The following is a 54,954-nucleotide window of genomic DNA, read 5'->3' as shown; positions in this document are numbered from 1 at the left end:
CCGGCCTGGCCAAGCAGAGCATGGGCTACCTGGTGGAGCAGATGGCCGGCGCCGGCCTGGTGGAGGTGGTGCCCGACGCGCAGGACCGGCGCGCCAACACCGTGCGCCTGACGGAGCGCGGCAACGCGGTGGTGCAGATGGCGCTGGACCTGTCGCGCCAGTACGAGGCGCATTTCGGCGACCTGCTGGGCGAGCGCAAGATGGCGCAGCTGCGGGCACTGTTGCAGGAACTGGCCGCGCAGCTGGACACCGATGCCGGCCGCACCGGCCCCGGGACAGGCAGGGCCAAGGACTGAAGCGGGGCCTGAAAAAGACAAACCCCGCCCCCTGAACACAGGGAGCGGGGTTTCTGGCCTGAACCGCTTGTCAGCTCAAAGCGCTTGCGGCTCCCCGGCTTGCCGGGCGCGGCGTGCGGCCACCACCCGCGCCACGCGCGGCAGGATCAGCACGGCCAGCACGATGAAGATCAGCGTGAGCGAGCCCGGGCGCTCCAGGAAGATGGTCCACTTGCCTTCGCCGATGGCGACGGCATTGCGCATCTGCGCCTCGGCCAGGGGGCCCAGGATCATGCCCACGACCACGGGGGCCGAGGGGATGTCGAAGCGGCGCATCACCACGCCCAGCAGGCCGATGGCATACAGCAGCACCAGGTCGAACGCGCTCTGGCGCATGCCGTACACGCCCAGGGTGGCAAACACCAGAATGCCCGCATACAGGTAGGACTTGGGGATCTTGAGCAGCTTGACCCACAGGCCCACCAGCGGCAGGTTCAGGATCAGCAGCATGACGTTGCCGATGTACATCGACGCGATCAGCGCCCAGACCAGCGCACCGTTGCTGGTGAACAGCTGCGGGCCGGGCTGGATACCGTAGTTCTGGAACGCGCCCAGCAGGATGGCCGTGGTGTTCGACGTGGGGATGCCCAGCGTGAGCAGCGGGATCAGCGTGGCCGTGATGGCCGCGTTGTTCGCCGCCTCGGGGCCGGCCACGCCTTCGATGGCACCGGTGGTGCCGAACTCTTCCTTGTGCTTGCTCAGTTTCTTCTCGGCCGCGTAGCTCAGGAAGGTCGGGATCTCGCTGCCGCCTGCGGGCACGGTGCCGAAGGGAAAACCGATGGCCGTGGCGCGCAGCCAGGCGGGCCAGGAACGGCGCCATTCCTGCTTGGTCATGTGCGTGCTGGTCAGCTTGTTCTGCGTCTCTTCGGTCTTGCCCTCGTACATCACGTTGTACAGGGCCTCGCCCACGGCGAACAGGCCCACGGCGATCAGCACCACCTCGATGCCGTCCATCAGCTCGGGCACGCCGAAGGTGTAGCGCGCCTGGGCCGTGAGTTGGTCGATGCCGATCAGGCCCAGCGCCAGGCCCAGGAACAGCGCCAGCATGCCGCGCAGCGTGCTCTTGCCCAGCACCGCGCTCACGGTGGTGAAGGCCAGCACCATGAGCATAAAGTACTCGGGCGGCCCCAGGCGCACGGCGTATTCGGCCACCACGGGGGCGAAGAAGGTCACCAGCACGGTGGCGATGGTGCCCGCCACGAAGGAGCCGATGGCCGCCGTGGCCAGGGCCGCACCGGCGCGCCCGTTCTTGGCCATCTTGTTGCCCTCCATGGCCGTGACCATGGACCCCGCCTCACCGGGCGTGTTGAGCAGGATGGAGGTGGTCGAGCCGCCGTACATGGCGCCGTAGTAGATGCCCGCAAAGAAGATCATCGAGGCGGTGGCTTCGACCTTGACGGTGATGGGCAGCAGCATGGCCACGGCCACGGCGGGGCCGATGCCGGGCAGCACACCCACGGCGGTGCCGATGACACAGCCGACGAAGGCCCACATCAGGTTGATGGGGGTGGCTGCAGTGACGAAGCCCTGCAGCAGGAGGTTCCAGGTTTCCATGGTGTCGCGCGGGCTTTACAGCCACCCCGTGTTGGTGAGGCCGGGCAGGTTGATCGCCAGCAGTTGGGTAAACATCCAGAACACCGGCGCGGCCACGGCCACACCGATGAAGAGGTCCTTGATCCACGCCTTGGGGCCCAGGTCGAGCCTGCCTTCGGCGCTTTTGAAGCCGCGTACCGCGAGCACGAAGCACAGCGCGCAGCTCAGGATGAAGCCCAGCGTGGTGATCAGCATGGCATTGAGCAGCAGGCCGGCCGACACCCAGATGAAGCCCTTCCAGTGGGCGCTGACGTCGCCCGACGCCTCCTCCAGGTCACGGAAGCCGCCCGTGCGGGCGTGGACGATGGCCAGCACCCCGCAGACGATGAGCACGATGGCCACCACCCAGGGGAAGAAGTTGGGGCCCACGCCGCCATAGCCCGCCTCGGAGCTGATGGAGGTGGCGCCCCAGGCCAGCAGGCAGCCCAGCAGCAAGGTGCCTGCGCCCACCACGGTTTGCAGGGCCGTGGAGCGAGAGGAATGTTGTGTCATGTTTTTATCCCGCAAGGAAGAGCGGCGCGCAGAGGACTGTTTCCAGCACCGTATTGCGCGCCGCCCGGAGGGTGCGACGATGGGCTTTCGCCGGGCTCTGGGCCCGGCGTCAGATCATGCCGGACTTGACCATCGTGGCGCGCAGGCTGGCGAACTCGGCATCCACGAAGTTGGCGAACTCGTCGCCGGCCAGCCATGCAGGCGTCCAGCCGTTCTTCTCCATCGCGTCCTGCCAGGACTTGTGCTTGTAGGTCTTGGACAGCGCCTCGACCAGGTCCTTGCGCTGCTCGGCGGTGATGCCGGCCGCGCCGTACACGCCGCGCCAGTTGCCGATCTCGACGTTGATGCCCTGCTCCTTGAGCGTGGGCACGCTCACGCCCTTCAGGCGCGTGGCCGAGGTCACGCCCACGGCGCGCATCTTGCCAGCGGTGATGTACTCGGCAAACTCGCTGTAGCCGCTGCCGCCCACGGTGACGTTGCCGCCCAGGATGGCGGCGGTGGCCTCACCGCCCCCACGGAAGGCCACGTAGTTGATCTTGGCCGGGTCCACGCCCACTTCGCGGGCGATCATGGCGGCCGCGATGTGCTCGGTGGATCCGCGCGAGCCGCCGCCCCACTTCACGCTGCCGGGGTCCTTCTTGAGCTGGTCGACCACGTCCTTCATGGTCTTGAAGGGCGAGTTGGCAGGCAGCACGAACACGTTGTACTCGCTGCTCAGGCGCACCAGCGGCGTCACCTTGTCCAGGCCCACGGGCGGCTTGCCGGTGATGATGCCACCCAGCATCACGGCACCCATGGTCATCAGCGCATTCGGGTCGCCCTTGCTGGCGTTGGCGAACTGCGCCAGGCCGATGGCGCCGGCTGCGCCGCCCTTGTTGTCATAGGTGACCGAACTGGCCACGCCTGCGTCCTGCATGGCCTTGCCCAGGGCACGGCCCGTGGTGTCCCAGCCACCACCGGGGTTGGCAGGGATCATCATCTTGATGGCTGCAGCGGCCTGGGCGGTCAGCGGCAAGGCACCGGCTGCCGCCATGGCGGCCAGGGACTTGAGGAAGGTATCGCGACGCATTGTTGTCTCCTTGGATGATTGGCGAACCTGTCGATGATGCGCGCCCTGCCTGTCAAACGGCTGTCCACAGCCCTAGGGAAAACACTAGGTAACAGGCGGTTGCAAGACACCTGCGCCCGCAGGGAAAACCTCAAAGCCGGGAACCGTGCACAGCCGCTCCCACAGTGATATGGTCCCGCGCATGAAATTGCTGCTTGTCGAAGACGATCCCACCATGCAGGCGACCTTGCACCGGGCCCTGAGCCGCCGCGGCATGGAGGTGACGCCCGTGGGCGATGGCCGCGCCGCGCTGGCGCAGTGGGCGGCCCAGCCGCCCGATGCGGTGGTGCTGGACCTGACGCTGCCCGGCCTGGACGGCCTGCAGGTGCTGCAGCAGGCGCGCACGCGCGGGCTGCGCACGCCGGTGATCATCCTCACCGCGCGCGGCACCGTGGGCGACCGCATCATGGGCCTCAATTCGGGCGCCGACGACTACCTGCCCAAGCCTTTCGACCTCGACGAGCTCGAAGCCCGCCTGCGCGCCCTGGTGCGCCGCAGCGCCGACCCGGTGGCCAGCAATGCCCTGCCGCCCAGCGTGCAGCAGATCGGCGCCATCCGCTACGACACCAACAGCGGCGCCATCTACCTGAACGGCGAGGTGATGGAGTTCACCCCGCGCGAGCTGGCGCTGATGCATGCCCTGCTGGCCCAGCCCGGCCACGCGGTGACCAAGGAGCGGCTGTACGAGCTGGTGTTCCCGGGCCAGCTCGACGTGCAGTACGAGGCCATCGAGGTGGTGGTGTACCGGCTGCGCAAGAAGCTCACCGGCACGGGCCTGACGCTGATGACGCTGCGCGGCCTGGGCTACCTGCTGCGCACCGATGCATGACATGAAGAAGCCCCCGGGCGAGCCCCGCCTGCCACCGACGCCGCGGCCCCACTCGCTGCGCCGCCGGCTGCTGCTGGGCATTCTGCTGCCGGTGGTGGTGTTCATCACCTACAACACCATCAGCGGCTACCAGCAGACCCTGGCCTCGCTGACCACCGCCTACGACCGCACGCTGCTGGCATCGGCCAAGAGCATCAGCGAGCAACTGGACGTGACGGGCTACGACGAGGCCGCGCACCTGCGCGCCATCGTGCCCTACTCGGCACTTGAGGCCTTCGAGGCGGACAACAAGAGCCGCATGTACTACCGTGTCTCCAACCTGCAGGGGGGCCTGATCTCGGGCTTTGACGAACTGCCGCTGTGGAAGGGAACCATCCCCGCGCGCCCACCCTATGCGGCGCTGGTGGATTTCTACGACGACACCTTCCGCGGCATGCCGGTGCGCGTGGCCGTGCTGCTGCAGCCGGTGGCCAGCTCCAGCGGGCGCGCCATGGCCGTGATCCAGGTGGCCGAGACGCTGGAGGTGCGCGAGACCCTGGCACTGCAGAACCTGCGCAATACCCTGCTGCGCCAGGCCCTGCTGATCGCGGTGATCGGCATCACGGTGGTGCTGGTGGTGCAGCGCGCCACCCAGCCCGTGCGCCAGCTCAGCCGGGAGCTGCAGGCCCGCCAGGAAGGCGACCTGAGCCCCATCACCGCGCCCGCCGCGCCGCGCGAACTGCAGCCCCTGATCGAGGGCACCAACGAGTTTCTGCAGCGCCTGCGCCACCTGCTGCGCCACCAGAAGCGTTTCGTGCGCGATGCCTCGCACCAGCTGCGCACGCCGCTGGCGGTGCTCAAGACCCAGGTGCAGTCGGCCCTGCGCGGCGACATGCCGGCCGAGCAGGCGCTGCACGAGATCCGCGACACGGTGGACCGCGCCACCCAGCTGGCCAACCAGATGCTGGCCCTGGCCAAGGTGGAACAGCTGCGCCAGCAGAGCGCGCCGCCCGTGGCGCGTTTCGACGAGATCCTGCGCGGCGTGGCGCTCGACATCTCGCCCCTGATCGCTCAGCGCGACCTGGACTTCGGCATCCACACCGATGCCGCGCCCATCCAGGCACACGAGTGGATGCTGCGCGAGCTGACGCGCAACCTGCTGCACAACGCCGTGCGCCACGCCCCGCCGGGCAGCGAGCTGTCGGTGGAGCTGCGCACCGATGGGCGCCACGCGGCCCTGACCGTGAGCGACCATGGCCCCGGCATCGACGACGAGCTGGCGCTCAGGCTGTTCCAGCCATTCTCGGCCGGCGACGTGCGCACCGGCAGCGGCCTGGGCCTGGCCATCTGCCAGGAGATCGTGCTTGCGCTGTCAGGCACCATCTCCTTGACCAACCGCACCCAGGCCGGCCGCGTGCTGGGCCTGGACGCCGTGGTGCGGCTACCCCTGGCCCACGGCATGGGCATGCCGGACGCGGCACAATCCCCCCCATGACCCCCACCGAGACGATGCGCCTGGACAAGTGGCTCTGGTGCGCCCGCTTTTACAAGACCCGTGGCCTGGCCACCGAAGAGATCGGCAAGGGCCGCGTCACCGTCAACGGCCAGGCCGCCAAACCGGCGCGCGATGTGCGCCCGGGCGACACCGTGGCCCTGCGCCAAGGCCCGGTGGCCCGCACCGTGACCGTGCGCGCCCTGAGCGGCATGCGCGGCCCTGCGCCTGTGGCGCAGTTGCTGTACGAAGAGACCGCCGAGAGCATTGCCGCCCGCGAGGCCGCGGCCGAACAGCGCCGCCTGGCCCCCGAGCCCGCCGCCGCGCTGCAGGAGGGCCGGCCCACCAAGCGCGACCGGCGCAACATCGAACGCGTGAGCGCCCCCGACTGGGGCAGCCGCTGGAGCGCGTCAATCGACGAGTGAGCCGCGGCGCTCAGGCCGGCACGCCCTGCGCCGGGGCCAACGCACCCAGGTAGGCGCGCACCGCCGGCTCGCGCGCCAGGGTGTCGAAGTCCGGCGCCTGGCTGACCACTCCCTTGTTCACGAAGAGGAAGCGCTCGCAGCTCTGGCGCAGGATGTCCACGTGGTAGGGCTCGTTGGGGTGCAGGCACAGAAAGACCAGCTTGCCCTTGCCGCGCAGCGTGGCAAAGAAATCGAGCATGAAGCCGATGTAGCCGTCCTGGGTGTTGAACTGCGGCTCGTCGAACAGGTGTACCAGCGGCGAATCGGTGGCCGCATGCTGGAGCAGAAAGTTGGGCTTGCCGCGCTGGAACGAGCGCACCTGGTAGGACTGGTGGTAGTGGATGGCCAGGCGGTCGCGCTCGCGCGTGCGCACCTGGTGGATGTCTTGCCCGTTGACCAGAACGCGGCCCGCGCTGGGCAGGTTGCTGCCGGTGATCAGCTCGAACAGCGTGGTCTTGCCCGAGCCGTTGGGGCCCATGACACCGACGACCTGCGGGCTTTCGACCACGAAGTCCGCCGCCAGCGAGAAGGTGCGCTCCTGGTTCAGCAGGCCTCGCGTGTAGTGCTTGGCCAGGTGGTCCACATGCAAAAGAGGCGTGTTCGCCATGCTCATACCCCCAGAAGCTGCATGCGCAGCGCCGTGTCGTCCAGCAGCACGCGGGCCGGGCCCTCGTGCACGATGGTGCCTGCATTCATCACGTAGGCGCGGTCGGCCACCTGCAGCGCGCTCTGCACGTTCTGCTCCACCACCAGCACGGCGATGCCCTCGCGCCTGAGGCGTTCAATGGTCTTCATCACGTCCTGCACCACCTTGGGCGCCAGGCCCTGGCTGGGCTCGTCGAACAGCACCAGCCCGGGCGAACCCAGCAGCGCGCGCGAGATGGCCACCATCTGCATCTCGCCGCCCGAGAGGTTCTCGCACTCGCGGTGCATGAGGTACTCCATGGCGCTGAAGATCTCGAAGCACTCCTTCTCGTTCCAGGCGCGAAAGCGCGTCTTCTTGCGCGCGATGGCGAGGTTGCGCGCCACCGTCAGCGTGGGGAAGATGCGCCGGTCGTCCGGCACCCAGCCGATGCCGCTCTTGGCGATCTCGTGCGTGGCCTCGTGCGTCACGTCTCGCCCGTCGAAGGTGACGGTACCGTTCCTGGCAGGCGTGAGGCCCAGGATGGTGCGCAGCGTCGTGGTCTTGCCTGCGCCGTTGGGGCCCAGCAGCGCGACGACCTCGCCGGCACCGACCTCCAGGGACACATTGAACAGGGCCTGCGTTTCGGCGTAGAAGGTGTTCACGCCCTGCAGCGACAGCATGGCCGGCGCTGGTTTCAGTACCGCGCTCATGCGGCCAGTGCCCCGAGGTTGGAGCGCTGCACCCACTCGCTCTGGCGCAGCTCGGCCGGGGTACCACGGGCGATGACCTGGCCCCAGTGGATGACCGACAGCGTGTCGGCCAGGCGAAACAGGAATTGCATGTCGTGCTCGATGATGACGATGGTGAGATCGCGCTTGAGGCTGGCCACCAGGTCGGCCAGGCGCGCCGTGCCTTCGGCGCCCAAGCCCGCGGTGGGTTCGTCCAAAAAGAGCATGCGCGGCTCGGCGGCCAGCGCCACGCCGATCTCCAGCGCCCGGCGCTCGCCGTAGGACAGGCTCCTGGCCGGCGTGCGCTCCTTGCCCTTCAGGCCCACGCGCGCCAGCACGCCCGCAGCCAGGTCCTGCGCGGCGCTGTCGGCGCCCAGGTCGCGCCAGGCGTTGAAGCCCTGGCGCCGCACATGGGGCGTGGCCACCAGCACGTTGTCCAGCGCCGAGTCGTCGTTGAACAGGTTCATGATCTGGAACGAGCGCGAGATGCCCTTCTTCGCGATCTCGCGCGGGGCCAGGCCGGTGATGTCCTCGCCGGCAAAGGTCACGCGGCCGCGGTCGGGCTTGAAGCGCCCGGTGAGCACGTTGAAGCAGGTCGTCTTGCCCGCCCCGTTGGGGCCCATGATGCCGGCCAGTTGGCCCTCCTGCACGCTGAGCGTGATGTCTTCGAGCACCACCTGGTCACCGAACCGCTTGGACAGTCCTGCAGCTTCGAACAACATGGTCAGGCCTCCTTCTCTTGAATCGTGATCACGGGCGCAAGGCCTTGGGTGGCAGCGGCCCGCGCACGCCGGGCACGCCAGTCCTGCCACATGCCGGCCACTCCCTCGGGTTTGTAGAGCACCAGCACCATGAACACCAGGCCGTACCAGAGCAGCCAGGTCTCGGTGTAGGCGCCCAGCAGGTCGCGCGCCAGGATGAAGAAGGCCGCGCCGATCAGCGGCCCCCAGAAGCTCACCAGCCCGCCGCCGATCAGCACCATCATCACCACGAAGCCCGAGTTGTGCAGGCTCATCACGTTGGGGTAGGCCGACTGCTGGGCCATGGCGAACATGGCGCCCGCCAACCCCGCCACCCCGGCCGAGAGCGTGAAGGCCAGCCACTTGTAGAGCCAGACGTTGTAGCCCACGAAAGCAGCGCGCGTCTCGTTCTGCTTGATGGCATTGAGCACGCGGCCGAAGGGCGAATGCACCAGCCGCCACAGCAGCGCCACCGTGATGGCAAAGACCGCAAGGCAGAAATAGAACAGCGCCTCGTTGCTCTTGAGCGGCAGTGACGCAACGCCCAGCTCCACCGGCAGGCGCTTGATGTTGAGCAGCCCGTCCTCCCCGCCAGTGACCGTGTGCCACTTGTTCGCAATGAACCAGAACACCTGCCCGAAGGCGATGGTGAGCAGCGCGTAGTAGATGCCGCGCCGGTGCGAGATGAACAGCCCCACCAGCGCCCCAAGCACGGCGGCCACCAGCACCGCCCCCGCCAGGTCAAACCACAGGTTGGCCCACAGCTTGTGCTGCAGCAGGCCGAACGCGTAGGCGCCGATGCCGAAGTAGGCCCCGTGCCCGAAGGACGGCAACCCCGCCGTGCCGAGCAGCAGGTTGTACCCGAGCGCGAACAGCATCCAGATCATGATTTCCAGCGCCAGGTACTGGTACAGGCCGGCGCCTGCAATCCACAGCGGTGTGGAGAACAGCACGGCGAGCGTGATGAGCAACGGTGCTGGCAGCACCCGGGATCGACCAGGAACGAATTGCATGGCGGGAAAACCCTTGTTCGAATTGCCTTGTGAAAACAGAATGTACGTTCTAATATTCGATCACGCAAGAATTTCTGTTCTAGTACTTTCCCGATATCCCAGCCACGCACCCAACGACTTATGGACAGCGCCACCACCTACGACGAGCTCAAGGACGCCATTGCACGCGCCTATCCCGACATGTCCAAGCAGCTGCAGCGCATCGCGCGCTTTGCACTGGAGAAGCCGCAGGACCTTGCGCTGGGCACCGTGGCCGCGCTGGCCGAGGCCACCGAGGTGCAGCCCTCGGCCATGATCCGCTTTGCCAATGCGCTGGGCTACAAGGGCTTCTCCGATATGCAGCAGGTGTTCCGCGGGCACCTGGTGGAGCGCTCGGCCACCTACCGCGAGCGCATCGACCAGTTGCGCCGCCAGCAGGTCACCGGCCAGCGCGCACCGGCCGGCGTGCTGCACCAGCTGACCAGCGACTCCATGACCGAGCTGGGGCACCTGGAAGAAGCCGTGCGCGAGGCCGACCTGCGCGCCGCCGTGAAGCTGCTGGCTGCGGCCAGCCGCGTACATGTGCTGGCCCAGCGGCGCGCCTTCCCGATTGCCTGCTACCTGAGCTACGCGCTTGGCCAGCTGGAGCTCAAGACCCACCTGCTGGATGGCGCTGGCGGCATGCTGGACGAGAACCTGCGCTCCGTCGACACGAGCGATGTGCTGCTGGTGGCCAGCTTTCGCAACTACTCGCCCGACGTGGTGCATGCCGCGCAGACCTGCGCCCGCCGCGGCGTACCCGTGATCGCCATCACCGACGGGCCGCTGTCGCCGCTGGTGGGGCCTTCCAAGGTCTGCTTCGAGCTGGCCGACGACTCCTCCAAACCGTTTCGCTCCCTGGTCGCGCCCATGTGCCTGGCACAGGCGCTGGTCATGAGCACCGGCCACCACCTGGCCGAAAAGCCCGCGCCGCAGGCGCGCACTGCCCGAAAGGCCCGACCATGAAGAATGTACCGCCCCGCCGCTTCGACGTCATCTGCATGGGCCGCGCCGCCGTGGACCTGTACGGCGAGCAGATCGGCGGCCGGCTGGAGGACATGCAGACCTTCAGCAAGTACCTGGGCGGCTCGCCGGCCAACACCGCCGTGGGCGTGGCACGGCTGGGCCTCAAGCCCGCCATGCTGACCCGCGTGGGCGACGAGCACCACGGCCGCTTCGTGCGCGAGGCCCTGGCCGCCGAGGGCGTGGACACCAGCCAGGTGTCCACCGACCCCCGGCGCCTGACGGGCCTGGTGTTCCTGGGCATCCAGGACCGCGAGACCTTTCCGCTGGTGTTCTACCGCGACCACTGCGCCGACATGGCGCTCACGGCCGCCGACGTGCAGGGTGATTTCATCGGCTCGGCCACGGCGCTGCTGCTGTCGGGCACGCACCTGTCGCAGCCCGGGACCTACGAGGCCTGCCGCGCCGCCATGGCACTGGCACGTGAGCGCGGCACGCGCACCGTGCTGGACATCGACTACCGCCCCGTGCTGTGGGGCCTGACCAGCCCCGGCATGGGCGAGCAGCGCTTCGTGGCGGACGACAAGGTCACCGCGCACCTGCAGGGCGTGATCGCCGACTGCGACCTGGTGGTGGGCACCGAGGAAGAGATCCACATCGCCGGAGGCAGCACCGACACCCTGCAGGCGCTGCGCCGGCTGCGCGAACTCACCCCGGGTCTGCTCGTGGTCAAGCGCGGCCCCATGGGCTGCGTGGCCTTCGACCGGGCCATCCCGGACAGCCTGGAAGACGGCCTCAAGGGCCCCGGCTTTCCGGTCGAGGTGTTCAACGTGCTGGGCGCGGGCGATGCCTTCATGGCCGGCTTCCTGCGCGGCTGGCTCAAGGACGAGCCGCTGTCCCTGTGCTGCGCCTGGGCCAACGCCTGTGGCGCCATCGTGGTCTCGCGCCACGGCTGCTCGCCGGCCATGGCCAGTTGGGAAGAACTGCAGCACTTCCTGCAGCACGGCTCACCCACGCGCCGCCTGCGCGAAGACCCGGTGCTCGAGCACCTGCACCGCAGCACCACGCGCACGCGCCGCTGGAGCGAGCTGGTGGTGCTGGCCTTCGACCACCGCTCGCAGCTCGAAGAGATCGCCGAGCGCCACGGCCAGGGCGAGGCCGCCATCCGCCAGTTCAAGCAACTGGTGGCCCAGGGCGCACGCCGCGGGGCTGGCACCCATGTGGGCGCGGGCGTGCTGCTCGACGGGCGCTTCGGCGAAGAGGTGCTGCCCTCCCTGACCGGCAAGGGCTGGTGGGTGGGCCGGCCGGTGGAGCTGCCCGGTTCGCGCCCGCTGGCTTTCGAGGCGGGCGAGCATCTGGCCATCGAGATGCGCAGCTGGCCCGCCGAGCATGTGGCCAAGTGCCTGCTGTACTGGCACCCCGCCGACAGCCAGGCCCTGCGCGATGCGCAGCTGGCGCGCCTGCTGCAACTGCAGGCAGCCAGCCAGGCGACGCACCATGAGTTCCTGATCGAGGTGATTCCGCCGCGCGAAATGGCGCGCGACGCCAGCACCCTGGACCAGTCGCTCCAGCAGATGTATGCCGCCGGCCTGCGCCCGGACTGGTGGAAGCTGCCGCCCGCCGAGAGCGACGAGGAGTGGGAAGCCATCGCCCGCACCATCCAGCAGCACGACCCGCACTGCCGTGGCGTGCTGATGCTGGGCCTCGAAGCCAGCGAAGAAACGCTCTCCCGCAGCTTTCGCATCGCCGCCGCGCACCCCGTGTGCCGGGGCTTCGCGGTGGGCCGCACGATCTTCGCCGAGGCCGCGGACCGCTGGTTCGCGGGCCAGATCAGCGATGCCCAGGTGATCGACGACATCGCTAGCCGCTATGCCCGCCTGGTCGTCCTGTGGGACGAAGCGCGTGCAGGCATGTCCGAGGCCGTGAGCGCCATTTTTTGACCAAGGAGACACACACATGACAACACCGAACATCGGCTTCATCGGCATCGGCATGATGGGCCACGGCATGGCGAAGAACCTGCTGTCCAAGGGCTACGCGCTGACCTTCAAGGCCAACCGCAACCGCGCCAACCTGGCGGACCTGCTCGCAGCCGGGGCCCGCGAAGCCACCAGCAACGCCGATTGCGCTCGCCAGAGCGACATCGTCTTCGTGTGCGTGACCGGCTCGCCCCAGGTCGAGGAGATCGTCTACGGCAAGGACGGGCTGCTCGAAGCCGCCCGCCCCGGCCTCCTGGTGGTGGACACCTCCACCGCCGAGCCCGAGTCGAGTGCGCGCATCCGCGCCGACCTGCTGGCGCGCGGCGTGAAGCTCATCGACGCGCCCCTGGCGCGCACGCCCAAGGAGGCCGAGGAAGGCCGGCTGAACACCATGGTGGGCGCCGATGCCGAGGACTTCGCCACGCTGGAGCCGGTGCTCAAGGCCTTCTGCGAGAACATCTTCCACGTCGGGCCACCGGGCCACGGCCATGTGCTCAAGCTCGTGAACAACATGATGGCCATGAGCTTCGCCGCCTGCATCGCCGAGGCCTTCGCCGTGGCCGCCAAGTCGGGGCTGGACCTGAACAAGCTGTACAGCGTGGTCACGGCCGGTGGCGTGAACTGCGGCATCTTCCAGATGATGACCAAGGAGACGCTGCAGAACGGCGACGTCACGGGCTTCAAGTTCGGCATCTCCAACGCGCGCAAGGACCTGCGCTACTACACCCACCTGGCCGAGATGCTGCCCGTGACCAGCTTCATGGGCGAGGCCGCGCACCAGAGCTTCGTGCAGGCCGTGAACCTGGGCTTCGGCGACAAGCTGATCGCCTCGCTGTTCGAGGCCCAGGAGAAGGCCAACGACGTGGCCATCGTTCCCCGCTGATTCGATCCCCGCAAGACACACAACAGGCACCCGCCACCCGAAGGAGACAAACATGAGCGATTCCAAGGACAGCATTTCATCGCGCCGCTCGCTGCTCAAGCAGTCGGCCCTGGCCCTCGCGGGGGCCGGCCTGTACGGCGCGGCCCCCTTCTACGGGCCGTGGAAGCACCACCACGCCTGGGCGCAGACGGCGCAGAAGAAGCCGCTGGTCATCGGCCTGACGATGGACGCCTCGGGCCTGTATGCGGCCTCGGGCGGCGAGGAGCGGCTGGGCGCGATGATGGCCATCAAGGAGTTCAACGACCGGGGCGGCGTGCTGGGCCGGCGCATCGAGGCGATCCACATGGACACCGAGACCACACCCGCCACGGGCTCGCGCATCGCCGAGCGCATGATCACGCGCAACGATGCGGCCTTCCTCATCGGCGCGGTGCATTCGGGCGTCTCCAACGCCATCTCGCAGGTGGCGCAGAAGTACGGCACGGTGTTCCTCAACACCAATTCGAGCTCGCCCACCGAGGCCGGCAAGGACTGCCACCGCACCAAGTTCGTCTGGGACGGCAACGGCACCAATTTTTCGAACGCCATCGTCAAGAACGCCATCAAGACCAGCGGGCGCAACTGGGTGCTGCTGACCAACGACTACGTCTGGGGTCACAGCACGGCCAAGGCCACACGCGCGGCGGTAGAGGCCAACGGCGGGCGCATCATCGAAGAGCTGATGGTGCCGCAGAACACGCGCGACTTCTCGGCCTACCTGCTCAAGCTGCAGCAGCTCAAGCCCCAGGTGGTGGCCACCGCCGTGGGCGGTGACGACATCAAGGCGCTGCGCCAGCAGGTGGTGCAGCTCAAGATGAACACCAGCATGGCCTGGATCAACAACCAGCAGGACTGGCCCGACGTGTACGGCCTGGGGCCGGACGCGATCTTCGGCGTGTTCGGCACCACCTGGTACTACCGCCTCAACCTGCCGGGCGTGCGCGAGTTCGTGGCGGCCTACCAGAAGCAGTTCCCGGGCATGGCCATCCGCGTGCCGGGCAATGTGTACCACAACGCCTACATGGCCACGCGCGAGCTGCTGCGCTGCGTGGAGGAAGCGGGCACCACCAACAACATCGCCATCATCAAAAAGCTGGAGGGCCGCAAGATGGCGGCCGCCGACCGGCTGCAGCATTTCGACGCCTGGATGGACCCGGTGACCCACCAGTGCCAGCAGACCATCTACATGGCCAGCTACAACGACCAGCCCGCAGAGAAGGACGACATCTTCAAGATCCTCTCGCAGATCGAACCCCAGGAGGTGCTGGACAAGGATGCGGCCGGCGCCTGCAAGCTCGAAAGCTACGAGGCCACGCCCAGCTACGAGGCCTGAACCCTCACGCCATGAACAGCAGCAGCATCATCAACCGGCGGCGGCTGGTCCGCAGCGCGGCGGCGGCCGTGCTCGGCGCCATGGGGCCTTGGCATGCCCACCATGTCTGGGCCCAGGCGCGAGGCAAGAAGCCGCTCCTGCTCGGCCTGACCACCGACGACACCGGCCAGTACGGTGCCAGCGGCCAGGACGAGCAGCGCGGCATCCTGATGGCGGTGCAGGAGGCCAACGAGCGCGGCGGCGTGCTGGGCCGCCGCATCGAGACGGTGCATGCCGACACCGGCGGCGATGCCGCCAAGGCCACGGCCGTGGCGCGCCACATGATCGGGCAGCAGGAGTGCGCCTTCCTCATCGGGGCCGTGCATTCCGGCGCCGCCAGCGCGATATCGAGCGTGGCACAGCAGCACGGCTGCATCTACTTCAACACCAATTCGAGCTCCCCCAGCGAGGCCGGCAAGGACTGCCACCGCACCAAGTTCGTCTGGGACGGCAACGGCACGAATTTCTCCACCTCGATCGTGCGCGGCGCCATGACCGGTTTCGGCCGCGACTGGGCGCTGATCACCAGCGACTATGCCTGGGGCCACAACACCGCCCAAGGCATCCGCGCCATCGTCGAGGGCAACGGCGGCACCATCGTGCAAGAGATGGTGGTGCCCCAGAACACGCGCGATTTCTCGGCCCAGCTGCAGCGCATCCAGCAGATCAAGCCCGGCGTGATAGCGACCGCCGTTGGCGGCGACGATGTCAAGGCCCTGCGCGAGCAGGTCCGCGGCGCGCGGATGGACCGCGCCTTCGGCTGGATCAACAACCAGCAGGACTGGCCCGACGTGTACAGCGCCGGCCCCGAGGCGCTGTTCGGAATCTTCGGAACCACCTGGTACTGGGGGCTGCGCCTGGCCGGCATCGCCGACTTCAATGCCCGCTACGAGAAGGCCAACCCCGGTTACCGCATCCGCAAGCCGGGCAATGTCTTCTACAACGGCTACATGGCCACGCGCGAGCTGCTGCGGGCCATCGAGCGGGTGGGCAGCACGAACAACATCCGGCTCATCAAGGAGCTGGAGGCGCTGCGCATCCCGGCGGCGCAGCGCATGCAGCACCATGACGCGTGGATGAACCCCGCGACGCACCAGTTGCAGCAGACCATCTACATGGCCGCCTACAACACCCAGCCGCGCGAGCCGGACGACACCTTCCGCATCCTGGGCCAACAGCGGCCCGAGGAAGTGCAGGACCGCGACAGCCTGCGCACCTGCCAACTCGAGTCCTACGCCGCGACTCCGACCTACGAACCCTAGGACCTCCATGGACTGGCTGCTCAATCTCCTCCCCCACCTCGTCAACGGCGTCTCGCTGGGGCTGCTGTTCGCGCTGATCGCGCTGGGCTTCATGCTCATCGTCGGCGTGATGGAAACCATCAACCTCGCGCACGGCTCGCTGTTCGCTTTAGGCATGTACGTGGCGCTGTTCTTCGTGTCGCCCCAGCTGGGCTGGTTTCCGGGCCTGCAGGCCTGGTACATGGCCCTGCCGATCGAGACGCGCTACCTGGTGGCGCTGCTGCTGGCGCCGGTGTTCGTGGGCCTGTTCGGCATGCTGCTGGAGCTGTGCATGCGCCGCACCTATGGGCGCGATCCGCTGTACGGCCTGCTGCTGACCTTTGGCGCGGCGCTGGTGATCGAGGAGACCATCCGCCTGGTGTGGGGCTCCAACGAGAAGCAGTTGGCCCTGCCTGCGGCGATCTCGGGCGCCTTCCTGCTCGGGGACCTGATCTATTCGAAGTACCGCTTCTTCGCCAGCGGCTTCGCGGTGCTGATGATCGTGGCGCTGTGGCTTTTTCTGGAGCGCACGCCCTATGGCGCCATCATCAAGGCCGGCGCGCACGACAGCGAGATGGTGCGCGCCCTGGGCATCAACCTCAAGCGCCTGCGGCTGCTGGTGTTCGGCATCGGGGTGGGGTTGGCGGCGATTGCCGGGGTGGTGATGGCGCCCATCTGGGGCATCCGCCCGCACGTGGGGGTGGATGCGGTGGTGCCCGCCTTCCTGATCATCGTGCTCGGTGGCGTGGGCTCGCTCTGGGGGGCGGTGATCGCCGGCCTCATGGTGGGCATGGTCGTGGGGCTGACCGGGGCCTATGCTTCGGAATGGTCGCTGATGTCCATGTACCTGTTGTTCATTGCCGTGGTGACCTTTCGCTCACGCGGCCTGTTTGGAAAGAAGAGTGTGCTGGATGTCTGAACCCCTCAAAGACAAGGTGGCCATCGTCACCGGTGCCGCGGGCACCATGGGCCTGGCAGCCGTGAAGGTGTTGCTGGAAGACGGCTGCCAGGTGGCCCTGGTGGACGTGAACGCAGAGCGCACGGCCGAGCTGGCCGCCGCGCTGGGGCCGCGCGCCCTGCCCTTTTCCTTCGACATCAGCGATGCGGCGGCCGTGCAGGCGGGCCATGCCGCCATCGAGCGCGCGCTGGGGCCGGTGGACATCCTGCTCAACAACGCCGGCGTGCTGTCCAACAACAAGGCCGAGGCCACCAGCGCCGCCGAATGGCGCCACGTGCTGGGCGCCAACCTCGACGGTGCCTTCTACCTGGCGCAGTGCGTGGTGCCGGCGATGAAGGCACGGCGCTTCGGCCGCATCATCAACACCTGCTCGCTGGCGGCCAAGACGGGCGGGCTCACGGCGGGCACGGCGTACGCGGTCTCCAAGGGGGCCATGACCTCGCTGACGTTTTCACTGGCACGCGAGCTGGCGCCCTTCGGCGTCACGGCCAACGGCATCTCGCCGGCCTATGTGAAGACGCCGATGATCACCGAGCAGCTCAACGAAGAGCAGCGCCAGAAGCTGCTGCGCGACATCCCCGTGGGGCGCTTTTGCGAGCCCGAGGAGTTCGCGCATGTGGTGCGCTTCCTCGCCTCGCCGCTGGCCGGCTTCATCACCGGGGAGATCGTCGATCTCAACGGTGGCCTGCTGATGGACTGAGCGCCATGCCAAGCAGCACCAACGACAACCCCGGGAGCGGCACCACGCCGCGCATCGACTTCGCGCAGGCGCTGTCGGGCCTGTTCAACCTGGCAGGCAAGGTGGCCTATGTGCCCGGCGGCTACGGCGGCATCGGCGAGGCCGTGGCCTGGGCGCTGGCGATGGCCGGCGCCAGGGTGGCAGTATCGGGCCGCGACGCAGCGCGGGCCCAGGCGCTGGCCAGCGCGCTGCAGGCCGCAGGCCACGAGGCCCTGGGCCTGGCCATGGACGCGCATGCGGTACAGGACATCCGCGAGAGCGTGGACACGGTGGCTGCGCACTGGGGCCGGCTGGACATCCTGGTGAACTGCGTGGGCATGCAACGCGAGCAGGCGCTGCTGGAGGTGACCGAGGAGGCCTTCGACGAGGTGATGCAGGTGAACCTCAAGTCCGCCATGTTCCTCGCCCAGGCCGTGGCGCGCCACCAGATCGCAGGCGAGCGGGGCGGCGCCCAGGTGCACCTGCTGTCGGTGCGCTCCCAGCTGGGGCTGCGCGGGCGCGGCTATTCGGCCTACTGCGCGAGCAAGGGCGCGCTCACCCTGCTGATACGCCAGCACGCGAGCGAGCTGGCACCGCATGCCATCACCGTCAACGGCATCGCGCCCACCGTGGTGCGCACCGAGATGGCCCGCCACTGGCTGGAAAACCCCGAGACCCGCGCCCAGGTGCTGGGCCGCATCCCCCTGGGCCGCGTGGCCGACCCCCAGGACGTGGCCGGCGCGGCCGTGTTCTTCACCAGCCCCGCGGCCTCCTTTGTCACCGGGCAGGTGCTGTACATCGATGGGGGCATTACGGCGAGCCAGTGACACATGCCAACGGCAGCTCCAGCCCGATGCGCGTGACACCCCCCACCGACGTGGCCAGCGTGCGCCCGCCATGCATGCGCGCGATCGCATCGGTGATGGCCAGGCCCAGCCCATGGTTGGCCTGGCCATGGCTGCGCGCGGGGTCGGCGCGGTAGAAGCGGTCGAACAGGCGCGCCAGCACCTCGGGCTCGACCCTGGGCCCCAGGTTCTCCACCACCAGTTCCACCGCGCCACCGGGCAACTGCGCAATGCACACCCGCACCGTGCTGCCCGGCGTGGCATGGCGCGTGGCATTGCCGATCAGGTTGGACAGGGCGCGGTGCAGCAGCGGCACGTCGAAGTCGCCCGCAGCATCGCCCACGACCTGCTGGGCCAGCCCCGCCTCCTGCAGCGCCGCCTCGTGGTAGTCGGTCACCTGCGCGGCGACGGCCGCCAGGCTGGCCACCGGTGCGCGGCGCGCGCATGCCCCCCGGTCGGCCTGCGAAAGGAACAGCATGTCGTTCACGATGCCGGTGAGGCGCTGCAGCTCTTCGAGGTTGGAGGACAGCACCTCGGCCAGCTCGCCCGCTGCCTGGCCGCCCCGCCCCACCGAACGCAGTGCCAGCTGGTTGTTGGCCAGCAGCGTGGCCAGCGGCGTACACAGCTCGTGCGCCACATCGGCGTTGAAGCCCTCCATCTGGGCATAGGCCTTCTCCAGCCGGCCCAGGAGCGCATTGAACTGTTCGACCAGCGGCAGCAACTCTGCGGGCTGGCCCGTGCCGTCGAGCCTCTGGTGCAGCGTGGTGGCGGAGAGCTGGCGCGTCTGAGCGGCCATCTGGCGCACGGGTGCCAGGCCCAGGTGTACCAGCACAAAACCGCCGAGCGACACCACCACGGTGCCGGCCAGCGCAGCCAGTGCGAGCGTGATGGCCAGGCGGTTCAGCAGCGCCTGGTCGGGCTGCACATCGATGCGCAGCAGCACCTGCAGCGGGGCGTCGGCTCCGCGTGCCACCTCGAAGCGCAGTTCGCGCGCAGCGGTGAGCGGGGCCGCATCCAAAGCGCTGGGGTACATCCGCTGTCCACCGGCGGTGGTGACCTGCAGGCGGAAGTTCTCGTGCCCAGCCAGGAAGTCGTCCAGCGCATGGCGGCCCTGGGCCGTGGCGCCGGGGTGTGCCTCTTCGCTGGCCAGCAGGTGCCGCAGGATGCCCTCCTTCTGCCGCAGCGCGTCGTCCTGCCGTGCCCCGAAACCCGCGGCCGTGACCAGGTAGACCACCAGGCACACGGCGCCCAGCCCGGCCAGGCTCTGCACCGCCAGCCACCACGACAGCCGGCTGCGCAGCGAGCGCGGCGACAGCGGTGGCAGCGCGCCGACCGTCATGGCGCGCGCTCCTCCAGCACATAGCCCATGCCGCGGATGGTGTGCAACAGGGGCGCAGGGAACGGCACGTCCATCTTGCTGCGCAGCCTGCGCACCGCGACCTCGACCACGTTGGTCTCGCTGTCGAAGTTCATGTCCCACACCTGCGAGGCGATCTCGGTGCGCGACAGCACCTCGCCCTGGCGGCGCAGAAACAGCGTGAGCAGCAGGAACTCCTGCGCCGTCAGGTCCAACCGCTGGCCAGCGCGCGTGGCCTTGCGGCGCAGCAGGTCGAGCTCCAGGTCGGCCAGCTGCAGCAGGGCCTGGGGCTGGCCTGCCGGCACGCCGGCCTGTCCACGCCGCGTGATGGCCTCGATGCGCGCCATCAGCTCCGAAAAGGCGAAGGGCTTGACCAGGTAGTCGTCCGCCCCGGTTTGCAGGCCGCGCACGCGGTCGTCCACGCCGACGCGGGCGGTGAGCATGAGCACGGGGGTCTGGCGCGTCTTGCGCAATGCGGACAGCAGGCTCAGACCGTCGATGCCGGGCAGCATCACGTCGAGCACCAGCACCGCGTAGTCGCCTTCCAGCGCCAGGTGCAGGCCATCGACGCCGTCGTGCGCCACATCGACGACATGGCCGGCCTCGGTGAGCCCCTTGCGCAGGTACTGCGCAAGCTTGACCTCGTCCTCGATGAGCAGGATTTTCATGCCCGGATTGTCGAAGAACCGGGCCTGCGGGCAGATTACAAATTCGTCATCTGCGCGTGGGGGTTTGGACGGTGGCGGCTTCCTACAGTGAGGCCATCCATCCACCCAAGCAACCCACCGAAAGGACCCAACCCATGACCATGACCACCGCACGCAATGCCCTTTTCCTGTCGCTGGCCGCCCTGGCCATCGCCGCCCCCGCCCATGCCTCGGCGGTCTACCACGCTGCGGGCGGAGAGATCGGCTACACCCGGCACCCTGACCACGAGCAGGCCAGCAGCCGCCAGCGCAGCGAGGTGCTCGGCGAGATCGAGACCGCCCGCAAGGACGGCACCCTGGCCCTGCTCTCGCGCGGCATCGCACTGCCGCTCAAGGCGACCGGCCCGGCGAAGACGCGCGAGCAGGTGCAGGGCGAGTTCCTGGGCATGACCGACGCCGAGAAACGGCGCTTGCAGGAGATGCAGGGCGCGGGCGGTTGAGCTGTGTCCGCGCACCGCATCACCCCCCTGCAATGGTGCGCGCCACATAGGTGAAGATCTGGATGCTGTAGGCTTGGCTGGGGTGCGCGACGTCGCCGGTGATGCCATCCCAGCGGTCCGTGATGGGCACGCCATTGCGGATGTCCACGTAGGGGTACTTCTGGTAGGCGCAGGTCTGGCGCAGCAGCTCGGCCACGGCGGCCACTCCAGACACCCTGGCCAGGTAGCCCGAATCCCAGAAGCTGGTGCCCACGGGCTCGTAGGCGTACGAGGAGGTGGTGTTCACATCGACCACGCCCACGAAGCCGAAGGCCTTGCTGGCCAGCGTGCAGATGGATGCCACCCGCCTGACTTGGGCGGGCAGGGCGACCGGGTCTGCCGGGTCGTTGCCGCCCAGGTTGAACAGCACGGCCCCCGCATCGGTGGCCGCCAGCAGATCGGCCAGGGCGATGCCGCCGGGCAGCCCGGCCAGCATGCGCTCGGCGGGGTCGTTCGAGAGCAGCAGCGTGAAGCTGGCGCCGGGCATGGAATGGTCATAACAGAAGTCGTAGACCGCCTGCGCCGCGTTCAGCGTCTGGTAGGGAGGGATGGCCAGGCGCCCGCCCGGGCGGTTCAGGCCTTCGCCCTGCGCGCCGTAGAGGACCGAGTCGCCGATGAGCATGGCTTTGATCATGCAGGTTCCTGGGTAAATGGGGACACACCTGCGGCCCGGCGCCTGCAGGCAGGCAGGCAGGCAGGACCACGCCCCATTGAACCGCAGCCCAGGCCTGCAGCTGTTACCGCATGTGAAACGCCGAAACCGGGGCCCAGCGGCCAAACGGCCGCAGCGGCGCGCGTGCCGGGCGGCGTCAGTGCAGCAGCAAGCGCTGCTGCCCGCTGCCGTCGATCTTGAAGACCGAGACCGACTTCACCAGGTCGTCGGCCTGCGTGCGCAGGCTGGATGCGGCAGCCGCCATCTCCTCCACCAGGGCCGCATTCTGCTGCGTGGCCTGGTCCATCAGCGTGACGGCCTCACCGACCTGCGACACGCCCGAGCTCTGCTCCGAGCTCGCGGCGCTGATCTCGCCCATGAGGCGCGTCACGCTGCCGATGCTGGCCACCACCTCGCCCATGGTGGTGCCGGCCTTGTCCACCAGGGCCGTGCCATGCTCCACACGGCCCACGCTCTCGGTGATGAGCTGCTTGATCTCTTTGGCTGCCTGGGCGCTGCGCTGCGCCAGGGTGCGCACCTCGCCGGCCACCACCGCAAAGCCACGCCCCTGGTCGCCAGCGCGGGCGGCCTCCACGGCAGCGTTCAGGGCCAGGATGTTGGTCTGGAAGGCGATGCCGTCAATCACGCTGATGATGTCGTTGATCTTGCGGCTCGAATCGTTGATGCCCTTCATGGTCTCCACCACCTGCGCCACCACCTCCCCGCCCTGCTGGGCGATGGTGGAGGCCGAATGCGCCAGCTTGTTGGCGTTGACCGCGTTGTCCGCGTTCTGCTTGACGGTGGAGCCGAGCTGCTCCATCGAGGCGGCGGTCTGCTGCAGGGCGCTGGCCTGCTGCTCGGTGCGGGTGGACAGGTTCTGGTTGCCCTGGGCGATCTCCGAACTGGCGGTGGACACGCTCATGGACCCCTCACGCACGCCGGCCACCAGGCCAGACAGGCTCTGGCGCATGGCCTCCATGGCAGCAACGAGCGAGGCGATCTCGTCGTTGCCACGCGCCACCATCGGGCGTGCCAGGTTGCCCTGGGCAAACTCCTGGGTCGCAGCGCCGGCCTCACCCAGCGGCCCGATGATGGAGCGCGTGGTCAGGTAGCCGACCACCACCGCAAAGAGGACCACGGCGACGCTCAGCACGATGAGCTGCATGCGCAGGGATTCGAACTGGCGCATCGAGCGCTCGATGGCCCGCTGGCTGATCTTGTCGGTCTCCGCCAGGAAGGCGTCGAGGTTGCCCACCAGCCGGGTCAGCAGCGGCCGGCATTCGGCGTTGATTTTCTTGATCGCCGTGTCCTTCTCGCCCACACTCGCCAGGCGGGTGATCTCCAGGGCAATGGGGCCATACGCCGCCTCGGTCTCCTTGACCTGGGCCAGCAGCTTTTGCAGCGGCTCGGCGGCCTCCGGCGGCGCCGTCTTCAGCGCCTCTTCCAGGTTCTTGAGCCCCTTGCCCACGGCCTCATGGGCCGTGCCGATCAGTTTGATCTCCGCAACCTCATCGGGCTTGGAACTGGCGATCACCAGGTTGCGCGCCGACACGGCCCTGGCGTTGGCGGCATCGAGCAGGCCGTTGCCCAGGCCCTTGATCACCCCCAGGTGGTTGACCTGGACCTCCAGGTTCTGCTGGGTGAGCGACTGCCCGCGTATGCCCATGACGGCCACCAGGATGAGGGCCAATGCGAGAACGGCGTAGCCGATGGCCAGGCGCGTCTTGATGGTCAGGCTTTGCAGGAAATTCATCGCGAGGTTCTCCCTGTGTTGGGCGCGCATGCGCGCAATCCGCCGGCCAACGCCGGTCTGCAGCGTGATTTGCCCCAGACCCTTCCTTGCCAGCCAACCTTCACTGGCCGTCTGCACCAATCATTTTTTATGGATTTTTGGCCCCGCGCAGACTTGGGGGAGATCCTTCAACACCGATACCTTGCGCCTCCTGCAGCCGACTGGCAAGCATTTTCTTGCCAACCTGGCACAAAACACCCGCGTGGTTCACGCCCTGCGCGCAGCGCCCGAGGCCGAAATCCGCGGGTACGCCACCACCAACGCCCCCACGAGCATGGCCGTCCCGTTCGCATACACCCACAGCTCCCCCTCAAACAGGAGCGCGGTGAACACCGTGATCCCGAAGACGATGGCCACGATGGTGAACAGCGCCATCGCCACCTGCCGGCGGTGCGAAGGCGCCATGGCCACGCCGGTCAGCACAAACACCGCCCCCAGCATGGCGCCGGAGCCGAGTTCGATGAGCAACGTGCCGAGCACGCCATGGCCCATCTGCCAGGCGCTGATGACCTTGGTCAGGCGCTGCGCCAGGAAGGCGACCGCGAATGCGGCTGGCAGCAACAGGAGCCAGCGCATGAACTTGCTTTTCAACATTCCCTCTTTTCCCCCCTGCGTACGCCATCTGGTCGCGGCCGGCCCCATCGATGGGCTCAAGAACCGGTCCAAAGCCACGGCGAAATGTACCAACTTGACTCGGGCGTGCGGGCGCGCGGCCCTCCCTCCCCCAAATCGGTGATGGCCGAAAACCTGCCCGCACCGCACAATCAATCGCCATCCGGAAGGAGGAAACCATGCGTTGGATCGTGGTTGCCATCTGTTGTTGTCTTGTCCCGCCCATTGCCTTTGCAGCAATGGACCCACCACCGGGCACCGTGGGCCTTGCCGGCGCGCTGAACCTGGCCTATCTGCTTGCATTGAGCAGCGGTGTGGGCTGGCTGGTTCAGCAGGTCGCGCAGACATCGGGGCGCTTCACCCCCAAAACCGAAGCCGTTCTCAGCGCAGCGAGCGCCCTGATCGTGGGGCCGCTGCTCTGGTTTGCGCTGTTTCGGTAGGGCGCTCCCTTCCTTGCATCCGCGCCTGGCGGATCGGCAGCGGGGTCGATACCCATCAAATTACCTGGCCATGCCGGGCCAACCCAGGTCTGCAGAACGCCTTGCTACAGCGTGGTACAGGGCGGCTCCTAAACATTCGCTGTTGATGCCGCTCGTATCAATTTCCATGCATAGTGGACCCCACAGATGGCTAGACGCCCAGTACCGCCAATGCGACATTGAACGGCGCAAGCGCTTAGACCACAATGATGTCTTCTGTGAAGGGAATTCCATGAAGCGAGTAGCTTTCGCCGCTTGGGGACTGTTTTTTGCGTCCATCGTCCTTGCGCAGTCACCAGACGCTTTTCACGGGACCTGGAAAGTCACCTGGCAGGGCACCCGAAAAGTCAACGAGGCCAAGCTGCACTTGGCCACGGAGGACAGCTCCTGGCAGATCATCGGCTCAGGCAGTTCCAAAGATGATCCCTGTGCCAGTCGCAAAGCTCCCGTAACGCTGGAACCCAGAGGTCAGACGCAGGCCGTTATCAGAATCAGGTACTCCGAAGTGCTCGCGGGCTGCACCGACCGTACGGCGCGCATGACACTGACTACCCCGGGCACAGCAAAGGGTCAACGCGGCTCGACCGAGCTAGAGATGGTTAAGGAGTAGTACCTCTTGGCACTAGCGCGGCGAGCGACCAAGCCCCAAAACAAAAAACCCCTAAGCAATAAATCACTTAGGGGTTCATGTTTGGCGGAAACGGAGGGATTCGAACCCTCGATGAGGCTCTACACCCCATACTCCCTTAGCAGGGGAGCACCTTCGGCCACTCGGTCACGTTTCCAATCCAGCTATTATGCCCCATTTTTGGGGAACATCAGCCGAGTTGGGGGCTGATGGGTCGATCAGGCGACGGGCTGGTCCAGCTCGAAGGCCTTGTGCAGCGCGCGCACGGCCAGCTCGACGTACTTTTCGTCGATCACGACCGAGGTCTTGATTTCCGAGGTGGAGATCATCTGGATGTTGATGCCCTCTTCGCTCAGCACGCGGAACATCTTGCTGGCCACGCCGACGTGGCTGCGCATGCCGATGCCGACGATGGAGACCTTGCAGATCTTGGCGTCGCCCACGACTTCCTGCGCGCCCAGCTCGGGCACGACCTTTTCCTTGAGCAGCTCGACGGTGCGGGCGTAGTCGCCGCGGTTCACGGTGAAGCTGAAGTCGGTCTTGCCGTCCTTGCTCAGGTTCTGGATGATCACGTCGACTTCGATGTTGGCATCGGCCACGGCGCCCAGGATCTGGTAGGCGATGCCTGGCTTGTCGGGCACGCCCAGCACGGAGATCTTGGCCTCGTCGCGGTTGAATGCGATGCCGGATACAACGGCTTGTTCCATTTTTTCGTCTTCCTCAAAAGTGATCAGCGTGCCGGACTTGGCTTCTTCGTTGATGTCGATGTCCCAGGGCGTGAAGCTCGACAGCACGCGCATGGGCACCTTGTACTTGCCTGCAAACTCCACCGAGCGGATCTGCAGGACCTTGCTGCCCAGGCTGGCCATCTCCAGCATTTCCTCGAAGCTGACGGTGTGCAGGCGGCGCGCTTCGGGCACCACGCGGGGGTCGGTGGTGTACACGCCGTCCACATCGGTGTAGATCAGGCACTCGGCCGCCTTCATCGCGGCGGCCACAGCCACGGCGGAAGTGTCCGAGCCCCCACGGCCGAGCGTGGTGATGTTGCCGTCGTCGTCGATGCCCTGGAAGCCCGTGACGATGACCACCTTGCCATTGGCCAGGTCAGCGCGCACGCGCTGGTCATCGATGGACTCGATGCGCGCCTTGGTGTAGCTGCTGTCGGTGCGGATGGGCACCTGCCAGCCGGCATAGCTCACCGAGCCCATGCCTTCGGCCTGCAGCGCAATCGCCAGCAGCGCGGAGGAGGCCTGCTCACCGGTGGAGGCCAGCATGTCCAGCTCGCGGTTGTACGCCTCGGTGGCGCGTGCGGGCGCCAGCTCCTTGGCCAGGGCCAGCAAGCGATTGGTTTCGCCACTCATGGCGCTGGGCACGACCACCAGTTGGTGGCCTGCGCGGGCCCACTTGGCCACGCGCTTGGCGACGTTGCGGATGCGCTCGGGGGAGCCCATCGACGTGCCGCCGTATTTGTGAACGATCAATGCCATTGGATTTCTGGGGTGACGAAACACTTGCCACGGCGCCGGTTGGACACTGTTTTGGCGCGCCGCTGTTTTTCGTGCAGATGGGAAAGCAGGGACCGGCCCGTGGTTTCCTGCCGAAACCACGCTGGTTTCATCAGGACGACACGGATCAGCCCCCAGGGACCAAAACCTGGGGATTGTACCAATCGAGCCCGGTGCCCGAGCGCACCACGAAGCCCGCCCCTGCCTTGATGTGGATGCGGTGGCCCCGCGTGGTGCAGGCCAGCACCTGGTCGAGCAGCTCTGCCAGCTGCGCGGCGCTGGGCGTGGTGCGGTGCATGCTGCGCAGCCAGTGGCGCAGCACATTGGCCTGGCGGGCACGGCCCAGGGCCTGCAGCGCGGCCAGTTGCGGCGGCACACCCACCAGGGCCAGGTCGGCCTGGGCGACCTCGTCCAGCAGCGCACTGGCCTGCGCGGCATTGTCGGCGGACCGTGCAAACGTGTCGCGGAAAGCAGGGAATGCGGCTTCGAGCACCGGCAGGATCTGCGCGCGAATGCGGTTGCGCGTGTAGTGCAGGTCGGCGTTGGTGGGGTCTTGCACCCACGCCTGCCCCTGTGCCTGCAGCCAGTCGCGCACGGCCTGCCCTGGCACGCGCAGCAGTGGGCGGTGCCAGGGCAGGCCCGCGCGCTCCCACCGGCCGGGCATGGACGCCAGGCCCGCCACGCCGGCCCCGCGCGAGAGGGCCAGCAGCAGCGTCTCCACCTGGTCGTCGGCATGCTGGGCCAGGGCGACCGCAGCGGTGCCGGCCATCGTGGGGGCGGTCTGCAGCGCAGCTTCCAGCGCCGCATAGCGGCCCAGGCGCGCGGCATCCTCGGGGCTCTGGCCCGGCGCTGGTCGGGCATCGATGCGCTGCACCGCCAGGGGCACCTGCAGGCCGGAGCACAGCGCCGCGCAATGCTGCTCAAAACCATCGGCCGCCGCCTGTAGCCCGTGGTGTACGTGGATGGCACGCACCTGACCCGGCCAGCGCCGCGCGCAGGCCAGCAGCAGGGCCGTCGAATCGGCCCCGCCGCTCAGCCCCACGGCCAGCGGCAGCGCAGGTGCAAAGGCCGCCATGGCGGCATCGAAGGATTGGGTCACGCCCAGCCCCCGCACGCCGGGCCGGCAATCTGCAAGAAGCGAGGAAGCTGACAGGAGGGGCTACAACAGCACATGGGTGCCGATTATCGCGGCCACCCACACAGCGCGGCTGGCGCGCTTCAGTCGTGCGGCCCCGCCAGCCGCGGCGCCGCGTGGCCGCCGTCGTTGGACAGCCGGAAGGTGCCCACCACTTCCGACAGGCGCACCGACTGGTCCTTGAGGCTTTGCGCCGCCGCCGCGCTCTCCTCCACCAGGGCGGCGTTCTGCTGCGTCATCTGGTCCAGGTGCGAGACGGCCTGGCCCACCTCGTTGATGCTGGTGCTCTGCTCGTTGGTGGAGGCGGTGATCTCGGCCATGATGTCGGTCACGCGCTGCACCGAGTTGACGATGTCGGTCATGGTGGCGCCGGCATCGTGTACCAGCCGCGAGCCGTTCTCCACCTGCGCCACCGAGGCGCTGATGAGCTGCTTGATCTCCTTGGCCGCCTCGGCGCTGCGCTGCGCCAGGCTGCGCACCTCGCTGGCCACCACGGCAAAGCCCCGGCCCTGCTCGCCCGCGCGGGCGGCCTCCACCGCAGCATTCAGGGCCAGGATATTGGTCTGAAAGGCAATGCCGTCGATGGTGCCGATGATGTCGCTGATCTTGCGCGATGCGGCATTGATCTCGTCCATGGTGCTCACCACATTGCCCACCACCGAACCGCCATGCCGGGCCACGCTGGAGGCCTGGGCCACGAGCTGATTGGCCTGGCGCGCGGCGTCGGCATTGTGGCGCACGGTTTCGGTCAGCTGCTGCATCGATGCAGAGGTTTCTTCCAGGCTCGACGCGGTGAGCTCGGTGCGCCCGCTCAGGTCGTGGTTGCCGGTGGCGATCTCTTCGGCCGCCACGCGCACCGAGTTGCTGGCATCGCGGATCTGCGCCAGCACGCCTGCGAGCTTGCCCGCAAAGCTGTTGAAGCTGGCAGCGATCTGCGCCAGCTCGTCCTCGCCCTGCGCGTCGATGCGGCGCGACAGGTCGCCATCGCCCGCGCCGATCTCGTGCATGGCATCGCGCACCAGGGTCAGCTGGCGCAGCCGCCGCGAGAGAATGCCCGCCAGCAGCACCAGGGCCACCAGCAGCACCACGATGCCCGCACCCAGCGACACCTGCAGCATGGTGCGGATGGCGGCCAGCCCCTCGCCACGGTCCAGCGCAATCGCCAGCAGCCAGGGGGTGCCGGTCACGGGCGCCACGGTGAGCAGCATGGCCCGGCCCTGCAGGTCCACGGCGTTGAGGTCGGCGCGCTTGGCCATGTCGGCCAGCGCCGCCGCCGTGAGCGAGGGGGCCATGTCGGTCGCGGGCTTCAAGGCCAGCTTCACGTCGGGGTGGGCAATGATGTTGCCATCACCCCCCACCAAAAAGGCGTAGCTGGCCGGCGTGGGCTTGATCGACGCCACATTCGCCACCACCGCCGACAGGGACACGTCGCCCGCCATCACGGCCTTCACGCCCGCGCCCTCGCGCACGGCCTTGGCAAAGGTGACCACCAGGCCGGCGCCACCGGCATCGGCATACGGCGCCGTCAGGATGGCGGCCTGCGAATCCGCCGCCTGCTTGTACCAGGGGCGCGAGGTGGGGTCGTAGTCGGGCGGCAGGTTCTGCTTTTCCGAGAACACCGTGCGCTTGTCGGCGTAGCCGAAGTAGGTGGTCAGGAAGTTGCCGGCCTTGGCCAGCATGAGCAGCGGCTTGGCGGCGTCGGCATCGTCGAGCGCGGCGGCGGCCGACTCGACCACCGTGGCCTTGCTGCGGGCCCAGTCGCGCAGGGTTTCGATGTGGCTGTGGGCCAGGGCCTGCGACTGCGCCGTGAGCGAGGCATAGGCCTGGGATCGGGCCGTGAGGTAGTTGGCCACCGTCAGGGCCAGCAAACCCGCCACCAGGCAGGCGACGGAGACCAGAAGGATCTGGCCCTTGAGAGTCTTCAGGAACGACATGCTGCCCCCTTCGAATCACCCGCCCCCGAGCGGACGGCGACCAACCATGCTACATCCGGTTACGGTTGCGGCGCCAGAGGGTTGGCACGCCCAGGCTGCACCGGGCGCAAAAAACAACAACGGCCCGCGAGGGGCCGTTGGGGGAGGCGTTGGCAGCCGGGTGCTCAGCGCGCGTCCGCCTTGGTATCGCTGAAGCGGCCATAGCCCTGCAGGCGCTCGTAGCGGCGCTCCAGCAGGTCCTTGGTCTTGAGGTCTGCCACCTGGCGGAAGGCATCGCCCAGGGCGCGCTTCAAGAACGCGGCCATCTGCTTGTGGTCGCGGTGGCCACCGCCCACGGGTTCGTTGACGATCTTGTCCACCAGGCCCAGGGCCTTGAGGCGGTGGGCGGTGATGCCCAGGGCGTCGGCCGCTTCCTGGGCCTTTTCGCTGGTCTTCCAGAGGATGGAGGCGCAGCCCTCGGGGCTGATCACGGAGTAGATGGCGTACTGCAGCATCACCACCTGGTCGGCCACGCTGATGGCCAGCGCGCCGCCGGAGCCGCCTTCGCCGATGATGGTGGTGATGATGGGCACTTCGAGCTGCGCCATCTCGAAGATGTTGCGGCCGATGGCCTCGGACTGGCCGCGCTCCTCGGCGTCGATGCCGGGGTAGGCACCGGGCGTATCGACGAAGGTGAAGACGGGCAGCTTGAACTTCTCGGCCGTCTTCATCAGGCGCAGGGCCTTGCGGTAGCCCTCGGGCTTGCTCATGCCGAAGTTGCGCATCGCGCGCTCCTTGGTGTCGCGCCCCTTCTGGTGGCCCAGCACCATGCAGGCGTGGCCGTTGAAGCGCGCCAGCCCGCCCACGATGGACAGGTCGTCCGCATAGTGGCGGTCACCGTGCAGCTCCACAAAGTCGGTGAAGATGTCGCGCACGTAATCGAGCGTGTAGGGGCGCTCGGGGTGGCGGGCGATCTTGGTGATCTGCCAGGGCGACAGTTCGGCGTAGATGTCCTTGGTGAGCTGCTGGCTCTTCTTGCTCAGCTGGTCGATCTCTTCCGAGATATCGACGGCGCTCTCGGTCTGCACGTAGCGCAGTTCTTCGATTTTGCTTTCGAGTTCCGCAATCGGCTGCTCGAAATCCAGAAAGGTCTTTTTCGCCAACGTTGTTCTCCTTGGGTCGCGCCAGGGGCGCGTGCCATGAATGAGGCACGCACTGTAACCGACGCGTTACGAGTTTGGTTTGACGCCTGTCTAAAAGCTCAGAACGCGACGACAGGTTGCGGGTCCATGGACCGCCAAATATACCAAGTCGCCACGCTGGCCCATGGCTTCCAGGCCTCGGCGACTTCGCGGGCTTCGCTGCGGCTGACCGTTTCGCCCGAGAAGTAGTTGTGGCTGATGCCGCCGATCAGCCCCACGTCGTCCAGGGGCAAGACATTGGGCCGCATCAGGTAGAAGATGAGGAACATCTCGGCCGTCCAGCGGCCGATGCCGCGGATGGCCACCAGCTCGGCGATGATGGCCTCGTCGTCCATCGAGGCCCAGTCCTTCACGTGCAGCTTGCCGCCATCGAAGTGCAGGGCCAGGTCCACCAGGTAGTCGACCTTGCGGGCCGAGAGACCGGCCGCGCGCATGTCGTCCACCTTGAGCTTGAGCACGCTGGCCGGCTTCATGCTGCGCGGCAACTGGGCAAAGCGCTCCCACACGGTCTGCGCGGCCTTCACCGAGATCTGCTGGCCCACGATGGAGCGCGCCAGGGTGGTGAAAGCATCGCCCTGGGTCTGCAGCGCGGCATCACCGAACTGCGGGATCAGGCGCTTCATCACCCGGTCCTTCTTCATCAGGTGCTTGCAGGCCTCGGCCCAGTAGGCGGGCGTGGAGACCACCACGGACCTGGCGGGTGCCGCGGCAGACGACGATGCAGCGGCAGATACGGCGGCCTCAGCGGCAGCGGCGACTTCGGGGGCCAACAGTTCTTCTTTAGCCATTTTTTTGCGTACCGCAGCCATGGTGGTTGTTCTTCTTGTCGTGTTCGTTCATTCGTTCTTCGTTCGGGGGCATGCGGTTCTTGATTTTCTGTCTATCTAACTGTCTATCTGTCTTTCAGTCGCTCACTGGGCGGCTTCCCAGGTGGTGCCGGAGGCCGAATCCTTGAGCACGATGCCCTGGGCCAGCAGCGCCTGGCGGATGCGGTCCGCCTCGGGGAAATTCTTGGCGGCCTTGGCGGCGGCGCGGGCGGCGATCTGCTCGCCGATGGCGGCCTCATCCAGCCCGGCACCGGCCTGCAGGAAGGCCTGTGGGTCACCCTGCAGCACGCCCAGGCAAGCAGCCAGGGCCTTGAGCAGACCGGCCAGCTCGGCCGAGCGGGTCTTGTTCACCTCGCCCGCCAGCTCGAACAGCACGGCCATGGCCTCGGGCGTGCCGAAGTCCTCGTCCATCGCGGCCTTGAAGCGCGCGGCATAGGGGTCGGCCCAGTCGATGGCGGCCACAGGGGCCGGCGCCACCAGGCTCAGCGCGGTGTACAGGCGCTTCAAGGCATTGCGCGCGTCGTCCAGGTGGGCGTCGCTGTAGTTCAGGGCACTGCGGTAGTGGGCGCGCACGATGAAGAAGCGCACCGTCTCGGCATCGTACTTGGCCAGCACTTCGCGGATGGTGAAGAAGTTGCCGAGCGACTTGCTCATCTTCTCGTTGTCCACGCGCACAAAACCGTTGTGTACCCAGAACTTCGCCAGGGGCTTGCCGTTGGCGCCTTCGCTCTGGGCGATCTCGTTCTCGTGGTGCGGGAACTGCAGGTCCATGCCGCCGCCATGGATGTCGAAGGTCTCGCCCAGCGTGGCGCCGCACATGGCCGAGCACTCGATGTGCCAGCCGGGGCGGCCCGAGCCGAATTCGCTGTCCCATTTCGCCTCTGGTGGCTCCTCGGGCTTGGAAGATTTCCACAATACGAAATCAAGCGGGTCTTCCTTGCCATCGAGCACGGCCACGCGCTCGCCGGCGCGCAGCTCGTCGATGGACTTGCCCGAGAGCTTGCCGTAGCCGTCGAACTTGCGCACCGCGTAGTTCACGTCGCCATTGCTGGCGCGGTAGGCCAGGCCCTTGCCTTCCAGGGCGCCGATCAGCGCGAGCATCTGCGGCACGTATTCGGTGGCGCGCGGCTCGATGGACGGTGGCTCGATGCCCAGGGCCGCGATGTCGGTGTGCATGGCGGCGATCATCTCGTCCGTGAGGGCACGGATGGTGATGCCACGCTCAAGCGCCCGCTTGATGATCTTGTCATCGATGTCGGTGATGTTGCGCACGTAGGTCACGCGCAGGCCGCTGGCCTTGAGCCAGCGCTGCACCACGTCGAACGCCATCATCATGCGGGCGTGACCGATATGGCACAGGTCATAAATGGTCATGCCGCACACGTACATGCGCACATGGCCAGGTTCGAGCGGGGAAAAGTTCTCCAACTCACGCGAAAGCGTGTTGTAGATGCGCAAACTCATGGGATGTCAGTCAGGGGAAATCGGCAGGGGGTGTGGATGAAGCCCGTTCACCCGGCAGCAGCGGGAACAGGCCCCTCGGGGGGCGCGTTCGCCAGCGAACGCCCATCGAAATCACCAGCGGCAACAGCGCACCGTCATGACCACCCCCTCAGCTACAATCCGCCGCAGTATAAGCCCCGCCAGGGTCCGACGCTGCCCATCACCTTCCATACCCTCATGAAGCAACCCGTCCGCCGCACCCTCCCCCGACTCCTGCGCCTGCTGGCCCTGACGGCATTGGTAGGCACCACCCTGGCGCACGCGGCCGACGACTATGCCGACATCACGCAGTTGCTCAAGGCCGGCAAGGCGGGCGAAGCCCTGGCCAAGGCCGACCAGCGCCTGGCCACCAGCCCGCGCGACCCGCAGCTGCGCTTTCTGCGCGGCGTGGCCCAGTCGGACTCGGGCAAGCCCACCGAGGCCATCGCCACCTTCACCAAGCTGACCGAAGAGTACCCCGAGCTGCCCGAGCCGTACAACAACCTGGCCGTGCTCTATGCCAACCAGAACCAGTTGGACAAGGCCCGCACCGCGCTGGAAATGGCCATTCGCACCAACCCCAGCTACGCCACTGCGCACGAGAACCTGGGCGACATCTACGCCAAGCTGGCCAGCCAGGCCTACAACAAGGCACTGCAGCTCGACGCAACCAACGCCAACTCCGTCAAGCCCAAGCTGGCGCTGATCCGCGAGCTGTTCTCGGCCGACCCCACGGGCAAGGCCCGCCCTGCCGCGGCAGCGCCTGCGCCCGCACCCGCCGTGGTGGCCACGCAGCGCCCTGCGCCTGCACCCGCCGCACCGGCGCCTGCGCCAGCAGCAGCCCCCGCACCGGCACCGACACCGGCGCCCGCCCCGGCAGCCGCGGCGCCTGCTCCGGCGGCAGCCGCTGCACCAGCCCCAGCCGCCGCAGCGGCACCGGCTGCCTCCACCCAGGAAGTCACTGCGGCGGTGCAGGCCTGGGCTGCCGCCTGGGCCGCCAAGGACATGAAGGCCTACCTGGGCGCCTACGACAAGGATTTCGACCCGCCAGGCCGCCAGACCCGTGCCACGTGGGAGAAAGAGCGCGAATCGCGCATCGTGGGCAAGTCCAAGATTGCCGTGCAGGTCTCCGACATCACCGTGAGCGTGAGCGGCAACAAGGCCACGGCACGCTTTCGCCAGGCCTACAGCGCCGACGCGCTCAACGTGACCAGCCGCAAGACGCTGGACCTGGTGCAAAACGGCGGCCGCTGGGCCATCGTGCGGGAATCCACCGGCGGCTGATGGTGGTGTACGACATGGCGACGGCGCCCACCCTGTGGGCTGGCGAATATTTTCGAACCAGCCGCTGACCGACCTACGGAGATGATGGTGGATTCGTCCCGCTGGGGCCGCCGTACGGCGGCCGTTGTGCTGTTGCTGGCTGCCGCTGCGCAGGCAGTGCCCGCCGTCGCCCAGAATCCGCAAAGCCGCATGCGCGGTTCCGGCGCCGCCAAGCCGGCCAAGGCCCCCGAGAACCTGCGCGACGGCCAGGCCGAAACCCGCCTGCTCGAGGTCTACAGGCTCACCGGCGAAGGCCGTGGCCGTGAGGCCCTGGCCCATGCCGAGAGCCTGGCACGCGACTACCCCAACTTCCAGCTGGCACAACTGGCGCTGGGCGATCTGCTCAACGCCCGCGTGCGCCCCGTGCGCAAGCTCGGCGACGTGCCCGAGGCCGACGCCGCGCGTGCGCCCGAGGCCGGCGGCATGCTCGACGAACTGCGCACCGAATCGCTGCAGCGCGTGCAGGCGCACAAGAACCGCCCGGGTGCCGACCGCATTCCGGCCCAGTTCCTGGAGCTGTCCTCGCGCTCGCGCCATGCCATTGCCATCGACGCTTCGCGCTCGCGCCTGTACCTGTTCGAGAACACGCCCAAGGGCCTCACGCTGGTGGCCGACTACTACGCTTCGGTCGGCAAACTCGGCATCGAAAAGCTCGTCGAGGGCGACCAGCGCACGCCGCTCGGGGTGTACTTCATCACCAGCCGGCTCGACCCTGCCACGCTCAAGGACTTCTACGGCGCCGGGGCCCTGCCCATCAACTACCCCAACCCGCTGGACCAGAGCCGCGGCAAGACCGGCAGCGGCATCTGGCTGCACGGCACACCGCCCGAGCAGTTTGCGCGCGCGCCCCTGGCCACCGATGGCTGCGTGGTGCTGGCCAACCCCGACCTGGAGCGCATTCTGCGCCAGGTGGAGCCCCGCTCCACCCCCGTGGTGATTGCCCGCCAGCTGCAGTGGGTGGCCGCGCACAGCGTGCAGGCCGAGCGCAATGCCTTCGAGGCCGTGCTTAACGCCTGGCGCACCGCCAAGTCGCAGGGCGACATGGCGCGGCTGACCAGCTTTTACGCCAGCGACTTCCAGAGCCACCGCCAGAAGCCGCTGGCCGAGTGGACCAGCGTGCTTCAGGCCGAAACGCGCGCCCTCAAGGGCCGCGAAATACAGCTGAAAGACAAGTCTTACCTGCGCTGGACAGACGCTGCCGACACCATGGTGGTAACGTTCGGCGAAGTCGCCGAAGGCGCACGCACCGGCCCCGTCAAGCGCCAGTACTGGAAGCGCAAAGGCCAGCAATGGCAAATATTCTTTGAAGGAGTGATTGGATGATTTCCAAGAGAAACGCGGCCCTGTCGCTGGCCAGCATCGCACTGTCGGCCCTGGTCGGCCTGTCGGCCCCCGCCCACGCGCAGGACGCCCCCAAGGTCAAGCTCACCACGTCCATGGGCGACATCGTGCTGCAGCTCGACCCTGCCAAGGCGCCCAAGTCGGTGGAGAACTTCCTGGCCTACGTCAACGCCAAGCACTACGACGGCACCATCTTCCACCGCGTGATCGGCACCTTCATGATCCAGGGCGGCGGCTTCACGACCGACATGAAGCAAAAGCCCACGAACCCGCCGATCCCGCTGGAGGCCCGGAACGGCCTCAAGAACGACACCTATACGGTGGCCATGGCGCGCACGGGCAACCCCAATTCGGCCACCGCGCAGTTCTTCATCAATGTGAAGAACAATGACTTCCTCAACGCCGCCAACAGCCCGGACGGCAACGGCTACGCCGTGTTCGGCAAGGTCATCAGCGGCACCGAAGTGGTCGACAAGATCAAGGCCGTGCCTACCGCCGCTGCGGACGTGCCCACCACCCCCGTCATCATCACCTCCGCCACGGTCGTGAAGTAACCCCCTCCCTGCCCCTTTCAGAAAGAAGCATTGCCATGAGCAACCCCCAAGTCGAACTGCACATCGCCGGCTACGGCGTCATCACCCTCGAACTCGACGCCGAGAAGGCGCCCAAGTCGGCCGAGAACTTCCTGGCCTACGTGAACAAGGGCCACTACAACAACACCATCTTCCACCGCGTGATCCCCGGCTTCATGGTGCAAGGCGGCGGCTTCGAACCCGGCATGGCGCAAAAGCCCAGCGACGCCCCGATCCAGAACGAAGCCAACAACGGCCTGAAGAACGCCAACTACACCGTGGCCATGGCCCGCACGAGCGACCCGCACTCGGCCACCGCCCAGTTCTTCATCAACGTGGCCGACAACGGCTTCCTGAACCACACCGCCCCCTCGGCCCAGGGCTGGGGCTACGCCGTGTTCGGCAAGGTGGTCGGCGGTGCCGACGTGGTGGACAAGATCAAGGCCGTGAAGACGGGCCGCAAGGGCTTCCATGATGACGTGCCGAAGGAAGACGTGATCATCGAAAAAGCTGTAGCCCTGTAAGCCAGCGCTCTAGCCGTCACCCCCGTGACCACGACCGTGCCCCGGTTCGAGGAGCTCATCGCTCCCTCGCACTGGCGCACGGTCGATTTCATTTCGGACCTGCACCTGCAGGCCAGCGAGCCCGCCACCGTGGCCGCGTTCCGGCACTACCTGCAGACCACCCCGGTCGATGCCCTGTTCATCCTGGGCGACCTGTTCGAGGTCTGGGTGGGCGACGATGCCATCGACGAGCCCGGCAGCTTCGAGGCCGAGGGCTGCGCCGCGCTGCTCGCTGCATCCCGGCGCCTGCCGCTGTTCTTCATGCACGGCAACCGCGACTTCCTGGCCGGTCCGTCCTTTCTGCAGCGCACAGGCATGGTCGGCCTGGCGGAGCCCACCGTGCTCGTCTTCGACGGCCAGCGCATCGTGCTGAGCCACGGCGACCTGCTGTGCCTCGCCGATGTCGACTACCAGCGCTTTCGCGTACAGGCGCGCAGCAGCGCCTGGCAGCAGGCCTTTCTGGCCCAGCCCCTGGCCACGCGCCGCGCCCAGGCGCGCGGCATCCGCCAGGAGAGCGAGAACAAGAAGCAATCGGGTGCCACCTACGCCGACGTGGACAGCCCCGCCGCCATCGCCTGGCTGCAGGCCGCCGGGGCCAGCACCCTGGTCCACGGCCACACCCACCGCCCGGCCCTGCACGCCCTCGCGCCCGGGCTCACGCGGGTGGTTCTGAGCGACTGGGACGCTGCCGCATTGCCCCCACGCCTGGAAACACTGCGTTTGTCGAAAGCGGGCTTGGAACGCCTCACCCTCGGCCCCAGGTAAGAGGGGTCTTGATTCCAAGTGCATGCTTTTGTTGGCATGCTCTGACACCATGCCCCCCATCCTGAACCGGCTCTGGCGCCGCGTGCGCACCACCGTGGCCCCCGTGCCCGACATCTCGGCCACGCTGTGGCTGCAGACACTGCAGCGCTACCCCTTCCTGGCCGCGCTGTCGCTGCACGACCAGTCCAAGCTGCGCGCACTGAGCGCCCTCTTCCTGCACCACAAGCGCTTTCACGGCGCGCATGGCATGGAGGTGACCGACGCCATGGCCATCGACATCGCCGCCCAGGCCTGCCTGCCCCTGCTGCACTGGGGCGACCCGGCCAAGGCCCTCGCGTGGTACGACGATTTCGTCGGCATCGTGCTGCACCCCGGCGAGGCCGTGGCCAAACGGCAAACCGTGGACGAAGCCGGCGTGGTACACGAACACGAGCAGGTGCTGCTGGGCGAGGCCATGGACCGCGGCCCCATCATGCTCAGCTGGGAGCACGCCTCTAACGGCCGTGAAAACACCGAGCGCGGCACCAACGTGGTGGTGCATGAGTTCGTACACAAGCTCGACATGCGCGGCAGCGGCGAGCCCAACGGCTGTCCGCCCCTGCCCGCAGGCTTCATGGGCGCCCGCACCGGCCGCGGCGCGTACGAGGCCTGGTGGAACGCCTGGGAGCCCGCGTACGCGGACTTTCGCGAGGCGGTGATCAAGGCCGAACGCTTCGGCGCCGAGATGCCCTGGCTCGATGCCTACGGCGCCACCTCGCCCTCGGAATTCTTTGCTGTGGCCTGCGAGGCGTACTTCGTCAACCGCGCGCGCTTCACGCAGGAGTTCCCGGGCCTGGTGCCGGTGCTGGATGCACTTTTCCGCCCCAAAGAGGTGCGCTGAATCACAGACTCCTGAAGCACTCCCTGTTGGAATAGCCCTTGTCTCAACGCTTGCTTTCGCGCAACAAAACGTTACACGAAATGCAAGGGACGCAATAAAGCGCCGCGGCCTCGCCCCGCGCGACAAGAACCGATATCCAACCTTGGGAGAATTCATGCCAGACACCGCCCTCAACGAACGACTGCAACGCATCGGCCTGCTGGCCGCTTTGGTGGTCCCCATGCTCACCGCCTGCGGAGGCGGCTCTGGCGACTCGGGTGAACCACCCGCCCCACCGCCGCCTTCAGCCCCCGCCACCGCCGTGTCGCTGCTGGCCGGCAACCCGATTGGCGATGGCAACCAGGATGGCGCCAGCAAAAACTCGGCGAGCTTCAGCACGCGGGTCGCGGGACTGGCCCTGGGCCCTTCGGGCGAAGTGCTCATCGCCGACACCGGCAACAACCTGATCCGCAAGCTCAACGCCAACCAGGAACAGGTCAGCACCCTGGCCGGCGGCACGGGCCCTGGCGCGTTCAATGCCCCCACCGCAGTGGCCGTGGACGCCGCCGGAAACACCTATGTGGCAGACACCGGGAACCACCTGGTGCGCAAGATCACCCCAGCGGGCGCCGTCACCACCCTGGCAGGCCAGGCAGGGGTCTGCGCCAACCAGGATGGTGCAGGCACCAGCGCCACGCTCTGCAGCCCCAGCAGCATCGCCGTGGACAAGGCCGGCAGCGTGTATGTGGCGGAAGCCACCGGCCGCTTTGATTCGTCGGGCACGGACCCCGCTCTGTCGGGACGGATCCGCAAGATCACGGCCAATGGCACAGTCAGCACCCTGGTCGGCCAGGCCAGCCAGAGCCCCTCGAACATGGGCTACGGCGTCACGGCCTACAAGCCCCTGCTCCTGGCAACCGATTCTGCGGGAACCCTCTATTCGGCAGACTCCAACGACCAAGTGATCCGAAAATACACTGCGGATGGTCAAGCCACTGTGGTGTCTGGTGGCAGGTTCCGCAATATCAGGGCCATCACCTTCGACCCGGCGGATCGTCTGTTCGTTCTGGACAACGTTGTGGACAGCTCGTCGACCACTGTGTTTGGTGTCATCAACCAACCATCCATCCACCGTATCGGCAGCGATGGCAGCGTCACGACCCTGGTCCGCGCCCAGGCCGCCTGTATCACCTTCGCCGTGAGTGACCTGTGCCAGCCGCTCGCCATGGTGGCCAAGGCCGACGGCCAGCTCCTGGTGGCCGAACGCAGCTACGGCCGCGACAGGCTCAACCCCTTCCTGCAGTTGCGCAGCTACACCGAGCAGGGCACGTACACGGTGGCCGCAGGCCCCGTGGCCTCCACGGGCACCAACGATGCGCAGGGCGCCGATGCACGCTTTGACAACCCCTGGTCGCTGGCCGCCAGTCCATCGGGCACCCTGTATGTGCGCGACAAGGGCAACGGCACCATCCGCACGGTGCAATCGGACGGCGTGGTACGCACCCTGGGCCAGCCCGGCGGGCAATGCGCGTCAATCACGGGCCTGTCCAACGAACTGCTGTCACGTGAATTTGCCCTGGCCACCGATGGCGCTGGCAACCTTTACACCACGATCGATTCGCGCATCCTGAAGCTGAGCAAGTGCGAGGCCGTGCTGCTGGCGGACCTGAAACCGTTGATGAACAGGTTCCTCTCCAACGCCTTGACCGGCATTGCGGCAGACACAGCAGGCAACGTCTATGTGTCCACCTACCTGGGCGCCATCTACAAGGTCGATACCAAAGGAACGGCCACGCTGTTTGCAGGCAGCGAGGGCACGGTGGGGCACCGGGATGGCACAGGCCAGGCCGCACAGTTCGCATGGCTGGGCCAAATGGCCACCGATGCGGCGGGCAACGTCTACGTGGTCGATGGCCTGTACTACAGCGCCAAACTGGGCCCCACCATCCGCAAGATCACGCCAGAAGGCGTGGTCACCACGCTGGCAGGCAACCCCAATGCCGCACCCGGCCATGCCGACGGCACCGGCACCGCCGCCCTGTTCTCGGTGGACTGGCGAGAATCGCTCAAAACAGCCAGCCTTGCGGTGGACAAGAACGGCAACGTGTATGTCTCCGACCCCGCCAACAGCGTGATCCGCAAGATCACCCCGGCCGGCCAGGTCAGTACCCTGGTGGGCCAGGTGGGACGCAAGGGATTCGCAGCGGGTGATCTGCCAGGCGTGATCAACCGCCCCGGTGGCATCGCCATCCATGATTCCGTGCTGTACGCAAGCATCGCGAATGCGGTGATCCAGGTCAAGCTGCCCTGATCGACCCCGGGGGATCGCAAGGTCCTCGGACTCCGTGCTCCAGCACGAGGTCCGAGGGCTTTTTTGCGCGTCAGGCCTGCCAGACCCCGAACCCGGCCGAGCGCAGGTCGATGCCGACCTCGATCTCGCGGTCCACTGCATCCTGGTAACTCATGGGGTTGAAGCCCTCGTACAGATCGGGCAGCAGCCGCAGCCCATACTGCTGCACGAAGCGGTTGGCCTGGATACCCGCCTTGTGCTTGTCGAAGCGCACGTCCGGGTCCAGCCCGGTCATGCCCACGTACACGCAGGGCTTGCCTTCGATGTAGTTCGGGTTGCACCTGCGGAACTTGCGCTCGCTCAGCACCGCCAGAGAGAGCTCCACGACGTAGACGTTGTGATGGGGTTTGGGCATGGGTTCTTGGAGTTGCCGGGAAACCCGGTCCAGAAGAGCCTCTCACTGTAAGACGAACTGAGGAATACGGCGACTCAAGGCGCTCCGCCACGAAACACCGATGGGGCAAATTTTCCAGGTTTTGACAATTTATCTATTTTTGGATAAATTATCCAAATGCCAAAACGCACGCCCTCCTCTGCCCCTTACCGCACTCCCGAACAAAAGGCCCTGCTCTCCCAGATCGAGCAGGTGGCCCAGGGCCTGGCCGCGACCTTTGCGCCCTTCTGCGAGGTGGTGGTGCATGACCTGCTGGACCCGGGCCAGTCCATTCTGGCGATCCACAACAACCTCTCGGGCCGGTCGGTGGGCGAACCAACGACCGAACTGGGCCTGGCACGCATCGCCGACCCCGACTACCCGCAGGTGATCGCCAACTACGCCAACCAGTTCGCCGACGGGCGGCAGGCCAAGAGCACGTCGGTGGGCATCAAGGATTCGTCGGGCGAGTACATCGCCGCGCTGTGCCTGAACGTGGACCTCACGCTGTTTCGCAGCCTGCAGAGCGTGGTGGGCCAGTTCACGGCCATCGACGGTGACACGGGGCTCACCGAGTCGCTGGACCCGGCGGGGGCCGATGCCATCCGCCTGCGCATCGACCAGTTCGCGGCGCGCCTGTCGACCGCGCCGCGCGCGCTCAAGGCAGCCGAGCGGCGCGCCCTGCTGCGCGAGCTCAAGGAGTCGGGCAGCCTGGAGGTGCGCCGCGCGATGGAGGTGGTGGCGCAGCACCTGGGCGTATCGCGCGCAACCGTCTACGGCGATGCCCGCTGAGCTGACAGCATGAGCACGAGCATCGCACCAACCAACCGCACGCAGGCCTCCCTGCTGCTGCTCGACACCCACCAGGTCAGCGCCCTGCTGCAGCCGCAGGATGTGCTGGCCGCCGTGCACGAAGCCTTCACCCTGCACAGCCAGCGCGCGGGCCGCGTTTTCCCCGTGGTGCGCGAAGCGCTGCCCACGGGTGGCGTGTTTGGCATCAAGTCGGGCGATGTGCCCGCACAGGGGCTGCTGGGCTTCAAGGCGGCCGGCTTCTGGCCCGCCAACCGGGCACGGGGCGGCGAGCCGCACCAGGCCACGGTGCTGCTGATCGACCCGGCCACGGGCCGCCCGCTGTGCATGCTGGACGGCAATGCCATCACCACCGAACGCACGGGCGCAGCCGGCGCGCTGGGCCTGCAGCACCTGGCACGGGCCGACAGCAAGCGCCTGTGCCTCTTTGGCACCGGCGTGCAGGCGCGCGTGCAGTTGCGCTTTGCGCTGCGGGCGCTGCCCGCGCTCACCCAGGTGTGCTACCTCACGCACGACGGCCAGCCGCGGCCCGATGTCGAAGCACAGTTCCAGGGCCGCTGCGACATCGCCCACGCCACCGACGCCAATGCCGCCGTGGCCGCGAGCGACCTGGTGATCACCGCCACGCCGGGCGGCGGTGCGCTGTTCGATGCAGCGGCCGTGCAGCCCGGCACCCATATCAATGCCGTGGGCGCAGATACCCGGGGCAAGCGCGAGCTGCCGCCAGGCCTGCTGCAACGCGCCCGCGTGTTCGTGGACGACGCCACACAGGCCCGCAGCATTGGCGAGGCGCAGTGGGCGCCGCCCGACCTGCCCTGTACCGAGCTGGGCGACCTGCTCACAGGCCAGGCGCCGCTGCAACGCAACGGGCAGGACATCACCGTCTTCGACATGACGGGCCTGGCCCTGCAGGACCTTACCGTCGCCCGCATGCTGCACACCCAGGCCCTCGCGCAGGGCCTGGGCACCAGCATTGCCTGGCCATGGTGATGCCCGCCGCACTTCACTCTCATTCACCCATCCACCACCACCCACCATTGCCATGACCACTCTCACCAAGCTTCCTACCTACGACGACGTCGTGGCCGCTGCCGGCCGCATCGCGGGCATTGCGCACCGCACGCCCGTGCTCACCTCGCGCATCCTCGACGAAGAACTGGGCGCCCAGGTGTTCTTCAAGTGCGAGAACCTGCAGCGCATGGGCGCGTTCAAGTTCCGCGGCGCCTACAACGCGCTCGCCCAATTCGACGCCACGCAGCGCAAGGCCGGGGTGATCGCGTTCTCGTCGGGCAACCACGCCCAGGGCATCGCCCTGGCCGCGCGCGAGCTGGGCATGCCCGCCACCATCGTCATGCCGCAGGACGCGCCCGCCGCCAAGGTCGCGGCCACACAGGGCTATGGCGCCACCGTGGTGTTCTACGACCGCTACACGCAGGACCGCGAGCAGATCACCCGTGACCTGGCCGAGCGCAACGGCCTGACCCTGATCCCGCCGTATGACCATGCCGACGTGCTGGCAGGCCAAGGCACGGCTGCCAAGGAGTTGTTCGAAGAGGTGGGCGAGCTCGACGCCTTCTTCGTCTGCCTGGGCGGCGGCGGCCTGCTCTCGGGCTCGGCCCTGTCCACACGCGCTCTGTCGCCCCGGTGCAAGCTCTACGGCGTGGAGCCCGAGGCCGGCAACGACGGGCAGCAGTCGTTTCGCGCCGGCTCCATCGTGCACATCGACACGCCCCAAACCATTGCCGATGGCGCGCAGACGCAGCACCTGGGGCAGATCACCTTCCCCATCATCCGCCGCGACGTGGACGACATCCTCACCGTGAGCGATGCGCAACTGGTGGACGCCATGCGCTTCTTTGCCACGCGCATGAAGCTGGTGGTGGAGCCCACCGGCTGCCTGGGCTTTGCCGCAGCGCGCGCACGCGCCAGCGAGCTCAAGGGCAAGAAGGTGGGCGTGCTGATCAGCGGCGGCAACGTGGACATGGAGCGTTTCTGCAGCCTGCTCGCCGGCTGACCCCACGAGAGAAAAGGAGCCCCCGCCATGCAAGAAGCAACAGCCAACCACCTCGGGACACCCCTGGCGCAGATCGACACCCCCGCCGCCCTGATCGAACTGCCGCGCATGCAGCGCAACATCACACGCATGCAAGAGCGCATGAACGCACTGGGCGTGCGCTTTCGCCCGCACGCCAAGACGGCCAAGTGCCCGGCGGTGACCCAGGCGCAGATCGCCGCCGGCGCGCAGGGCATCACCGTCTCCACCCTCAAGGAGGCAGCGCAGTTCTTCGCCCACGGCATCACCGACATCCTGTACGCCGTGGGCACGGTGCCACACAAGCTGCCCCAGGTGCTGGCGCTGCGCCGCCAGGGCTGCGACCTGAAGATCATCACCGACAACGTCGCCGCAGCCCAGGCCATCGCGGACTTCGGCCGCGCCAACGGCGAGGTCTTCGAGGTGCTGATCGAGGTGGACACCGACGGCCACCGCTCGGGCATCCGCCCCGACGAGGGGGTGCTGATCGACGTGGGCCGCGCCTTGCACGAGGGCGGCATGCGCCTGGCCGGCGTCCTGACGCATGCGGGCGGCAGCTACGACCTGAACACCCCCGAGGCCCTCACCGCCCTGGCCGAGCAGGAGCGCGCCGGCTGCGTACACGCGGCCGAGCGCCTGCGCGCCGCAGGCCTGCCCTGCGCCATGGTGAGCGTGGGCTCCACACCCACGGCCCTGTCGGCCCGCGACCTCACGGGCGTGACCGAGGTGCGCGCGGGCGTGTACGTGTTCTTCGACCTGGTGATGCGCAACGTCGGCGTGTGCAGCACCGACGACATCGCCCTGAGCGTGCTGACCACCGTGATCGGCCACCAGGTGGACAAGGGCTGGGCCATCGTCGACGCCGGCTGGATGGCCATGAGCCGCGACCGGGGCACGCAAAAGCAGTCGCACGACTATGGCTATGGCCAGGTGTGCGATGTAGATGGGACGGTGCTCGACGGCTATGTGCTCAGTGGTGCGAACCAGGAGCACGGGATTTTGTCGCTGGCCGGTGGATCCGGGTCGCTGGACGTGGGCGATATTGCACGGCGGTTTCCGGTGGGGAGGCAGTTGCGGATCTTGCCGAACCATGCGTGTGCCACGGGGGCGCAGTATGGGGAGTATCGGGCGGTGGAGGGTGGGGTTGTGGTGGGGGATTGGGGTCGTTTTGGGGGGTGGTGATATCGGCCTTTTGATGGCTCTTGTTGCTGCATGCCTACGTTGAGTCCATGGGTGGCTTCTGCGGATTGTTCTGCATGGTTGCCGCGTGTATGTTTCAAGGTCGGAGGCCGGGATGTGCGCCCGGCGGCGCACCCACCTTCTTTTGCGTCGCCAAAAGAAGGTGTGACCCGTCCTGAATAGCGTTGACACCTCAAACGGTTAAACAAGCCGGAGCAACCCGGCCAATGACGCCCGATGCACCGCATCGGGTGTTTGCATTTTCAGCGACAGATGAACCCTCTCGTGGTTGTATATCTCTATTGACTGCTGCACCATGCGCCTGGCTTGATGGATGTCTTGTGGCCGGCTCAACAGGAACTCCGTCTTCAGAATCCCGTTGACCCGCTCGGCCAACGCGTTCTGGTAGCAGTCGTAGCCGTCCGTCATCGAGCAGGTAAGTCCATGGCTGCGGTGAAGCTGCTGGTAGTAGGTCGAGCAGTACTGAATCCCCCTGTCCGAATGGTGTACCAGGCGCTGGCGGGTCTGGCGCTGCCTGAGCGCCATCTGCAACGCCTGCGCCACCTCCTCGGTCTGCAAGCTCTCGTGCACGTGCCAGCCCACGATCTTGCGGGAGTGGGCATCCGTCACCAGGCTCAGGTACACGAACCTGCCTGCGGTGGGCAGGTAGGTGATGTCGGCCACCCAGACTTGCTCACTGTGGGCAGCATGCACCTGCTGTGGCCCGACCTTGAGCAGATTGGGATGGCGCCTGAAGCGGTGGTGGCTGTGGGTGGTCTTGTGGTACGCACGTCCAGGAGGAACCAGCATCCTGGCGTTGCGCAACACGTCGAACATGGCGTCCCGGCCCAAGACAATGCCCTGCAGGCCCAATGGTTCACGCAGCATGTGATGCAGCTTTCGCGTGCCCACCCGAGGCTGGCGCATGCGCAGCTCCTTGACCTGTTGAACGACAACCTTGGCGTGCTCCACGCGCTGGGCATGTCGGCAGCGCCCTTGGTAATACGCTTGGCGACTCACGCCCATGTGCTGGCAAGCCCTGCTCACGCTCAGCCCTTGGATGAGGGCTTGGTCGAGGACTTGCCAGAAGGCTTTTTTACGATGCGCACCCCATAGTCCTTGCGCAGCACGTCGATCACGGCTTCGAACAACTGCGCCTTCTGCTGGGATTGCTGCAATTGCGCCTTCAGCGCTTTGATCTCTTGCTCGGGTGTGAGGGGGCTGGGGGCTTTGTCGATGGGCATTGCCGTCAATGATGCCGCACGCGGCCAGCCCAGTCTGCCGTGTTTGCGAAGCCACGCCAGCACCGTCGACTTGCCCTGGATGCCGTAATGCACCTGGGCTTGTTTGTAGGTGAACTGGCCTTTTTCTACCTGCTCGACAACTGCCAGCTTAAAGGCCATCGTGTAGTCGCGCTGCGTGCGCTTGGTCCTTGATTCCATGACACTTTTCCTTTTTGGGGAGGGAAGGTGTCAACGCAGGGCAGGACGGGTCAGTGGGCCAAGAAAAGGCGACCCCCAGTCTGCGTCCCCCGTTCGCCCTGTCGGGCGAACGGGGGCAACCTGCGATGCTCGGATCTGGGGTGGGCGTCGCTGAACTCGCTGCGTTCTTCGAACTCCGCTCAAACAGCAGCGACGAGCCAGACGACGAAGCGTGTGTGTCCTTCGGCACACACGCCCACCCCAGCTCCTGCGCTTCTCGGCGCAGCCAGCAGGGGTGGGGAGCGGGGTCACAGACGGCTGCTGCTGCGCAGCTGCGCCTGGGGTCTGTTACGCGCGCGGTGCGCGCTGCCGACGTGCTTTCGCGATCGCCCTGCCCAGGCCAAGCGCAGCGAAGGACCACAGGCCGAGCGAAGCAATGGCCCGTGTGGAGCCCGTTCCCACCCCCTTCTGACCGTGCCGAGAAGCGCAGGGCCTGGGGTGAGCGCGTGCCGAAGGACACGCGCATCGTTGTCTGGCTCGCCGAAGCTGTTTGACCGGAGCTGCCTCGCAGAGGCAGCGCAGGGAGTTCTTCGGCGTCACCCCAGGCCCGAGCATCGCAGGCTGCCCCCAGCGCCCGACAGGGCGATGGGGGACACGGGCAGCGGGGTCGCCTTTTCTTGGCCTACCTTCTTTTGGCGACGCAAAAGAAGGTAGGTGCGCCGCCGGGCGCACATCCCCGCCTCCGTCCATAAACCAGGCACACAGTCAGCAACAGGCGACTGGAAAACGCCGGCCATGGTGGTTGCAGGCAGGGCGCGGCGCGTCAGTACCGCAGCGACGCAAAACACCCAAACAACTGGAACGACACTCAGGCCGCCAGCGCCTGCTCCACCGCCACCTTGGCCTCTTCCAGGCTGCTGAAGAACCGCGTGGGCTGCGGCTGGGCCTTGGGCAGATGGGCGGGCGCCGGCCACAAGCGCTCATCCGTCCAGCCCGCGGTCCACCCGCCAATGTCCTTGCGCTTGACGGAACAGACGGCTTGCCCGCTGACCGTCGCTATCCAGGTGGTAGGCGGATCGTGGTCCCAGGTGACATGTGCCATGGCGCCCTCCAATGGTTGGCTGCAACACATTGTAAGAAGGCTCTTAACCGGCCGGCACTGGTGGTTCCCCGACTGCGCCACACCAGCCGTTTGCCGATGGCCTGGGTAACTACAGCAGCTTCCCCAGCATCACCACTCGCCCCTTGCCATAGCCCAGGCCCTCATAGAACCCAAACGCCGGCGCCTCCTCCAGGGTCTGCAGGTTCACACTCATGACCCCCTCGTCCCGCAGCGCATCCTCCAGCGCACGCATCAGGACTGCCCCAGCACCTTGTCGCTGCAAATGCCCGGCCACGCACATCTCCTTGATGTGAAACGTCCACCCATTCACCCAACGCTCCTTCCAGCCCAGCACCATGGCGACCGGCACCTCCTCGACCAGCAACGCCATTGCGCGCGCCGCCGGAAAGCCCATGAATGCCGTGAGCCGCTCCACCACAGCGGCATGCTCCCATCCATCGTTCCAGGGCGGTGCATTGAACACGCCCAGGTACAGGTCCGCACAATCGGCAATGTTCTCGGCCGTCAGGGCCACCGTGGCAAAGGGCTGGGTCATGGGAAACAAGCGCATAAAAACACCAAGGCGGCAAGCGTAGCGCACCACGCTTGCCGCCCTGAAAGAGCATGCTTTACAACGGCTTGCAGAAGGCTCAACGCGCTGCCGTGGCCCCCAACGCAAACTTGGCAGCCCGCACCACGGCGGCCGCATCCACCCCGAAGAACTCCCGCAGCGCCGCCCGCGTATCGCTGCGCCCGAAGCCATCGGTCCCCAGCGTCAGGTACTTGCGCCCTTCGGGCACGAAGGCGCGCACGGTCTCGGGCACGGCGCGCACATAGTCGGTTGCAGCAATCACCGGTCCGCTTGTGGCGGCCAGCTGTGCTGCAAGCCAGGGGGTACCCGGCTTATCTGTTTCTCCCGCGATGGCGCGCTGCTCACACGCCACGCCATCGCGTGCCAGTTCGCTCCAGCTGGTCACGCTGACCACGGTGGCGGCAATGCCCTCGGCGGCCAGTTGCTGTGCGGCCTTCACCACCTCGGTGAGGATGGCGCCGGAGCCCATCAGCGTCACCTGGCGTGCATTGGCCGCAGCGCTGCTTTCGGCACCGAAGCGCTGGAACACATAGCAGCCGCGCAGCACACCCTCGGCCGCGCCCTCGGGCAGGTCGGGCTGGGCGTAGTTCTCGTTCATCAGCGTGACGTAGTAAAAAACGTCGCGCTGCTCGGTCACCATCTCGCGCATGCCGGCATCCACGATCACGGCCATCTCGCCCGCATAGGCCGGGTCGTAGGCCTTGCAGTTGGGGATGGTGGCTGCCACCAGGTGGCTGCTGCCGTCCTGGTGCTGCAGGCCCTCGCCGCCCAGCGTGGTGCGGCCCGAGGTGGCGCCCAGCAAAAAGCCGCGCGCCCGCTGGTCGGCCGCGGCCCAGATGGCATCGCCCACGCGCTGAAACCCGAACATCGAGTAGTAGATGTAGAACGGCAGCATGGCCAGGCCATGCACCGTGTAGCTGGTGGCGGCGGCCGTCCAGCTGGCGATGGCGCCGGCCTCGCTGATGCCCTCTTCGAGGATCTGGCCGTCGAGCGCCTCGCGGTAGCTCAGCACCGAGCCAATGTCCTCGGGCGCATAGCGCTGGCCTACGCTGCTGTAGATGCCGACCTGCTTGAACAAATTGGCCATGCCGAAGGTGCGCGCCTCGTCGGCCACGATGGGCACGATGCGCGGGCCCAGCGTGGCGTCCTTGAGCAGGCTGCCGAGCATGCGCACGAAGGCCATGGTGGTGCTCATCTCCTTGCCATCGGCCCGCAGCGCGAACTGCGCGTAGCTTTCGATGGCGGGCACGGGCAGCGCCTCGCACGCCGTCTCACGGCGCGGCAGGTAGCCGCCCAGGGCCTGGCGGTGGCTGCGCAGGTAGCGCATCTCGGGGCTGTCTTCGGCCGGCTTGAAGAAGGCCAGGCTGGTGGCCTGCTCGTCGGTGAGCGGCAGGTTGAAGCGGTTGCGAAACTCGATGAGGTCGGTCTCGTCCAGCTTCTTCTGGCTGTGCGTGGTCATCTTGCCCTGGCCGGCCGTGCCCATGCCGTAGCCCTTCTTGGTGTGCGCCAGGATCACCGTGGGCTGGCCCTGGTGGCGCGCTGCCGCAGCGTATGCGGCGTGGATCTTCACCAGGTCGTGCCCGCCGCGCTTGAGGCGGTCGATCTGCTCGTCCGTCATGCCCTGGGCCAGGGCCGCGAGCTCGGGGTTCTGGCCGAAGAAATTGTCGCGGTTGAAACGCCCGTCCTTGGCCGCAAAGGTCTGCATCTGGCCGTCCACCGTGCCTTCGAGCGTACGCACCAGCGCGCCGGTCAGGTCGCGGGCGAACAGGCCGTCCCAGTCGCTGCCCCAGACCAGCTTGACCACGTTCCAGCCCGCGCCGGCGAACAGGCGCTCCAGCTCGTCGATGATGCGGCCGTTGCCGCGCACCGGGCCGTCCAGGCGCTGCAGGTTGCAGTTGACCACCCAGACCAGGTTGTCGAGCCCCTCTCGCGCAGCCAGGGTCAGCGCGCTCATGCTCTCGGGCTCGTCCATCTCGCCATCGCCGAACACGCCCCAGACCTTGCGCGCCGAGCAGTCGAGCAGGTTGCGGTGCGTGAGGTAGCGCATGAAGCGCGCGTGGTAGATGCTGCTGATGGGACCGATCCCCATCGACCCCGTGGGGAACTGCCAGAAGTCCGGCATCAGCCACGGGTGCGGGTAGCTCGACAGGCCCTGCGCGCCCGCGCCCGGCGCCGTGAGTTCCTGGCGGTAGTGCATCAGGTCCTGCTCGGACAGGCGACCTTCCAGGAAGGCGCGCGCATACACGCCCGGCGCGCTGTGCGGCTGGAAGAACACCAGATCGCCCCGGTGCTGCCCCTCGCCCACGCCTTCACGGGCCCGGAAGAAATGGTTGAAGCCGCTCTCGAACAGATCCGCCGCGCTGGCGTAGCTGGCGATGTGCCCGCCCAGTTCGCCATAGGCCTGGTTGGCGCGCACCACCATGGCCAGCGCGTTCCAGCGCACGATGGACGCAACGCGCTCCTCGATGGCCAGGTCGCCGGGGAAGACAGGCTGGTCCTGCACGGCCACGGTGTTCACGTACGGCGTGTTCAGGTCGGGCTGCCAGCCCACGCGCCGGGCCCGCGCCAGGCGCACCATTTCCTGCAGCATGAAGCGCGCGCGCTCGGGCCCCTCGGTCGCTACCAGGGCCAGGAAGGCATCGCGCCATTCGGCGGTTTCTTGGGGGTCCGTATCAGCCAACGCGGTGGCCGATGCAGGCATGAGCAGGTGGTGGGGGGCGGTGGGGGCGTTCATGCCGCAACTGTAGCCATTGGGGCCCCGAATGGGATGCCGTTCTGGCCCGCAAAAGCCCCGGCTACAGCACTTCGTGCGGCAAACCACCTACACTGCAGCACATGAAGCTGGATACCCTGGATTTGCGCATTCTGGCCGAGCTGCAGGCCGACGGTTCCCTGTCCAACGTGGAGCTGGCGCGGCGCGTCCACCTGTCGCCCTCGCCCTGCCTGGCACGCGTGAAGGCGCTGGAGGCCGCGGGCGTCATCAGCCGCTACGTGGCCCTGGCCAGCGCAGCCGCCCTGGGCCTGGGGCTCAACGTGTTCATCAGCATCAGCCTGAAGACGCAGAGCAAGGAGGCGCTGGGCGACTTCGAGCAGCGCATCGCCGAGCACGACGAGGTGATGGAGTGCTACCTCATGAGCGGCGACAGCGACTACCTGATCCGCGTGGCCGTGCCCGACATCGGGGCGCTGGAGCGCTTCATCCTGGAGCGGCTGGCCCCCATACCCGGCGTGGAAAAGATCCGCTCGAGCTTTGCACTCAAGCAGGTGCGCTACAAGACGGCGCTGCCGCTGCCGAAGGCATAGGACTCCACGGGCCGGCGGCAGGGAGGCTGGCGCAGGTCATGTCCGTTCGATGGGTTCTTCGGCGCCGCTGCCTTGCGTCCATCGCAGATGGTGCAAAGGCATATGCCAGGTCTGCACCAGGGGGCTGGTGGCGGTGCCCTTCACATGAACGTGCAGCGGGCCGAGATCATGCGCTGTGGGCCGCCAGAGGTCGATCTTTGAGCACGTCGGAACATCGAGCGTCTTACGCGTGTTTCAGCGTGACCGTTGGCACAGAGAATGAAAGCGCTGAAACCCATTGCTGGCACTGACCCAGACAAGTTGCGTCACCCGGTCAATGCAACAGCGACGCGCTCAGCCCCGGAAAGACAAGCCTGCACTGTCAAGAACAGCTTGGCGCAGCCATACATGAGGCGGATCGCGTTCCAGACGGCGTGGCCAGATCATGGACACGGACGATCCGCGCACGCGCAGTGGTACTTCACCCAACTCCATTGACAGCAGGTTCGAGGCAGCGCGCGCCACCGGGCTGGGCAACGTGGCCAGCAGTGGGCTGTTGGCGGTGATGAAAACAGCTGCCGCAAAATCGGGCACCGTGACTTGTACCCGGCGCGTTGCCCGTCCCCGCTTGCGCAACGCTTCATCCACCTGATTCCCAAAGGCGCGTTCGATGTGAACCGCCACATGTGCCATTTGCAGGTACTCCTTCAAAGAGGTCGGCAGCGGTTCGCCTTTTCGCCGCACGCACATCCAGGAGTCCTCGATAAAAGGGGTACTCGCACACCACCCAGGACAGAACTCTTGTGGACCGAACATGATTTCGGCCTCGCCACTGGCAAGCAAGCTCTCGGGATTGCCCGCAACAGGGAGCAGAGAAATATGCACATGGGGTGCATGGTCGTGCAGCCAACTGACGATGGAGCCCATCAGCGCGACCGCTGCGTAGTCCGAACTCACAATGCGGAAGTGCGCCTTGTCCCGCAACGGATCGAACGCACGCGGTGGGTTCAACAACTGCTGAACTTCGCTCAAACTCAACTTCAACGGCCCACGCAACGCGATGGCACGCGGGGTGGGCGCGAGTCCTCGCCCATGGGGAACAAACAGCGGGTCATCAAAGCATTCCCGCAGCCGCCCCAACATCCTGCTCACCGCTGGTTGGGACCGATGGAGCCGTCCTGCGGCTGCGCTTACAGAACCGGTATCCAAAAGCGCATCCAGTGCAATCAGCAGATCCAGGTCCAGTCCTAACAGTTTCATATTCTGAATGGGTTCATCTGAAATATGCAATAGACGCATTGATTCTAGATCTTGATGATTGAGCCATCAAGCACTGATGAACCGCCTTCGTGAACACTCTCAAACACACCTTGCAGGGACCTCCCGTCCTGACAGCAGCACTGACACCCAATGCATCGGGCAATTCAATGCCCGGCCCCCATCGCGCAATACCCTCCAGCGACAGTTGGCCTGTTTCTGAGAAGGACGCACAGATCGTGACAATGACGGCGTCTGACTTGGCACGCAAGATCCAGGCACGGGAGCTCAGTTCTGTTCAGGTGGTGCGGGCGTTTGTCAGCCAGATCGCGCGTTACAACGAAGATTTCAACGCTATCGTCGTGCTGGATCTGAACGCCGCAATGGAACGTGCACAGGCTGCGGACCAGGCGTTGGGGCGCGGTGAGATCTGGGGCCCGTTGCATGGAGTTCCCGTGACGGTGAAGGATACCTATGCAACACGCGGGCTGCGCACGACTGCCGGCTCATCTGATCTGGCCAACTACGTTCCCGAAAATGACGCCGTTGCGGTGGCTCTTTTGCGCCAGGCGGGGGCCATTGTCCTGGCCAAAACCAATGCCGCAACGCTGGCGATGGATATGCAAACGACCAACACCCTGTTTGGAACCACCAACAACCCCTGGAATGTGAAACTGACCACAGGCGGTAGCAGCGGTGGGTGCGCTGCCGCAGTCGCCTCGCACATGTCGCCTCTTTCCTTCGGCTCTGACTTAGCGGGCTCGATCCGCCTTCCCGCCGCTTACACCGGTGTCTGGGGCTTGCGGCCAACCCATGGTGTTGTGTCGATGCTTGGCCATATCCCACCCAAGCCCGACGAGGTGGACGGCATCAGGACCATGGCTGTGTTGGGGCCTTTGGCCAATAGTGTCGAGGATCTCGAACTGGCCTTGTCGGTGTTGGCGCGAACCTCGCCCGAAGACGCAACGGTCGCTCCGCTGCATCCTCGATCCGCCCAACCGGTAGCGTTGACAGGTCTGAAGATTGCCTATGCGGTCGAGTTGGGGGGAATGCCTGTCGGTGTGGACGTCAAGAAGGCCATTGAACAGGTGGTGGACGCGCTGCGCGCAGCAGGCGCAATTGTCGAAAAGGCCAAACCCCAAGGCTTTTCATACCAACGCACCTGGGAAACCTGGGGGGCACTTGTAGGGATGCAAGGCGGCTATGAGCGCTCGAACCTTGCACGCCGCATCGGGCGCCTGTTTGCAGGAAAATCGGTAAAAGATATCCCCCACCAGCGCAGGATCCTCGACCCGATCTCCGTTGAAAGCTACATGCGAGCGCTGACAGAGCAGGCGCAGCAAACCAATGCAATGGAGCGATTCCTCATTGGCTATGACGCCTGGATCGTCCCTGTCTCGCCGGTGCCCGCTTTTGCGCACCACAAGCACAGCCGGACATTCGGAATTTTCAATGTGTACGATGAGCCGCTGTCAGTGGATGGCAAGGCTGTGCCGTACTACAACGTCACGCAGTCCTACACGACATTGTTCAGTGTCACAGAGGGCCCCGTGGTCTCCATACCCGCATCTCAGACCGCACAAGGATTGCCCGTCGGCCTTCAGTTGGTCGGCCGCCGCTTTGACGACTGGCATTTGCTGTCTGTCGCCAAAGCAATGGAGCCGCTGCTGGCAAGATTGCGGCCCAACCGTGGAGCCAACGGCATTGGCGCACTCGGCGCGGCGATAAATGAATGAACAAATAGCTGAACTCTGATCGTGGCAATTGGTTGAAATCCCACTCACAGCAAATCAAGCCTGCCCACGTTCAACGTCATGCGCAAGCCATTGTTCTCCGCGGTTGCCAACGGGAGCCGCGCGACGTTCGGCACCGTTCCCTTTGTGTTCGTAGGCGCGGTCCATTGGGGAGCG

Annotated in this window: 52 protein-coding genes and 1 tRNA gene (1 of these 53 cut by a window edge); 28 read left to right on the top strand and 25 right to left on the bottom strand. The window is 66.9% G+C overall.

What is annotated here, in order from left to right; all coding sequences use genetic code 11:
* Positions 1–296 carry the 3' portion of a MarR family winged helix-turn-helix transcriptional regulator gene (locus tag AC0IZS_RS18910; protein WP_471637011.1) on the top strand. 196 nt of this gene lie to the left of the window's left edge, so the window shows 296 of its 492 coding nt (coding positions 197–492); its start codon lies beyond the left edge, outside the window; its stop codon occupies positions 294–296.
* A gap of 75 nt (positions 297–371) precedes the next feature.
* Here AC0IZS_RS18910 and AC0IZS_RS18905 read toward each other — a convergent pair whose 3' ends face one another.
* From AC0IZS_RS18905 to AC0IZS_RS18895, 3 genes are all read right to left on the bottom strand, one after another.
* Positions 372–1,889 carry a tripartite tricarboxylate transporter permease gene (locus AC0IZS_RS18905; protein WP_471637010.1) on the bottom strand — a complete coding sequence of 506 codons (1,518 nt, stop codon included), beginning with the start codon at positions 1,887–1,889 and terminating at the stop codon, positions 372–374.
* A gap of 15 nt (positions 1,890–1,904) precedes the next feature.
* Entirely contained in the window at positions 1,905–2,420 is a 516-nt protein-coding gene (locus tag AC0IZS_RS18900) for a tripartite tricarboxylate transporter TctB family protein (RefSeq protein ID WP_471637008.1), read from the bottom strand.
* 109 nt (positions 2,421–2,529) lie between these two features.
* Positions 2,530–3,489 (bottom strand): Bug family tripartite tricarboxylate transporter substrate binding protein, encoded by a 960-nt coding sequence (locus AC0IZS_RS18895; RefSeq protein ID WP_471637007.1) that lies wholly within the window; start codon positions 3,487–3,489, stop codon positions 2,530–2,532.
* Between the two features lie 169 nt (positions 3,490–3,658).
* Here AC0IZS_RS18895 and AC0IZS_RS18890 point away from each other — a divergent pair, with 169 nt between their 5' ends.
* The 3 genes from AC0IZS_RS18890 to AC0IZS_RS18880 are packed head-to-tail and all read left to right on the top strand — an operon-like array spanning position 3,659 to position 6,253.
* Positions 3,659–4,357, top strand: coding sequence for a response regulator transcription factor (locus AC0IZS_RS18890; protein WP_322592962.1), 699 nt, complete (start codon positions 3,659–3,661; stop codon positions 4,355–4,357).
* A 1-nt stretch (position 4,358) separates the two neighbouring features.
* Positions 4,359–5,831 (top strand): sensor histidine kinase, encoded by a 1,473-nt coding sequence (locus tag AC0IZS_RS18885; protein WP_471637006.1) that lies wholly within the window; start codon positions 4,359–4,361, stop codon positions 5,829–5,831.
* Positions 5,828–6,253 carry an RNA-binding S4 domain-containing protein gene (locus AC0IZS_RS18880; protein WP_471637005.1) on the top strand — a complete coding sequence of 142 codons (426 nt, stop codon included), beginning with the start codon at positions 5,828–5,830 and terminating at the stop codon, positions 6,251–6,253. The genes AC0IZS_RS18885 and AC0IZS_RS18880 overlap by 4 nt, the downstream gene beginning before the upstream one ends.
* A 10-nt stretch (positions 6,254–6,263) precedes the next feature.
* Here AC0IZS_RS18880 and AC0IZS_RS18875 read toward each other — a convergent pair whose 3' ends face one another.
* The 4 genes from AC0IZS_RS18875 to AC0IZS_RS18860 are packed head-to-tail and all read right to left on the bottom strand — an operon-like array spanning position 6,264 to position 9,398.
* Entirely contained in the window at positions 6,264–6,899 is a 636-nt protein-coding gene (locus tag AC0IZS_RS18875) for an ATP-binding cassette domain-containing protein (RefSeq protein ID WP_471637004.1), read from the bottom strand.
* A 2-nt stretch (positions 6,900–6,901) separates the two neighbouring features.
* Complete coding sequence (locus AC0IZS_RS18870; protein WP_471637003.1) at positions 6,902–7,627, bottom strand: ABC transporter ATP-binding protein; 726 nt, start codon at positions 7,625–7,627, stop codon at positions 6,902–6,904.
* Positions 7,624–8,367, bottom strand: a complete 744-nt coding sequence (locus tag AC0IZS_RS18865; RefSeq protein ID WP_471637002.1) for an ABC transporter ATP-binding protein — start codon at positions 8,365–8,367, stop codon at positions 7,624–7,626. The genes AC0IZS_RS18870 and AC0IZS_RS18865 overlap by 4 nt, the downstream gene beginning before the upstream one ends.
* 2 nt (positions 8,368–8,369) lie before the next feature.
* The gene (locus AC0IZS_RS18860) at positions 8,370–9,398 is read right to left on the bottom strand and encodes a branched-chain amino acid ABC transporter permease (RefSeq protein ID WP_471637001.1); all 1,029 of its coding nucleotides are present in this window, start codon (positions 9,396–9,398) and stop codon (positions 8,370–8,372) included.
* A gap of 120 nt (positions 9,399–9,518) precedes the next feature.
* Here AC0IZS_RS18860 and AC0IZS_RS18855 point away from each other — a divergent pair, with 120 nt between their 5' ends.
* From AC0IZS_RS18855 to AC0IZS_RS18820, 8 genes are read left to right on the top strand one after another with little or no spacing between them, the layout of a single operon-like run.
* Complete coding sequence (locus AC0IZS_RS18855) at positions 9,519–10,382, top strand: MurR/RpiR family transcriptional regulator (protein ID WP_471637000.1); 864 nt, start codon at positions 9,519–9,521, stop codon at positions 10,380–10,382.
* Positions 10,379–12,319 carry a bifunctional 5-dehydro-2-deoxygluconokinase/5-dehydro-2-deoxyphosphogluconate aldolase gene (locus tag AC0IZS_RS18850; protein WP_471636999.1) on the top strand — a complete coding sequence of 647 codons (1,941 nt, stop codon included), beginning with the start codon at positions 10,379–10,381 and terminating at the stop codon, positions 12,317–12,319. The genes AC0IZS_RS18855 and AC0IZS_RS18850 overlap by 4 nt, the downstream gene beginning before the upstream one ends.
* Before the next feature lie 16 nt (positions 12,320–12,335).
* On the top strand, positions 12,336–13,241 hold the full coding sequence (locus AC0IZS_RS18845) for an NAD(P)-dependent oxidoreductase (protein ID WP_471636998.1): 906 nt from the start codon (positions 12,336–12,338) through the stop codon (positions 13,239–13,241).
* A gap of 52 nt (positions 13,242–13,293) precedes the next feature.
* Positions 13,294–14,613, top strand: coding sequence for an ABC transporter substrate-binding protein (locus AC0IZS_RS18840; RefSeq protein ID WP_471636997.1), 1,320 nt, complete (start codon positions 13,294–13,296; stop codon positions 14,611–14,613).
* Positions 14,614–14,624: 11 nt separating this feature from the next.
* On the top strand, positions 14,625–15,914 hold the full coding sequence (locus AC0IZS_RS18835) for an ABC transporter substrate-binding protein (protein WP_471636996.1): 1,290 nt from the start codon (positions 14,625–14,627) through the stop codon (positions 15,912–15,914).
* Between the two features lie 7 nt (positions 15,915–15,921).
* Positions 15,922–16,851 (top strand): branched-chain amino acid ABC transporter permease, encoded by a 930-nt coding sequence (locus tag AC0IZS_RS18830; RefSeq protein ID WP_471636995.1) that lies wholly within the window; start codon positions 15,922–15,924, stop codon positions 16,849–16,851.
* Positions 16,844–17,590, top strand: a complete 747-nt coding sequence (locus AC0IZS_RS18825) for an SDR family NAD(P)-dependent oxidoreductase (protein WP_471636994.1) — start codon at positions 16,844–16,846, stop codon at positions 17,588–17,590. Before AC0IZS_RS18830 ends, AC0IZS_RS18825 begins: the two co-directional genes overlap by 8 nt.
* A 5-nt stretch (positions 17,591–17,595) precedes the next feature.
* Complete coding sequence (locus AC0IZS_RS18820; protein WP_471636993.1) at positions 17,596–18,435, top strand: SDR family NAD(P)-dependent oxidoreductase; 840 nt, start codon at positions 17,596–17,598, stop codon at positions 18,433–18,435.
* Here AC0IZS_RS18820 and AC0IZS_RS18815 read toward each other — a convergent pair.
* Positions 18,419–19,792 carry a heavy metal sensor histidine kinase gene (locus AC0IZS_RS18815; protein WP_471636992.1) on the bottom strand — a complete coding sequence of 458 codons (1,374 nt, stop codon included), beginning with the start codon at positions 19,790–19,792 and terminating at the stop codon, positions 18,419–18,421. The two genes, AC0IZS_RS18820 and AC0IZS_RS18815, sit on opposite strands and share 17 nt — an antisense overlap.
* Positions 19,789–20,478 (bottom strand): heavy metal response regulator transcription factor, encoded by a 690-nt coding sequence (locus AC0IZS_RS18810; RefSeq protein ID WP_471636991.1) that lies wholly within the window; start codon positions 20,476–20,478, stop codon positions 19,789–19,791. The genes AC0IZS_RS18815 and AC0IZS_RS18810 overlap by 4 nt, the downstream gene beginning before the upstream one ends.
* Before the next feature lie 134 nt (positions 20,479–20,612).
* Between AC0IZS_RS18810 and AC0IZS_RS18805 the strand changes: the two genes are divergently transcribed.
* A complete protein-coding gene (locus tag AC0IZS_RS18805) occupies positions 20,613–20,957 on the top strand; it encodes a DUF4148 domain-containing protein (RefSeq protein WP_471636990.1) in 345 nt (114 codons plus the stop codon).
* Between the two features lie 19 nt (positions 20,958–20,976).
* Here AC0IZS_RS18805 and AC0IZS_RS18800 read toward each other — a convergent pair whose 3' ends face one another.
* The 3 genes from AC0IZS_RS18800 to AC0IZS_RS18790 form a co-directional block, all read right to left on the bottom strand.
* Positions 20,977–21,630 carry an SGNH/GDSL hydrolase family protein gene (locus tag AC0IZS_RS18800; protein ID WP_471636989.1) on the bottom strand — a complete coding sequence of 218 codons (654 nt, stop codon included), beginning with the start codon at positions 21,628–21,630 and terminating at the stop codon, positions 20,977–20,979.
* Positions 21,631–21,805: 175 nt separating this feature from the next.
* Complete coding sequence (locus AC0IZS_RS18795; protein ID WP_471636988.1) at positions 21,806–23,401, bottom strand: methyl-accepting chemotaxis protein; 1,596 nt, start codon at positions 23,399–23,401, stop codon at positions 21,806–21,808.
* 246 nt (positions 23,402–23,647) lie between these two features.
* Entirely contained in the window at positions 23,648–24,034 is a 387-nt protein-coding gene (locus AC0IZS_RS18790; protein ID WP_471636987.1) for a hypothetical protein, read from the bottom strand.
* Between the two features lie 197 nt (positions 24,035–24,231).
* Between AC0IZS_RS18790 and AC0IZS_RS18785 the strand changes: the two genes are divergently transcribed.
* Together AC0IZS_RS18785 and AC0IZS_RS18780 are read left to right on the top strand one after the other, a co-directional pair.
* Positions 24,232–24,492, top strand: coding sequence for a hypothetical protein (locus AC0IZS_RS18785; RefSeq protein WP_471636986.1), 261 nt, complete (start codon positions 24,232–24,234; stop codon positions 24,490–24,492).
* 271 nt (positions 24,493–24,763) lie between these two features.
* On the top strand, positions 24,764–25,141 hold the full coding sequence (locus tag AC0IZS_RS18780) for a hypothetical protein (protein ID WP_471636985.1): 378 nt from the start codon (positions 24,764–24,766) through the stop codon (positions 25,139–25,141).
* A gap of 82 nt (positions 25,142–25,223) precedes the next feature.
* On the opposite strand, the gene AC0IZS_RS18775 is transcribed toward AC0IZS_RS18780, so the two are convergent.
* The 7 genes from AC0IZS_RS18775 to cysS form a co-directional block, all read right to left on the bottom strand.
* Positions 25,224–25,316: transfer RNA gene (locus AC0IZS_RS18775), tRNA-Ser, on the bottom strand.
* A gap of 61 nt (positions 25,317–25,377) precedes the next feature.
* Complete coding sequence (locus AC0IZS_RS18770; protein WP_057264263.1) at positions 25,378–26,646, bottom strand: aspartate kinase; 1,269 nt, start codon at positions 26,644–26,646, stop codon at positions 25,378–25,380.
* Positions 26,647–26,791: 145 nt separating this feature from the next.
* Positions 26,792–27,763 carry a tRNA lysidine(34) synthetase TilS gene (tilS, locus tag AC0IZS_RS18765; protein ID WP_471636984.1) on the bottom strand — a complete coding sequence of 324 codons (972 nt, stop codon included), beginning with the start codon at positions 27,761–27,763 and terminating at the stop codon, positions 26,792–26,794.
* A gap of 119 nt (positions 27,764–27,882) precedes the next feature.
* Positions 27,883–29,733: a methyl-accepting chemotaxis protein gene (locus AC0IZS_RS18760; RefSeq protein WP_471636983.1), complete on the bottom strand. Its 1,851-nt coding sequence runs from the start codon at positions 29,731–29,733 to the stop codon at positions 27,883–27,885.
* A gap of 164 nt (positions 29,734–29,897) precedes the next feature.
* Positions 29,898–30,875 carry an acetyl-CoA carboxylase carboxyltransferase subunit alpha gene (locus AC0IZS_RS18755; RefSeq protein ID WP_471636982.1) on the bottom strand — a complete coding sequence of 326 codons (978 nt, stop codon included), beginning with the start codon at positions 30,873–30,875 and terminating at the stop codon, positions 29,898–29,900.
* A gap of 98 nt (positions 30,876–30,973) precedes the next feature.
* On the bottom strand, positions 30,974–31,702 hold the full coding sequence (locus AC0IZS_RS18750; protein WP_471636981.1) for a DNA-3-methyladenine glycosylase family protein: 729 nt from the start codon (positions 31,700–31,702) through the stop codon (positions 30,974–30,976).
* Positions 31,703–31,825: 123 nt separating this feature from the next.
* Positions 31,826–33,205: a cysteine--tRNA ligase gene (gene cysS, locus AC0IZS_RS18745; RefSeq protein WP_471636980.1), complete on the bottom strand. Its 1,380-nt coding sequence runs from the start codon at positions 33,203–33,205 to the stop codon at positions 31,826–31,828.
* A 216-nt stretch (positions 33,206–33,421) separates the two neighbouring features.
* On the opposite strand from cysS, the gene AC0IZS_RS18740 reads away from it, so the two are divergent.
* The 7 genes from AC0IZS_RS18740 to AC0IZS_RS18710 all read left to right on the top strand — a co-directional run bounded on the left by AC0IZS_RS18740 (position 33,422) and on the right by AC0IZS_RS18710 (position 40,957).
* Positions 33,422–34,507 (top strand): L,D-transpeptidase Cds6 family protein, encoded by a 1,086-nt coding sequence (locus AC0IZS_RS18740; protein ID WP_471636979.1) that lies wholly within the window; start codon positions 33,422–33,424, stop codon positions 34,505–34,507.
* Positions 34,508–34,588: 81 nt separating this feature from the next.
* Positions 34,589–35,869, top strand: coding sequence for a L,D-transpeptidase family protein (locus tag AC0IZS_RS18735; RefSeq protein ID WP_471636978.1), 1,281 nt, complete (start codon positions 34,589–34,591; stop codon positions 35,867–35,869).
* Complete coding sequence (locus tag AC0IZS_RS18730; protein WP_471636977.1) at positions 35,866–36,441, top strand: peptidylprolyl isomerase; 576 nt, start codon at positions 35,866–35,868, stop codon at positions 36,439–36,441. The genes AC0IZS_RS18735 and AC0IZS_RS18730 overlap by 4 nt, the downstream gene beginning before the upstream one ends.
* Positions 36,442–36,476: 35 nt before the next feature.
* Complete coding sequence (locus tag AC0IZS_RS18725) at positions 36,477–36,983, top strand: peptidylprolyl isomerase (protein ID WP_007854929.1); 507 nt, start codon at positions 36,477–36,479, stop codon at positions 36,981–36,983.
* Positions 36,984–37,007: 24 nt separating this feature from the next.
* Positions 37,008–37,787 (top strand): UDP-2,3-diacylglucosamine diphosphatase, encoded by a 780-nt coding sequence (locus tag AC0IZS_RS18720; protein ID WP_471636976.1) that lies wholly within the window; start codon positions 37,008–37,010, stop codon positions 37,785–37,787.
* Positions 37,788–37,836: 49 nt separating this feature from the next.
* Entirely contained in the window at positions 37,837–38,667 is an 831-nt protein-coding gene (locus AC0IZS_RS18715; protein WP_471636975.1) for a M90 family metallopeptidase, read from the top strand.
* A 154-nt stretch (positions 38,668–38,821) separates the two neighbouring features.
* Complete coding sequence (locus AC0IZS_RS18710) at positions 38,822–40,957, top strand: NHL repeat-containing protein (RefSeq protein WP_471636974.1); 2,136 nt, start codon at positions 38,822–38,824, stop codon at positions 40,955–40,957.
* A gap of 70 nt (positions 40,958–41,027) precedes the next feature.
* Here the strand turns inward: AC0IZS_RS18710 and AC0IZS_RS18705 are convergent, their stop codons facing one another.
* Positions 41,028–41,351, bottom strand: coding sequence for a hypothetical protein (locus AC0IZS_RS18705; protein WP_471636973.1), 324 nt, complete (start codon positions 41,349–41,351; stop codon positions 41,028–41,030).
* A 156-nt stretch (positions 41,352–41,507) separates the two neighbouring features.
* On the opposite strand from AC0IZS_RS18705, the gene AC0IZS_RS18700 reads away from it, so the two are divergent.
* The 4 genes from AC0IZS_RS18700 to AC0IZS_RS18685 are packed head-to-tail and all read left to right on the top strand — an operon-like array spanning position 41,508 to position 45,393.
* Complete coding sequence (locus AC0IZS_RS18700; RefSeq protein ID WP_471636972.1) at positions 41,508–42,161, top strand: helix-turn-helix transcriptional regulator; 654 nt, start codon at positions 41,508–41,510, stop codon at positions 42,159–42,161.
* A 9-nt stretch (positions 42,162–42,170) separates the two neighbouring features.
* On the top strand, positions 42,171–43,169 hold the full coding sequence (locus AC0IZS_RS18695) for an ornithine cyclodeaminase family protein (RefSeq protein ID WP_471636971.1): 999 nt from the start codon (positions 42,171–42,173) through the stop codon (positions 43,167–43,169).
* Positions 43,170–43,221: 52 nt separating this feature from the next.
* Entirely contained in the window at positions 43,222–44,193 is a 972-nt protein-coding gene (locus tag AC0IZS_RS18690; RefSeq protein ID WP_471636970.1) for a threo-3-hydroxy-L-aspartate ammonia-lyase, read from the top strand.
* Between the two features lie 27 nt (positions 44,194–44,220).
* Positions 44,221–45,393 carry a DSD1 family PLP-dependent enzyme gene (locus AC0IZS_RS18685; RefSeq protein WP_471636969.1) on the top strand — a complete coding sequence of 391 codons (1,173 nt, stop codon included), beginning with the start codon at positions 44,221–44,223 and terminating at the stop codon, positions 45,391–45,393.
* 198 nt (positions 45,394–45,591) lie between these two features.
* Here AC0IZS_RS18685 and AC0IZS_RS18680 read toward each other — a convergent pair.
* From AC0IZS_RS18680 to mdeB, 4 genes are all read right to left on the bottom strand, one after another.
* A protein-coding gene (locus AC0IZS_RS18680) for an IS3 family transposase (protein WP_471636968.1) occupies positions 45,592–46,832 on the bottom strand; the annotation gives its coding sequence in 2 pieces (ribosomal slippage) (positions 45,592–46,475 and positions 46,475–46,832; 1,242 coding nt in all).
* Positions 46,833–47,679: 847 nt separating this feature from the next.
* Positions 47,680–47,913 carry a hypothetical protein gene (locus AC0IZS_RS18675; protein WP_471636967.1) on the bottom strand — a complete coding sequence of 78 codons (234 nt, stop codon included), beginning with the start codon at positions 47,911–47,913 and terminating at the stop codon, positions 47,680–47,682.
* 109 nt (positions 47,914–48,022) lie between these two features.
* Entirely contained in the window at positions 48,023–48,469 is a 447-nt protein-coding gene (locus tag AC0IZS_RS18670; RefSeq protein ID WP_471636966.1) for a GNAT family N-acetyltransferase, read from the bottom strand.
* A 94-nt stretch (positions 48,470–48,563) separates the two neighbouring features.
* Complete coding sequence (gene mdeB / locus AC0IZS_RS18665; RefSeq protein WP_471636965.1) at positions 48,564–51,239, bottom strand: alpha-ketoglutarate dehydrogenase; 2,676 nt, start codon at positions 51,237–51,239, stop codon at positions 48,564–48,566.
* A 101-nt stretch (positions 51,240–51,340) separates the two neighbouring features.
* Here mdeB and AC0IZS_RS18660 point away from each other — a divergent pair, with 101 nt between their 5' ends.
* Positions 51,341–51,808, top strand: a complete 468-nt coding sequence (locus AC0IZS_RS18660; RefSeq protein ID WP_007854911.1) for an Lrp/AsnC family transcriptional regulator — start codon at positions 51,341–51,343, stop codon at positions 51,806–51,808.
* Between the two features lie 333 nt (positions 51,809–52,141).
* On the opposite strand, the gene AC0IZS_RS18655 is transcribed toward AC0IZS_RS18660, so the two are convergent.
* The gene (locus AC0IZS_RS18655; RefSeq protein WP_471636964.1) at positions 52,142–53,086 is read right to left on the bottom strand and encodes a LysR family transcriptional regulator; all 945 of its coding nucleotides are present in this window, start codon (positions 53,084–53,086) and stop codon (positions 52,142–52,144) included.
* 218 nt (positions 53,087–53,304) lie between these two features.
* On the opposite strand from AC0IZS_RS18655, the gene AC0IZS_RS18650 reads away from it, so the two are divergent.
* Positions 53,305–54,780 (top strand): amidase, encoded by a 1,476-nt coding sequence (locus AC0IZS_RS18650; protein WP_471636963.1) that lies wholly within the window; start codon positions 53,305–53,307, stop codon positions 54,778–54,780.
* Positions 54,781–54,954 lie beyond the last annotated feature (174 nt).

The organism is Acidovorax sp. AC410 (genome assembly GCF_979253235.1).
The sequence above is the reverse complement of the archived record's forward strand: the minus strand, read 5'-3'. Positions and strand labels throughout refer to the sequence as shown.

Excerpts from the sequence above, each read along its gene's own strand:
- AC0IZS_RS18655 (WP_471636964.1), bottom strand. The coding sequence starts at position 53,086 with ATGCGTCTATTGCATATTTCAGATGAACCCATTCAGAATATGAAACTG.
- AC0IZS_RS18810 (WP_471636991.1), bottom strand. The coding sequence starts at position 20,478 with ATGAAAATCCTGCTCATCGAGGACGAGGTCAAGCTTGCGCAGTACCTG.
- AC0IZS_RS18800 (WP_471636989.1), bottom strand. The coding sequence starts at position 21,630 with ATGATCAAAGCCATGCTCATCGGCGACTCGGTCCTCTACGGCGCGCAG.
- AC0IZS_RS18840 (WP_471636997.1), top strand. The coding sequence starts at position 13,294 with ATGAGCGATTCCAAGGACAGCATTTCATCGCGCCGCTCGCTGCTCAAG.
- AC0IZS_RS18875 (WP_471637004.1), bottom strand. The coding sequence starts at position 6,899 with ATGGCGAACACGCCTCTTTTGCATGTGGACCACCTGGCCAAGCACTAC.
- AC0IZS_RS18895 (WP_471637007.1), bottom strand. The coding sequence starts at position 3,489 with ATGCGTCGCGATACCTTCCTCAAGTCCCTGGCCGCCATGGCGGCAGCC.
- AC0IZS_RS18860 (WP_471637001.1), bottom strand. The coding sequence starts at position 9,398 with ATGCAATTCGTTCCTGGTCGATCCCGGGTGCTGCCAGCACCGTTGCTC.
- AC0IZS_RS18670 (WP_471636966.1), bottom strand. The coding sequence starts at position 48,469 with ATGACCCAGCCCTTTGCCACGGTGGCCCTGACGGCCGAGAACATTGCC.
- AC0IZS_RS18780 (WP_471636985.1), top strand. The coding sequence starts at position 24,764 with ATGAAGCGAGTAGCTTTCGCCGCTTGGGGACTGTTTTTTGCGTCCATC.
- AC0IZS_RS18900 (WP_471637008.1), bottom strand. The coding sequence starts at position 2,420 with ATGACACAACATTCCTCTCGCTCCACGGCCCTGCAAACCGTGGTGGGC.
- AC0IZS_RS18820 (WP_471636993.1), top strand. The coding sequence starts at position 17,596 with ATGCCAAGCAGCACCAACGACAACCCCGGGAGCGGCACCACGCCGCGC.
- AC0IZS_RS18675 (WP_471636967.1), bottom strand. The coding sequence starts at position 47,913 with ATGGCACATGTCACCTGGGACCACGATCCGCCTACCACCTGGATAGCG.
- mdeB (WP_471636965.1), bottom strand. The coding sequence starts at position 51,239 with ATGAACGCCCCCACCGCCCCCCACCACCTGCTCATGCCTGCATCGGCC.
- AC0IZS_RS18815 (WP_471636992.1), bottom strand. The coding sequence starts at position 19,792 with ATGACGGTCGGCGCGCTGCCACCGCTGTCGCCGCGCTCGCTGCGCAGC.
- AC0IZS_RS18830 (WP_471636995.1), top strand. The coding sequence starts at position 15,922 with ATGGACTGGCTGCTCAATCTCCTCCCCCACCTCGTCAACGGCGTCTCG.
- AC0IZS_RS18890 (WP_322592962.1), top strand. The coding sequence starts at position 3,659 with ATGGTCCCGCGCATGAAATTGCTGCTTGTCGAAGACGATCCCACCATG.
- AC0IZS_RS18845 (WP_471636998.1), top strand. The coding sequence starts at position 12,336 with ATGACAACACCGAACATCGGCTTCATCGGCATCGGCATGATGGGCCAC.
- AC0IZS_RS18695 (WP_471636971.1), top strand. The coding sequence starts at position 42,171 with ATGAGCACGAGCATCGCACCAACCAACCGCACGCAGGCCTCCCTGCTG.
- AC0IZS_RS18785 (WP_471636986.1), top strand. The coding sequence starts at position 24,232 with ATGCGTTGGATCGTGGTTGCCATCTGTTGTTGTCTTGTCCCGCCCATT.
- AC0IZS_RS18735 (WP_471636978.1), top strand. The coding sequence starts at position 34,589 with ATGATGGTGGATTCGTCCCGCTGGGGCCGCCGTACGGCGGCCGTTGTG.
- AC0IZS_RS18710 (WP_471636974.1), top strand. The coding sequence starts at position 38,822 with ATGCCAGACACCGCCCTCAACGAACGACTGCAACGCATCGGCCTGCTG.
- AC0IZS_RS18825 (WP_471636994.1), top strand. The coding sequence starts at position 16,844 with ATGTCTGAACCCCTCAAAGACAAGGTGGCCATCGTCACCGGTGCCGCG.
- AC0IZS_RS18760 (WP_471636983.1), bottom strand. The coding sequence starts at position 29,733 with ATGTCGTTCCTGAAGACTCTCAAGGGCCAGATCCTTCTGGTCTCCGTC.
- AC0IZS_RS18850 (WP_471636999.1), top strand. The coding sequence starts at position 10,379 with ATGAAGAATGTACCGCCCCGCCGCTTCGACGTCATCTGCATGGGCCGC.
- AC0IZS_RS18770 (WP_057264263.1), bottom strand. The coding sequence starts at position 26,646 with ATGGCATTGATCGTTCACAAATACGGCGGCACGTCGATGGGCTCCCCC.
- AC0IZS_RS18700 (WP_471636972.1), top strand. The coding sequence starts at position 41,508 with ATGCCAAAACGCACGCCCTCCTCTGCCCCTTACCGCACTCCCGAACAA.
- AC0IZS_RS18880 (WP_471637005.1), top strand. The coding sequence starts at position 5,828 with ATGACCCCCACCGAGACGATGCGCCTGGACAAGTGGCTCTGGTGCGCC.
- AC0IZS_RS18740 (WP_471636979.1), top strand. The coding sequence starts at position 33,422 with ATGAAGCAACCCGTCCGCCGCACCCTCCCCCGACTCCTGCGCCTGCTG.
- AC0IZS_RS18835 (WP_471636996.1), top strand. The coding sequence starts at position 14,625 with ATGAACAGCAGCAGCATCATCAACCGGCGGCGGCTGGTCCGCAGCGCG.
- AC0IZS_RS18685 (WP_471636969.1), top strand. The coding sequence starts at position 44,221 with ATGCAAGAAGCAACAGCCAACCACCTCGGGACACCCCTGGCGCAGATC.
- AC0IZS_RS18795 (WP_471636988.1), bottom strand. The coding sequence starts at position 23,401 with ATGAATTTCCTGCAAAGCCTGACCATCAAGACGCGCCTGGCCATCGGC.
- AC0IZS_RS18870 (WP_471637003.1), bottom strand. The coding sequence starts at position 7,627 with ATGAGCGCGGTACTGAAACCAGCGCCGGCCATGCTGTCGCTGCAGGGC.
- AC0IZS_RS18885 (WP_471637006.1), top strand. The coding sequence starts at position 4,359 with ATGAAGAAGCCCCCGGGCGAGCCCCGCCTGCCACCGACGCCGCGGCCC.
- AC0IZS_RS18750 (WP_471636981.1), bottom strand. The coding sequence starts at position 31,702 with ATGGCTAAAGAAGAACTGTTGGCCCCCGAAGTCGCCGCTGCCGCTGAG.
- AC0IZS_RS18905 (WP_471637010.1), bottom strand. The coding sequence starts at position 1,889 with ATGGAAACCTGGAACCTCCTGCTGCAGGGCTTCGTCACTGCAGCCACC.
- AC0IZS_RS18805 (WP_471636990.1), top strand. The coding sequence starts at position 20,613 with ATGACCATGACCACCGCACGCAATGCCCTTTTCCTGTCGCTGGCCGCC.
- AC0IZS_RS18660 (WP_007854911.1), top strand. The coding sequence starts at position 51,341 with ATGAAGCTGGATACCCTGGATTTGCGCATTCTGGCCGAGCTGCAGGCC.
- AC0IZS_RS18790 (WP_471636987.1), bottom strand. The coding sequence starts at position 24,034 with ATGTTGAAAAGCAAGTTCATGCGCTGGCTCCTGTTGCTGCCAGCCGCA.
- AC0IZS_RS18855 (WP_471637000.1), top strand. The coding sequence starts at position 9,519 with ATGGACAGCGCCACCACCTACGACGAGCTCAAGGACGCCATTGCACGC.
- AC0IZS_RS18725 (WP_007854929.1), top strand. The coding sequence starts at position 36,477 with ATGAGCAACCCCCAAGTCGAACTGCACATCGCCGGCTACGGCGTCATC.
- AC0IZS_RS18730 (WP_471636977.1), top strand. The coding sequence starts at position 35,866 with ATGATTTCCAAGAGAAACGCGGCCCTGTCGCTGGCCAGCATCGCACTG.
- AC0IZS_RS18705 (WP_471636973.1), bottom strand. The coding sequence starts at position 41,351 with ATGCCCAAACCCCATCACAACGTCTACGTCGTGGAGCTCTCTCTGGCG.
- AC0IZS_RS18865 (WP_471637002.1), bottom strand. The coding sequence starts at position 8,367 with ATGTTGTTCGAAGCTGCAGGACTGTCCAAGCGGTTCGGTGACCAGGTG.
- cysS (WP_471636980.1), bottom strand. The coding sequence starts at position 33,205 with ATGAGTTTGCGCATCTACAACACGCTTTCGCGTGAGTTGGAGAACTTT.
- AC0IZS_RS18690 (WP_471636970.1), top strand. The coding sequence starts at position 43,222 with ATGACCACTCTCACCAAGCTTCCTACCTACGACGACGTCGTGGCCGCT.
- AC0IZS_RS18715 (WP_471636975.1), top strand. The coding sequence starts at position 37,837 with ATGCCCCCCATCCTGAACCGGCTCTGGCGCCGCGTGCGCACCACCGTG.